The sequence below is a fragment of the Oribacterium sinus genome, from assembly GCF_014202695.1.
GTDB lineage: Bacteria > Bacillota > Clostridia > Lachnospirales > Lachnospiraceae > Oribacterium > Oribacterium sinus.
Map to the genome: position 1 here is coordinate 115,344 of NZ_JACHHH010000004.1, position 53,278 is coordinate 168,621.

Below are 53,278 nucleotides of genomic sequence, written 5' to 3' on the forward strand. Positions count from 1 at the left end.
GATATCGACTACGGAAAGATTACACTCTTTGCCGGAAACTATGATTTCTGGTTTGAGTCCTCTCAGTTGATTGTCCGTCAGCAGAAGGAAGCCAATCGAAAGAAGGAAGAGAAGATCAAGGAATTGCAGGAGTTTATCCAGCGATTCTCCGCAAATGCTTCCAAGTCCAAGCAGGCGACCTCCAGAAAGCGTGCCTTGGAGAAGATTGAGCTGGATGACATTAAGCCATCCTCCAGACAGTATCCGTATATCCAGTTTAAGCCAAACCGTGAAATCGGAAATGATGTTTTGGAAGTGAACAACCTGACAAAGACCATTAACGGCGTAAAGGTTTTGGACAATATCAGCTTTATCTTAAATCGTACCGATAAGGTAGCTTTGGTTGGACCTAACGAGTTGGCAAAGACTGTACTTATGCAGATTCTTTCCGGAGAAATGGAGCCGGATTCCGGAGATTATAAGTGGGGATTAACCACCAGTCAGTCCTATTTCCCGAAGGACAATACCAAGGAATTTGATTCCGAGGACACCATTGTGGAATGGCTTACCCAGTATTCCCCGGACAAGGATACCCAGTTCGTAAGAGGGTATTTGGGAAGAATGCTCTTTAAGGGAGATGACGGTGTAAAGAAGGTCAACGTCCTTTCCGGAGGAGAAAAGGTTCGTTGTATGCTTTCCAAGATGATGATTTCCGGATCCAATGTCCTGATTTTGGATGAGCCTACAGACCACCTGGATATGGAAGCAATTTCCGCCTTAAACGACGGTTTAAAGAACTTCCCCGGGGTAATCATCTTTGCTTCCCGTGACCATCAGGTTGTGGAAACCACCGCAAACCGTATCATGGAAATCATTGACGGAAAGCTTATTGACAAACTCACCACCTATGATGAGTACCTGGCTTCCGATGAGGAAATCAAGAAGAGATTTACCTTTACTCTCTCTGAGGAAGATGCAGGAGATAACTAAAACAGGCTTAAAAAGATGTCATAGAAAAGGAGCTGTAAAAATCAAGGAAATTTTCTAAGCAATATAGGTCTGAACTTGGGCACGCTCTCGCTAGCTTAATCCCACATATTGAAGGACTGTATTTATTATAAAGATTCGCTCTAATGCAGTAGGTGTCTATAATTGGGGCACGCTCCCGCTAACCTCGCCTTCGTAGCAGTACTAACTTCAAGCTTCGCTTTACTCGCTTTCAGTAAGTACTGACGGGCTCAGATTACCCCTATTATAGACACCTACTGCATTATTCGCTTCACTTATTGATTTTTACAGTTCTTTACTTCGCGGGATTTCGTAAGTATCGGGATTAGACTACCCCGCATTCAGACCTATATTGCCGAAAATTTCTTTATTATTTTAATTTTTACAGCTCCTTTTTTGAATGGTCATCTTATTTCAAGGCAGTTTTTCCCTATAATCTTATAGTTAGGGAATGAGCAGAGGTGATTTGATGAAAGAATCGGTAGAAAACAAACTGAATAACATTCATGAATTGGAATTTACCCTATTTTGTATTGAAAGCTTAGCAGAAGCTTTGCATAAGGACGGTGCAAGCGTCTATCACGAGCTTAGCAGTGGAAAGAACTTTTTGCAGAACTATATCATACCGGAATACGAGGTGCTTCATACGCAAGGAAAAGAATATATCCTTCAGGAGCTTTTGTCTGTGATGAAAGAATGGGGGGTGAAGCTATGAATGCCCATCCCGTTCTTTTACAAAAAAAATACGCCCGCATTATAGCAGGCTTTGCAGAGAAAGAAAAAATATCTTTAGAAAATGCCTTGGATTTTTTTTATAAATCTGAGCTGTATCAGCTCATTAGCCAAGGCATTTCCGATATGCATTGCAGAAGTGACTTATATCTGATTGATGAGTTGGAAGAAGAATATAAGGATTCTCAAAGAAAGTAGTAACGCTATTCCTTCCACTGCAAATGATGCAAGGCTCCTTCCTTACTTAAGAAGGGGAAATCCTGCTGCCGAAGCGCCTCATATAAAATGATGGCTACGGAATTAGAAAGATTTAGAGAGCGAGCTTCCTCCAGCATAGGAATGCGGATACACTGTTCCTCGTTATCTACCAGAATCTCCTCCGGAATTCCTGCGGATTCCTTTCCGAAGACAATGTAATCATTGGGAGAAAAGGAGACCTCCGTATGGGTTTTATGAGCCTTGGTGGTGGCGTACCAAACCTTGGGAAGAGCAATTTTTTTGCCGGAAGCATTTTCCGAGGCGGTGTTTTCCGAGGAAGCTTCTCCCATTGCTTTTTCCATTTCTCTCTTTTCTTCCTCCACACCGTTTATAAATTCCTCATAGGAAATATATTCCCGAAGCTTTAACAAAGACCAGTAATCCATGCCGGCTTTTTTGATGTTTTTATCATTCAAAATAAAGCCATAGGGCTTAATCAGGTGCAGGGTACTTTTGGTCGCCACGCAGGTTCTGCCGATGGCTCCGGTATTAAAGGGAATTTCCGGTTCATGTAAAACGATATTCATACAGTCTCTCCGATTCTATCCATTATCTTTATGGCTCAGCGTATAATCTTCTCGGTAATTTGCGGTTCACAGGATTTAGGAACCGATTTTTGCAGCCACTTTTTTTGCAATGGAATCTGCCAGGATTTTCTTTTTCTTTGCAGCATCCTCTTCCTTCTCGGAAGCAGAAGCTACGGACTGCTTTCCCTCAATCGCCAAATGTCCGATAGCCTGATATTTTACGGTCTGGTATTCATTTTCATTGCTTTTCCAGTTGGGGCAGTGAGAACGGCTACCCTCCTGCCACATCTTGGCAATTTCATCTTCATCAAATTCGGCCATGCACTCGTAATCTTCCTCTTCATCGTCAAAAGCCAAATTTCTGCATAATTCACATTCACACATGGACTAATCCTCCAAACTATTCTTTACAGTAGGCTTGTTTGCCTCTTTTTTCATACTTTATTCTGCGACTTTTTTCGCCAATGTCTTTCTGGAGCCAACGGCAACATTTGCCTCTAACTTCTTCAAACCTGCATTCTCTGCAGCAGACTTTTTCTTTTCAACAGTCTTCTTTGCAGCAGGCTTTTTCTTTTCGATAGCCTTTCTTTCCCCCACAGGTCTCCAGGTCTCCGGGTCCTTCTTGCTGGAAGGGCAGAGATCCTGCAAATAACATTCGCCGCACTTGGGACTTTGGGAAGTACAAAGGGTTCTTCCTAAAGCAATGATGTGGGTGTTCCAACGAATCCAAAACTCCTCCGGAAGATGCTCCATGAGCTGAAATTCCACCTTGGTGGGATCTGGAGAATCCGCCAGCCCCAAACGGTTGGAAATGCGCTTTACATGGGTATCCACCACGATAGAGGGAATATGGTAAATGTTTCCTAATATCAGATTTCCGGTTTTCCGTCCCACCCCGGGAAGGGCAGTTAAGGCCTCAATATTCCGGGGAACCTCCCCTCCATACTCCTCTACCAGCGCTTTGGCACAGGCCTTCATATTTTTGGCCTTGTTATGATAAAAACCGGTGGAATGGATATCCTCTTCCAGCTCCTTTAAATCACAATCCGCAAAGGCTTGCAAATCTTTATATTTCACAAAAAGCTTTTCCGTCACCATATTTACCCGGGCATCGGTGCACTGGGCACTTAAAATGGTGGCAAAAAGCAACTGCCAGGCATTTTTCGCCTCTAAAAAAATCATGGGCCGGTCCCCATAATGGGCATCCAGCCTCTTCATGATTTCTCGAACTCTCATTTCTCTTTTTTTCTTTGATTCAGAACGAATAAACATTATTTCCTGTATTTCTTTCTATAGATAGTTTTATTTTTCAAAAGGTATCTGAAGATACCAAACTAAGAAGCTATAGTATGCTCTCTTAAGAAGTTATATAGTTGCCCCTCTTAGGATAACGCAAGCATGACATTTTTTAAAATTCAATAGTAATGCTTCTCCCGGTGGGCTGGTAGGGGTAATAGCGTACACCGGCGGCGTCCAACATTCTCTTGGAAGCCTTTACCGCAGGAGTATCCGCATACTTATCTTCCCAGTACACCAAGGTTTTGATGCCGGATTGGATAATGGCCTTTGCACACTCGTTGCAGGGGAAGAGGGTGACATAAATCGTGGCGCCCTCCAGGGAACCGCCCCGATAATTCAAAATCGCGTTCAATTCCGCATGGGTTACGTAAAAATACTTGGCGTTATAGGGATCCTGCTCCGCCTTCATTTTCGCCCAAGGGAAAATGTCGTCGGAGCAACCCTTTGGGAAGCCGTTGTAGCCCATGGAGAGAATCTTATGATCCGGGGAAACGATGCAGGCTCCTACCTGGGTGGAGGGGTCCTTGGAACGGTGGGCAGATAGAGTACAGATCCCCATAAAATATTCATCCCAGGAAATCGCGTCCTGCCGCTTATCATTTTCACTCATAGAAAACCCTCCTTTTCATCGAAAAAACATGTATTCTTTAGGCTCTAATGATAGCAAAAGCTAGGGGGAATGGAAAGAGAGAGAATGAGGATTATTTGTTTTTTAATAAAACTTATGATAAAACTAAGGAAAAGCTGACTTTTCCATGTCAAACACGGAAAAGAAATATAGGATAGAAGGTAAATGTCGTGGATTCCCTTAACTAAATTCAAAAAACGAATTATCAAAGGAGAATAGGATGTTTTGTAGAAAATGTGGTTTAAAAAATGATGATGATGCCGTATTCTGCAAACTTTGTGGAGCAAGATTGTCCGAAGAGGAAGTAGAACAGCTTTCGGAGGGAACCCTTTCTCTTTCCTCCACGCCCCCGGTGCCAAACGAATCGGTTGTAGGGAATAAGACAGTGGCTACAAAAGAAGCTAAGGCTTTGAAACCAAAGAAAAAATTACATTTACATTTTTTTATTTGCCTTCTTCTGGCGTTTCTTATAGGGAGCAGTGGAACTTGGATATATCTACAATTCTTTAAGAAAATTACAATTCCCTTAGATGAATATGTGAAGGTGAATATCCATGGACCAAGTGGGTATGCAGTAGCAGGTACAGAAATAGACTGGGATGGAATCGAAAGGGATTATGGGGGAAAATTATCCTTCACGCAGTTGGCGAAATCGAAGGGTTTGGAGGAGCTTTATCATTCTCCGATAACTTGCTTGTTTGAATCTATCAGTTCTCCCAGTCTTAAGAAAGAGAAAAACATTAAAAATGGAGATTTAATTGCTTATCAGTGGAACTTTGATGACAGAGAGATTACCCGTTATTTAAATTGTAAACTGAAATTAGAGAATAAAAAGATAAAAGCCCATACCGATGCTTCTGTGAAAGAAGAGGATATTTTCGGGAAAATGGAAATTAAGGCAGTAGGAGATAATGGATATGGCAAGATAGTTCTAAGAGCTTTACCAGAAGGTCTTAAAAAAGATGACTTTATAATATATTCCAATTTTTTTTTATCTAATGGCTCCAAAGTAGATATTGATTTACGATACAGCCCGCTTTACTACTATGAATCTTGCGGTATTTTACCCAGTAAAAAGAACATAACTTATACTGTTTCAGGCTTGGGGGAAAGTTCAGAGGAGAAAGATACTGCTATAGGCACAGAAGATTCTTCGATGCCGTTTTCTACAGCAGAGGATGATGCGAGAACTGAGGAGGCAAAAGCACAGTATGCTGTATCGGACTATATTTGCCCCTACAGTTCCTTCAGGTTGATTACGAAGCAGGATATGACCGAATTGATGGCAGAGTATCCAAAGGATCTCTTCCCCGGGCAAAGGTCGCTTGCTCAGATGATTATAAATGAGATATATGCCAGATACGGTTATGAGTTTAAGGATCCGGAGCTCAATGATTATTTTGAGCAATTTTATTGGTACTCTTCTCTCCGGGATCGGATATCAAATGTGGATAATATTTATCGACAAATGTCAGAGATTGAAAAGAAAAATGTGGAGTTCTTAAAGACCTATCCTTAAGCAGTTTTGCAAGGCACTAAGCCTATTCTGAAGTATTTCATAAGATTTAGATATACCCCTTTACTGAAGAGACAGTAAAGGGGTATTATCATATTTCAGAATAAATAGCGTGGGTGAAGCCTGTGACTCCTCAAATGAGAAGGAGTGACATGGGTGCAACAAGGAAGTCTGGTGAAACTTAAGTAAGAAATGACACGAACAGGGATAGTGAGGAGGTCATAGATGAATCCATACGAAAACAAAAGCTTAAAGACTGAGGGCATAAAGCTACTGCTGCTCTTGCTATTTCCCCTTCTTTTCAGTCTGCAAAGCTACGCTTCTCCCATTAAAGGAGACAGGAGAACTGCCTTAAGCTTTGGAGAAAATGGAGAATATCTGGATGCGGAGCAATATGCCAAGGATAATCCGGATGTGCTGGAGGCCTACGGAATGAATCCCTCAGCTTTTTGGAGTCATTACCTGCATTTCGGAATTAAGGAAGGACGGCGTGCTTATGGTCTGGATGCCTCTTCTCCCGAGGCAGTGGCAAAGCTTAAGGTCTTCACCGTGGCGGAGCAGATTTGCAATGACGCCATGAGCGACAGGGAGAAGGTGAAGGCGGTTCATGACTGGATTATTCAACAGACCAAGTACGATATTGAGAACCAGAGAAGACGAACTATTCCGGAGGATTCTTACCATATCGAAGGTGTGATGCTGAAGGGCGTTGCAGTGTGCAACGGCTATGTGGAGGCCTTTGATTATTTTATGGAGGTTCTGGGCATTCCCCATGAGGTTGTGGTAGGAAAGTCCGTTGGCAGAGGCGGTGCAATAGGCAGCCATGCCTGGAACAGGGTTTGGATTGACGGAAAATGGCTTTCTGTGGATTGTACCTGGGATGATCCGGTGACGGAGGACGGAGAAAATCAGATTATCGACAAATATTTTCTTCGAACAGAGGAGGAAATTGCCGGCAACCATATCACAGAAAAAATTTTCAAAAATTATCAGAATAGAAAAGTTAAGTTCTAAAGTATTTCTGACGAATTTAATAACATTTTGGAGAAATATTGAGAATGTCGGAGGCTTGTGTTAAGATTTCTCTCGGAAAAGAACTTTTTAAGAAATAATACAAACAAGTGAATTTCTAAGGAAGAGTACTGAGAAAGTAAGTACGGAAGTAAAGGAGAGAAAGATGAAAAGAATGGGAAGAAAAGGAAGTCTTTTAGCATTGGGATTGGGAGCAGCTTTACTGGTATCTGCCATTCCCGCAGTGGCGGCTCCATTAAACACGGAAGGAAGCTGGAAGCAGGACGCCGGACAGTGGTCCTTCGTAAAGCCGGACGGAAGCAAGTATCAGGGTTGGATTTACACTGACGGAAGCTGGTTCTTCTTAAAGGAGGACGGAACTTTATTCTCCGGTTGGCAGAAGAATGATGCCGGAAAATGGTTCTTTATGAGCACTTTACACGACGGTACCTTCGGAAAGCTTCTTCAGGGCTGGCAGTGGGTAGGAGGATATTCCTACTATTTGCAGGAGGAAGAAGGACCTAAGTTCGGAGAGCTTTTGGTTTCCTCCGAGAAGGACGGCTACAAGGTAGATGCTGAGGGACATTGGGTAAATGCTGAGGGCACTCCCGTATATGAGGCCGGAAAGGGATATCCTTCCGTAGAGCAGAAGCAGAGCACAGAGGCGGCAGCAAGCACCACTCCCACAAAGACCATTATCAGCTTCTCCGGCGGCGGAAGCGGTTCCGGAACAGGAGGGGCAGGAGGCGCAAGCGGCAAGAAAAATGGCGCTAAGGCCAGCAGCTCCAACCTTCCAAAGCCCGTAGCTTCCGGTTCCAACCTGGTAGCCAGCGGTTCCAATATGGGACATTAAAAAAGGTTTTCAGAAGGAAAATTTCCTAGAATAGTAGTTTTTGGAAAGGACAGGGATGTCTTTTCACGGGGAGATGGCTCTCATGCAGAAGAGCCCTTGCAAAAGGGGTTTATATCATGGACGATGAGATGCAGAGCATAACATCTCCTCGCATTAAAAAAAGAGGCTATATAGCCTCTTTTTTCGTATGGAAATCGTTATGCTTGCTTCCGCATCGTCCTGAAAATCGCCTTTGCAATCTCTACAAAAATGATAATACTGAAGGAAATTCCGAAAACGATAGCCCACTGCATAAGGCTTGGAGGAGTCACATCGAAGAACTGATTGATTCCGGGAGTAACAATTACGCCTAAAAGCAGGAAGGCGGAAAGCAGTGCTGCACCGTTTAAGTAAATATTGTCCAAAGGATTTCCATTGAACAGGGAGCGGAAAACGGACTTTACGTTAAAGGCATGGAAGAGCTGTAAAAGTCCCAGAGTGGCAAAGGCCATGGTCTCGGAAAGATTTTCCTCATGGAAATACTGTCCTGCCAGCCAATAGATGAACAGGGTCAAGCCTCCCTCTAAAATACCCTGATAAAGGATGCTTTCCAGTACACCGTTGGAGAGGAAGCTGGAGCTCTTTTCTCTGGGCTTTCTCTGCATCACATCCGGCTCAGCCTTTTCCATTCCTAAAGCAATAGCCGGGAAAACGTCTGTTACCAAGTTAATCCAAAGGATATGTACCGGCTGTAAGATGGTCCAGCCTAAGAGGGTAGCCACAAAGAGGGTAATCACCTCTCCGAAGTTTGCGGAAAGCAGGTACTGTACCGCCTTTTGAATATTGGAGAAAACCTTTCTTCCTTCTTCAATGGCTACCACAATGGTTTCAAAGTTATCATCCGCCAGCACCATGTCGGAAGCACCCTTGGAAACTTCCGTTCCGGTGATTCCCATACCCACACCGATATCCGCCTGCTTCAAGGCAGGGGCATCATTTACCCCGTCTCCGGTCATGGAAACAATCTTTCCGTTCTTCTGCCAAGCTCTTACAATTCGAACCTTATGCTCCGGAGAAACTCTGGCGTAAACGGAAATCTCGGGAACCTTCTTCTCCAGCTCCTCATCGGACAAAAGCTCCAGCTCGGCACCGGTTAAAACATGTCCACGATTATCCTCTCCCATAGGAAGAATGCCTAAACGCTCGGCAATGGCCTGGGCGGTTTCTGCATGGTCTCCGGTAATCATTACGGTACGAACGCCGGCACCCTTGGCAACGGAAATCGCTGCCGCAGCCTCCTTACGCTCCGGGTCAATCATGCCCACAAGACCGGCAAAAATCAGGTTCTGCTCCACATCCTCGGAACGAGGGGAATCAGGCACAGACTTACAAATCTGATAAGCTCCTGCCAGAACACGAAGAGCCTCTCTTGCCATTTTGGTATTTTCGGAAAGAATGGATTTTCTATCCTCCTCTGTTAAGGGGCGAACTTCTCCATTTTCCACGATGTGACTGCAACGCTGTAAAAGCTGGTCCGGTGCCCCCTTGGTGCAAAGGAGGAATTCCCCGCCCAAGGGATGGAAGGTACTCATCAGCTTTCTGGTGGAGTCAAAAGGCAGCTCCTGTACACGGGGGTACTTGCTCTCATTTTCCTGAAGAGGAAAATGCTGATCCAAGGCAAACTGTACCATAGCGGTTTCCGTAGGATCGCCAATCAGCTTTCCTTCCGCATCCAGCTTGCTGTCATTTGCCAAAACAAGACTGCGAAGCAGGGGATTATCTACAGAAATTACGGCGCTGCGGTCCTGTGATTTTCCGTCAAAATACACTTTCTCAATGGTCATCTGGTTCAGGGTCAGGGTTCCGGTTTTATCGGAGCAGATCACCTGAGTACCTCCTAGAGTCTCCACCGCCGGAAGAGTACGCACCAGAGCCTTTCTCTCCGCCATAGAACGGGTTCCCAGAGAGAGGATAATGGTGGAAATGGCAGGTAAGCCCTCGGGAATAGCAGCTACCGCTAGGGAAATGGATACCAGAAGCATATCGGTAATGGCTCTTCCCCGAAGCAGGCCCACCACAAAGGTTACTGCGGCAATGGCCAAAATCATAATGGTTAAGCTCTTTCCTAAACGGTCCTGATCTCTTTGTAAAGGGGTCTTGGTCTTTTCCGCATGAGCCAGCATATTGGCGATATGTCCCACCTCCGTATCCATACCGATGGCGGTAACCACGGCCACGGCACGACCGTAGGTCACATTGGTACTGGAGAAAACCATGTTTTTCCGGTCGCCGATTCCAGCATCCTCTAAAGTAATGGGGGCAATGTCCTTATCCACGGGAACGGATTCGCCGGTAAGAGCCGCTTCCTCCACCTTCAGGGAGTTGGCTTCTAAGAGACGCATATCTGCAGGAACAATGTCTCCTGCCTCCAAAAGCACGATATCTCCCGGCACCAGCTCATGGGATTTGATGGTTTCCACATTGCCGTTTCTGCGAACTCTGGCATCCGGAGAAGCCATTTCCTTTAAGGCATCGATAGCCTCCTCCGCCTTTGCCTCCTGAATCACACCCATAATAGCGTTTAAAACCACCACCAAAAGGATAATCACCGCATCATGCCATTCATGGCTGGCAAAAAGAGAAACAGCGGCAGCAGCCAAAAGGATGATAATCATAAAATCTTTAAATTGCTCTATAAATTTTTCTAATAGAGAAGAATGCTTCTCTACTTCCAGAGCATTACTGCCGTACTCCGCCTGTCTTTTGGCTACCTCGGCAGAGGAAAGTCCTGTTTCCACCGGACTTTCTACAGCTCTCAGCAGCTGGGCTATCTCCATTTGATAAGCCTTGTCCTGCCATACTTTTCTTGTGCTTTTCTGTTCCATGTTTTGATCCTTCATTTTCCTTTACCCTTTCTCCCTAGGTTTTCATAAGAGGCAAGAGTCCGATTGCTTCTAACAATGAGATATCCTGCTGTGAGCCGGCGCTCTCTATAGAATAAAAAGAGACCTATGCCACTCAGAAAAACTGGGTTGCATAAGTCTCACATTTTCAGTAGATACCAGCAGTCTCCTGCATGCAATGTTGATATCCACGAGCTAGGCTCTTGTTACTCCCTTATGAAATATATAACGGGAGTAAGTATAGCGGGAGATTTCAAAAAAAGCAAGTGAAATTTTAACAATATCATTTCACAAAAAAATCACAAAAGAATTAGCACTCATCACTTGACAGTGCTAACAACGCGTGTATAATGGAGCTATCTTAAGGAAAATAAAGGAGGTACTCCTATGAACATTAATCGTTTTACCCAAAAATCCGTTGAAAGTATCAACAACAGCCAAAAGATTGCTATGGACCACGGCAATCAAGCCATTGAACAGCTTCACATTTTATATAGTTTGTTAGACATTGAAGACAGCCTGATTGAAAAGCTTCTGGAAAAGATGGAAGTTCCGGTAGAAGACTTTAAGAGAGCGCTGGAAGAGAAGATTAACAGCCTGCCTAAGGTTTCCGGGGGACAGCAGTATTTTTCCCAGGACGCCAATAAGGTTATGATGAATGCGGAAGACCATGCCAAAGCCATGGGAGATGAATATGTTTCCGTAGAGCATCTTTTCCTGGCTCTCCTAAAAGATGGAGACAAGAAGATTCAGGAGCTCTTCAAAGAATTTCATATTACCAAGGACGGCTTCTTACAGGCTCTGTCCTCCGTTCGAGGCAATCAGAAGGTAGTTACGGACAATCCGGAAGGCACCTATGATTCCTTGAACAAATATGGTTATGAAATGGTGGAAAGAGCCAGACAGCAGAAGTTTGACCCCATTATCGGAAGAGATGACGAAATCCGTAACATCATCCGTATCCTTTCCAGAAAGCAGAAGAATAATCCCTGCTTAATCGGAGAACCCGGAGTTGGTAAAACCGCTGCGGTGGAGGGACTGGCCCAAAGAATTGCCAAGGAAGACGTGCCGGATTCCTTGAAAAAGAAGAAGATTTTCGCCCTGGATATGGGTGCATTGATTGCCGGCGCTAAATATAGAGGAGAGTTTGAAGAAAGATTAAAGGCAGTTTTGGATGAGGTGAAGAAGTCCGAGGGAGAAATCCTTCTCTTCATCGATGAGATCCACAACATTGTAGGAGCCGGAAAAACCGAAGGCTCCATGGATGCCGGAAATCTCTTAAAACCCATGCTGGCCAGAGGAGAGCTTCATTGTATCGGAGCCACTACTCTGGATGAATATAGAAAATATATTGAAAAAGACCCGGCTTTGGAAAGACGTTTTCAGCCTGTCATGGTGGACGAGCCGGATGTGGAAGATACCATTTCCATCCTTCGAGGCATTAAGGAACGTTACGAGGTTTACCACGGAGTAAAGATTACCGACTCCGCATTGGTTGCAGCTGCTACCCTTTCCGACCGTTACATTTCCGATAGATTCTTACCGGATAAGGCCATTGACCTTGTGGATGAAGCCTGTGCCATGATAAAAACCGAGATGGACTCCATGCCGGAGGAAATGGACGAGATGCAAAGAAGAATTTTGCAGCTCCAGATTGAGGAATTGGCTTTGAAGAAGGAAGAGGATCAGCTTTCTAAGGAAAGACTGGCCACCCTGCAGAAGGAGCTTTCCGAGCTTAGGGATCAGTTTAATGTGCAGAAGGCCCAGTGGGAAAATGAAAAGAACGCCGTATCCAAGCTTCAGACTCTTCGTGAAAAGAAGAATCAGTTGCAGGCAGAGATAAACATTGCGGTTCAAAAAGGAGAGTATGAGCAGGCTTCGAAGTTGCAATATCAGGATCTTCCGCAAGTTGAGAAAGAGCTTGTAGAGGCGGAGGAACTTGCACAGTCTAAGGAAGCCCAGGGCTTGGTACACGACAAGGTGACAGAGGAAGAAATCGCCAAAATCATCAGCCGTTGGACCGGCATTCCGGTAACCAAGTTAAACGAGTCCGAGCGTTCCAAGGTACTTCATCTGGACGATGAAATCCATAAGAGACTGATTGGACAGGAAGAGGCGGTGACCAAGGTTACAGAGGCTATTCTTCGTTCCAAGGCCGGAATCAAAGATCCCACAAAGCCCATTGGTTCCTTCCTTTTCTTAGGACCTACCGGTGTAGGTAAGACGGAGCTTGCCAAGTCCCTTGCCCAGAACCTCTTTGATGATGAAAATGCCATGGTTCGTATCGATATGTCCGAGTACATGGAGAAGTACTCCGTGTCCCGTTTGATTGGTGCGGCTCCCGGCTATGTAGGCTACGAAGAGGGAGGACAGCTGACAGAGGCGGTTCGGAGAAAGCCCTATGCGGTAGTGCTCTTTGATGAAATCGAGAAAGCCCATCCGGATGTATTCAACATTCTCTTACAGGTACTGGACGACGGACGAATCACCGATTCTCAGGGACGGACGGTGGACTTTAAGAACACCATCATTATCCTGACCTCTAATATCGGTGCCCAGACCCTACTGGATGGTATTTCTGAAAATGGAGATATTCCGGATGATGTACGGAAGGAAGTTATGGAAGCCCTTCACGGCCATTTCCGTCCGGAGTTCCTGAACCGTTTGGACGAAATCATTCTCTTCAAACCTTTGGTACAGAAGGATATGGAAAGAATCGCAGACCTTATCCTGAAGGACATCAACAAGCGTTTACAGGAGCGTCGTCTGCATATCCATCTTCATAAGGAAGCCTTAGACTTCATTTTGGAAAATGCCTATGAGCCCGGCTTCGGTGCAAGACCGCTGAAGCGTTATATGCAAAAGCATGTGGAAACTTTGGTGGCTAAGGAAATCCTGGAAGACAGGGTAAAAGAAGGTGACAATATAGAAATCCGTTTGCAGGACGGAAAACTAACTGCGGCGGTGGTTTAATAAAGATGGCTTGCTCTTCATAAGGAAGCGCTTGCATAGAATAAGAAAAAAAGATAGCGGAAGGGGATAGTACAGCCCTTTCTGCTATCTTTTTGATTATGCGCAGGGTTAGAGATGCCCCAATCTTTGATTATGCGCAGGTATAGGAATGCCCTAATCTTTGATTATGCGCAGGTATAGGAATGCCCTAATCTTTGATTATGCGCAGGGTTAGGAATGCCCCAATCCTTGATTATGCGCAGGTATAGAGATGCCCTATTCTTTGATTATACGCAGGTATAGGAATTTTTCTGACAAGCGGTTTAGGTGAATCAAATAATTTTGTATTTTTACTTGTAATTTCCACGGATTAAAAATATAATAAAAGTGTGATTTATAAGCACGAAAATATAATAAAAATGTGAGGATTGTTTTTGTGGAACGATTTATCTTAAAAAAATTGCTGGATTGGAAGAATTCTCCCTATCGCAAGCCATTAATCTTGAAAGGCGTACGTCAGGTGGGTAAGACTTGGATTCTGAAAGAGTTCGGCAGGCGCTATTATGAAAATACAGCTTACTTTAACTTCGACGAAGATGAAGAATATAAGCAATTTTTTGAAACGACTAAGGATGTGGATCGGATTCTACAAAACCTTATGCTGGCAAGTGGTCAAAAAATTGTGCCTGAAAAAACCCTTATTATTTTTGATGAGGTACAGGATTGCCCGAAGGTCATCAACTCCATGAAGTATTTTTGCGAGAACGCACCGCAGTATCACCTTGCCTGCGCCGGTTCTCTGTTGGGTATTGCGCTAGCGAAACCCTCCTCTTTTCCGGTGGGTAAGGTCAACTTTATGCAGATTGACCCGATGACCTTTAAGGAATTCCTACTTGCCAACGGTGATGAAAATCTGGCACAGTATCTGGAACAGGTGGACACTCTTGAACCCATCCCTGATGCCTTCTTTAATCCACTGTATGAGAAGCTGAAAATGTACTATGTCACCGGTGGTATGCCGGAGTCGGTATTGATGTGGACGGAGGCACGGGATATTTCTGCCATGCAGGAAGCGCTGTCCGGAATCATCGGAGCCTATGAGCGAGATTTTGCAAAACATCCTCATCTCAGTGAGTTCCCGAAAATCTCAATGATTTGGAAATCTATTCCTTCTCAACTGGCAAAAGAGAATAAGAAGTTCATCTATAAAGTGGTCAAGGAAGGGGCAAGAGCCCGTGAGTACGAGGATGCCTTGCAATGGCTGGTAGATGCCCGTTTGGTGCATAAAATTTATCGCAGCTCAGCTCCCGGTCTGCCAATTGCAGCTTACGATGACTTGTCTGCCTTCAAGATTTATCTGGTGGATGTGGGACTGCTCCGCCGTCTGGCACAGTTGGCTCCCACCGCCTTTGGCGAAGGTAACCGCCTTTTTACTGAATTCAAAGGCGCATTAAGTGAAAACTTTGTGTTGCAGACTTTAATTACTCAGTTTGAAGTTATGCCCCGTTATTGGAGCCAAAACAACCCGCCTTACGAAGTGGACTTCCTCATTCAGCGGGAGAATGACATCTTTCCCGTGGAGGTCAAATCCGAAACCAACACAAGCAGCAAGAGTATGAAGAAGTTCAAGGAACTCTTCCCTGATAAGGTAAAGCTCCGCATCCGTTTCTCATTGGACAATCTGAAACTGGACGACGATGTGCTGAATATCCCGCTATTCATGGCAGATCAGGCGGATCAATTGATTGGGTTGGCATTGGAAAAGATGGAGCACTGATTTATATAGCTTACCGGAAGGAAGAAGACAACTATGGTGAAAACGGAATCAATCACAATACAAGTGCCGGTAGAAATGCGTAAGTATCTGGAAGAGCTTTCACCGGAGTCGGAACTGAGAAGAAATGCACTTTTGCTATATCCCTATATTTTAAACCAAAGCATTTCTCATGGAAGAGCAGCAGAAATACTTGGAATTGGGAAATCAGAACTCCTTGATATCTATGATAAGCTAGGGTATTCCTATTTGGATTTGATTCAAGATGAATTGGAAGAAGACTTAGAAACATTTCGTCAAATTAAAGAAAAATGCAAAAAAACTATAGAAAATTTATAGAGATAGGAGTGATGATATTGAACAAAAAAGATTTAACTATCATAAGTGATAAAGAGTATATACAAATGCTTGAAAAAATAAAACTATCATATCAAGACGGGCAACTTAAAGCAGCAGTTTCCGTTAATTCTGAAATGCTAAGGTTTTATTATAGTTTAGGAGAAGAAATCATCAGCTTAAAGGCAGAAAGTAGATGGGGAAGCGGGTTTTATAAAAAGCTAAGTTCAGATTTACAAAAGGAAATTCCAAATGTTAAAGGGCTTTCTGTTACTAATTTAAAATATATGAAAAAATTTTATGAAATGTATTCCCCATTAAATCGTCCACAGCTTGTGGACGATTTACGAATATCACAAAGCAGTGAAAATTTTGATAAGATTTTTAGCATCCCTTGGGGGCATCAAAGATATATTATGGATAGATGTGAAGGAGATTTGAATAAAGCATTTTTCTTTATATCGAAAACATTAGAAAATAGCTGGAGCAGAGCTGTGCTCTTAAATTTCTTGGATACAGACCTGTTTGATAGACAAGGAAAAGCGATAACAAATTTTACAAATAATTTGCCTGCTTTACAAAGCGATTTGGCCAATGAAATGACAAGAGATCCCTATAATTTTGACTTTATAGCTATCAGACAAAATTATGATGAAAAAGAATTGAAAGACGCTTTAATGGATAATATTCAAAAATTCTTATTAGAACTGGGGACAGGATTTTCGTTCGTGGGTAGAGAATATAGGCTTGTAGTTGGAAATTCAGAAGAATTTATTGATATGTTATTCTACAACATTAAGTTGCATTGCTATGTAGTTGTGGAGGTTAAGATTTCTGCATTTAAACCTGCGGATATAGGGCAACTTGGAACCTATGTGACATCTGTAAATCATATATTAAAGGGAGATGGAGATAATCAAACAATAGGCCTTTTAATCTGTAAGACAAAGGATAATGTATTGGCAAAATATGCTTCTGAAAGTTCAAGAGAACCTATTGGAATTTCAGAATATCAACTACAAAATTTAATTCCTGAAAGTTTAAAAGGAGCATTACCAAGCATAGAAGAAATCGAAAACGAACTAAAATAAATTTTCACAAGACGGTAGATTAAAAAAATCTGTCGTCTTTTTTATTTGAAGTAAGATGTTCATAAATTTGTATGAGAGAATTGCTAATGATTTCTTGATAGATTTAACAGTGATGTAAATGCGGTTTATAGAGAAAAGATTCTGATTTTATGTTATACTTTTCGTTTAGAGCACTGCCTTTCTAAGGATGGGCAGGAGGATTTTCCCATGTGCTAAGGAAGAGCGAAGCGGAAAGAACGGCGAGGGACAGACCAGGCCGAAAAACAGAGTGAAACAACAGAGTTGGAATAAGCTGAATAATCAGAACAAAAATCAGAACAAAGTAAAATTAGAAACATTAGAGCAAAATCAGAACACAGCAAAACCAGAACACAGCAAAACCAGAAACATCAAGTAATAGATTTTAAGGGGGACTATGGAAGAAGTAGAGAAAATCATTTCGGTGGATCAGGTAAGCAAGGTCTATCGTTTATACGATAAGCCCATAGACCGGCTACTGGAAAGCATTAGCCTTCGGAAAAAATCTTACCATAAGGATTTCTATGCCCTGAGAGACATTTCCTTTTCTGTAGGAAGGGGAGAGGCAGTGGGGATTATCGGTACCAACGGCTCCGGCAAGTCCACTATGCTGAAGATTATAACCGGGGTGCTCAGTGCCACCACAGGAAAGGTGGAAAGCCGGGGAAGCATCTGCGCTCTTTTGGAGCTGGGCGCCGGCTTTAACCAGGACTATACCGGCATTGAAAATATCTATATGAACGGCACCATGATGGGCTTTAGTAAGGCAGAGATGGATGAGAAGCTCCCTGCCATTTTGGAGTTTGCGGATATTGGAGACTTCGTTTACCAGCCCGTAAAGTCCTATTCCAGCGGTATGTTCGTTCGTCTGGCCTTTGCCCTGTATATCTCCATTGACCCGGAGGTTTTGATCGTGGACGAGGCCCTGTCCGTGGGAGATGTGTTCTTTCAGGCCAAATGCTATCACCGCATGGATGAATTAAAGCGGAAGGGTACCACCATTTTGATGGTTACCCATGACTTAGGCTCCGTAATGAAGTACTGCGACAGAGTAGTGCTTTTCCACAAGGGGGAAAAGGTTGGGGAAGGTCTTCCTGGACAAATGGTGGACAAGTACAAAAAGATATTGGCAGGAAAGGACCCCCATGCCGAGCAGTTTATGGAGGAGCAGAACTTCCTTGGCAATGTGGACGGAGAGCGTAGGGGAAATGCCGGAAGCGGCGGAGCTAGTGGAAAAGCGGGTAAAGCTGGAGCCGACGAAACCAACGGAATAGCCGATACAGCCGGAAATGCTACATCTAACGGTATCGGTCAAAAAGGCGCATCCGTAGCCGGAGGCACTGCCGGCACCGCCGGAACCACAGAAAAAAACGTCGGCACAGGCATAGCCTCAGGAACCGCCGAACCCACATCCGCTACATCCCCCGAAGCCGGTCAACATTCCCCAAAACCTACCGGCTTTATGAAAGACCATTTGACCTTAAACCCTTCCAGCCAGCAGTACGGAAACGGCAAGGCGGAGATTCTGGACTTCGGGGTGCTGGACAAGGACGGGCGTCCAAGCAATGTGCTGTTAAAGGGCGAAGAATTTTCCATCAAAGAGCGGATTGTCTTCCATGATGATATCGCTGCCCCCATTTTCACCTTCACCATCAAGGACAAGCGGGGCATGGACTTAAGCGGTACCAATACCCTTTTTGAAGGCAAGGAAATCCCGGCGGTAAAGAAGGGGGACGAGTACTACTGCACCTTCACCCAGCGGATGAACCTGCAAGGAGGAGAGTACCTTCTCTCCATTTCCTGCACCGGCTTCGAAGAAGGGGAGCACACGGTTTACGACAGAAAATACGACATTACCAGTATCACCGTTTTATCCAATAAAAACACCGTTGGAATTTACGATATGGAGTCGGAAGTGACTCTGGAAAGGCATGAGGCATGAGTTTTTCGAAGCTGCAATCCAACTTAATCGAATGGATTTCGTTTTTCCCCGGAGAAGGGGGGCTGGAGAAGGACAGCAAGGTCCTGCTTTTGGCAGAAAAGGACAGCCAAGAGCTTTTTGAAAAGCTACTACGAAAAAGAGTAAAAAGCATCAGTCTTCGTTTGGAGGAAGACCGCTTTGACTATATTATTATTCCCCTTTTGACCAAGCGACATTTGATGCTCTTCCAAGGCTCTTTGGAGGAGATGCTTCGCACCTTTTTGGAGAAGTGGCTACTTCCCGGAGGCGAAGTGATTTTGGGGATGGAAAATGAGAATGCTCTGGAGCGCATTTCCACCGGCTACTACGAGAAGGAGCCGGCTTACCAAAGCTATGATGCTTTGAAAATGCTGGAAGAGAGCCTGAAAAAGGACTACCCGAAGGCTCGGGCAAGTCTTTATTTTCCTATGCCTTCCTTAGAGTACCCCATTCATTTTTATACAGAAAAAAGACTTCCCAAGGAGGGAGAGGAGGGCTACGGCTATGTGGCGCTGGGAAAGAAAGGGGTTTTTCCCCAATTTGCCCCAAGCTTTCTCTACCGTTTCCGGGGGGATGCCACGGCTATCCTTTCCATGAAGGACGTCCATAGCGATGATGTGGAATATATCAAATACAATTCCAGCAGAAAGCCGGAGTATGCCCTGAAAACCGAGATTCTTCGGGATAAAGAGGGTAATCGAAAAGTTTTAAAGGAAGGAATAGGGGCGGAGGCCAATGCCCACATTGATTCCTTACCAAAGAAGCGGAAGCTCCTTAGCGAAAGCTTCGCCCGGCGGAAGATTCAGGTTTTGGAGGAGGAAGGCTTTTGGCGGGCCTATGCCGGTTCCCAGTCCCCTTCCAGCATTTTGTACCCCTTTGTAAAGGGAAAGAGCATCGGAGAAATTCTGGGAGAGCTGATTTCCCAAGGAAAGGCTCCGGTAAAGGAAATTCAGGAAGCCCTGCATCTTCTTTTGGGAGAGGAAAGCTTCATAAAGCCTGCCAACTTGGATTTACTTTTTGAAAATGTCATCATGGATGGAGAGCAGGCGGTACTCATAGATTGTGAGTGGGTGAAGGAAGAGGGAGAGGAACGGCTTTTCCTCCTGTACCGCATCCTCCATTACTGGTACGAAGAATACAAGGACAAATTAAAATACAAGGACGAAGAAAGCTTCTTCCGCCTGTTTTCCATCAATAAGCCGGAGCTTCTTTCCTGCGAGCGTAAGGAAGCCATTTTCCAGGAAGAGGTTCATGGAGAGGGACAGGAGGAAAATGTTTGGGCTTACCAGCAAAGTCGTATGAGTCCGGAGAATTTCCAAAAGCAGAAGGAAGAAATCGCCCTACGCCGGGAGCAGATCCAATATTTGCAGGAAGAGCTGAAGGAAAAGGAGATTTCCGTAAAGAAAGAGCGGGAAGTAAACCGCTTAACCAACGTTCATGTGGGCAATCTGGAAAATGTGATTCGTGCCCATGAGCGGGATATTGCCCAGTTACAGGAGGAGCGGAATTATTTTGAACGGCACCAAAGTCTGCCATCGAAAATCAGAAGACGACTTTCCGCCTCCTTTAACCGTCGTTTTCCAAAGGACAGTAAGAGAAGATTGATTCTGCATTACATGGGACGGACTCTGCTCCATCCCTTTAAAACCCTGCCCCTATATTTTACGGCAGAGGGAAGAAACAGAATTTCCGGACACTTTAAGATTGGACAGGCTTACTTTGACGGGGGAAAGATTCGCCTTCCCAAGGTGGACAAGCCTAAGGTCAGTATCGTGATTCCCTGCTATAACCAGATTCACTATACCTACCGTTGCCTACAGTCCATTCTCCGTTTCACCGACGAAAGGGAGATTCCCTATGAGGTGATTATTGCGGACGATGTGTCCACAGATGCTACCAGAGATTTACGCCTGTTTTCGGAAAATCTGGTGATTGCCCGGAACAAGGAAAATATGGGCTTTTTGAAAAACTGCAATCAGGCCGCCGCTTTAGCCAAGGGAGAATACATTTTCTTCCTAAACAATGATACGGAAGTGACGGAGGGCTGGCTGTCCTCCTTGGTGGAGCTGATGGAAAGACGGCCGGATGCGGGAATCGTAGGATCCAAGCTGGTGTACCCGGACGGAAGATTGCAGGAGGCAGGCGGCATTATCTGGTCCGATGCTTCCGGCTGGAACTACGGCAGACTGCAAGACCCGGAGGATCCGGAGTACAACTATGTGAAGGAAGTGGACTACATTTCCGGTGCCGCCATTTTGGTGCGGACAAGCATTTGGAAGGAACTGGGAGGCTTTGATGAACTCTTTGCTCCCGCCTACTGCGAAGATTCCGACCTGGCATTTTCCGTACGGAAAATGGGCAAGAAGGTGCTGTACCAGCCCAAGTCCAAGGTCATCCACTATGAAGGCATTTCCAACGGCACGGATGTGGAAGGCAGCGGCCTTAAGCGTTACCAGAAGGTCAACCAGGAAAAATTCAAGGAAAAATGGAAGGAAGAGCTGAAAAAGCAATGCGTCAATATTGGAAGTCCCAACCCCTTCCAGGCCAGAGAGCGGGGTATGGGCAAGCGCTATGTGCTCTTCGTGGACCACTATGTGCCCACCTTTGACAAGGACGCAGGCTCTAAAACTACCTACCAGTACCTAAAAATGCTGGCGGAAAAGGGCGTGCAGGTGAAGTTCTTAGGGGACAATTTCCTAAAGGAAGAGCCTTACACGGAAGCCCTGGAGCAAATGGGCATCGAAGTCCTTTACGGCAGTAAGATGCAGGGGGGCATTTGGAAGTGGATGGAAGACAATAAGGAAATGATTCAGATTGCTTATCTAAACCGCCCCCACATTGCCTCTAAGTACATAGACTACATCAAGGAAAATACGGACTGGAAGATTATTTTCTACGGTCATGACCTGCATTTCCTCCGGCTGCAAAGGGAGTATGCCCTGAAGCCAAGGCCGGAGCTTTTGGAGGAAATCGCCTACTTTAAGAGCATGGAGCTTTCCGTCCTGCAAAAGGCGGACATCAGCTATTACCCCTCCAACTTAGAGGTGGAGGAAATCCATAAGATTGACGACAGCATTCCGGTAAAGGCTATCACCGCCTATGTGTTCTCCGACTCCGTGCAGGTGGAGAAAATGACGGAGGGCCGGGAAGGAATGCTCTTTGTGGGAGGCTTTGCTCACCCGCCCAATGAGGACGGTGTGCTTTGGTTTGCCAAGGAAATCTTCCCCTTAATGAGAAGACAGCTTCCGAACATTTCCTTCCGTATTGTGGGCAGTAAGCCCACAGAGAAGGTTCTGGCCCTGGGACAGCAGGAGGGCATAGAGGTGCTGGGCTTTGTTAGCGACGAAAAGCTTCATAGCCTTTATCAGGAAAGTCGAATGGTGATTGTGCCCCTGCGCTACGGCGCAGGTGTGAAGGGAAAAGTTGTGGAAGCCCTCCATGAAGGAGCCGCCATCCTGACCACCCCCTGCGGTGCGGAAGGCATCCCGGGCATTGAAGAAGTGGTTGCCATCGAGGGAGAAGAAAGAGAATTTGCCAAAACCGGCGCCCTTCTCTACCAAAACATTCCAAAGCTTCGAGAAATGGGACAGAAGTCCTTGGAATTCGTGGAAAAGGCATTTTCCACAGAGGCGGTATTTGAAGGAATCCGAGAGGACTTCGGACTGGGAAAAGACGGAGAAGTGCTGGAGTTAAAGTAAATTCATTTTATAGGGAGGGAAAATGCAAGCAATCTTATTATGTGGAGGAATGGGCACCAGACTTCGTTCCGTGGTGGCAGACCGTCCCAAGCCCATGGCGGATATTTGCGGAAAGCCCTTTTTGCAGTACCTTCTGGAAATGCTCCGGGACAAGGGTATTACGGAAGTGATTTTTGCCCTGGGCTATATGGGGGAGATGATTGAAGAGTATTTTCAGGACGGCTCCGCCTTCGGCCTAAAGATTGCCTATTCCTATGAGGAAGAGCCACTAGGCACCGGGGGCGCCATCCGAAACGCTCTGCCGAAGATTTTGGAGGAAGATGTACTGGTGCTGAATGCGGATACCTATTTCCCCATGGATTATCAGGGACTCTATCATTTTCATCAGGAAAATGACGGAGATTTCAGCCTGGCCACCAGAGCGGTACCGGATATTTCCCGCTACGGTGCTGTGCGAAGAGATTCAGCAGGCCGAATTTTGGCATGGAATGAGAAGCTGGGAGATGGTGGGCAGCAGCCTGGTGAAGGCTCGAAACAGCCGATAGAGGGAAACGCTCAGCAAGCAGCGTCGGCTTCCCCAAAGTCCTTATCCGGGGAAATCAATGGAGGCATCTATGTAATGAAGAAGAGCCTGATTGCGGAAATTCCTGAGGGAAAGCAGAGCCTGGAACAGGACTGCATCCCCAAATGGCTTTCTGAAGGAAAACGGATCTTCGGCCTTCCCTTCCATGGCTATTTCATGGATATCGGCATTCCCGAAGATTACCGACAGTTTATTTTGGATGTGGAGCAGGGGAAGCATGGCAGATAAAGTATTGCAAAAAATCGTTTTCCTGGATCGGGACGGCACCATTAATGAGGAAGTGTCTTACCTACATAAGGTAGAGGATTTTCGTTTTCTCCCCCATGTTTTAGAGGGGCTATCTATCCTGTCAAAAGCCGGCTTTCAGCTGGTGGTGGTGACGAATCAGGCTGGAATCGGGCGTGGCTATTACGGAGAAAAGGATGCGGAAGCCCTGCATTTTTTTTTAAGAGAAGAGCTTAAAAAGAGAGACATTTTCCTGAAAGGCATCTATTACTGTCCCCACCACCCGAAGGGGATAGGGGAGTATCAAAGGGAATGTGATTGCCGAAAGCCAAATCCCGGAATGCTCTATCAGGCGGAGTGGGATTTATTGCAGGAAAATGAAGAAGAGTTTCTCATTCAAAGCCCTTACCGCTTAAGTCGGAAAGAACGGGAAGCGTTGGAGCAGGGGAACAAGCAAGCAGAGCGAAAAGCTTGGCTTTCCCATTCCTATATGATTGGCGATAAAATTCTGGACTGTGAAGCCGGAGAAAGCTTCGGCGTACAGCCCATTCTTCTGGCTACCGGATACGGGAAAGAAGAGAAAAGAAAGATAGAAGAGGCGGGAAAGCCCTGTCCTCCCTATTTTGAAAATTTAGAAGAAGCCGCAAGATGGATTGTGGAGAGGGAGTTGTATTCTTTGCACAGTGTGCTTTGATGCAGTATGGGGCTGTATTCGGGACACGCTCCCGCTAACCTCGCCCTGCAGCGGTACTAAGCGAAAAACTGCAGTACCTTTGTTTTTCGCAAGTACCGGCGGGCTCAGATTGTCCCTGTTACAGCCTCATACTACATCAGTCGCTTTGACATGCAAAGTTCTACAGTCTTTCGCTGAGCAGGCTTTCTAAATCTACTGACGGGCTCAGATTACCTCTCTTTCAGCCCTATATTGCATACAACATAGTTTTTATATTTACAGCTTCTTTTAGAACAAGGGAGTATCACAAGCCTGCGATACTCCCTTGTACTTTGTTAAACCGACATTCAAACCGACATTCAAACCGACATTTTAATGTCGCTTACTTTTCTTGATTGATCCATAACTTCTGTAGAAAGCTGGTGGATTTTTTGAAAGGACAGGTTATTTACTATTTAGCTTCATAATTACCCACTGACCTAATTTTGTTGAACCCTCATATCGAATAAGTCCTGCTTTCCTCATTTTATTTAAATGATAACGTACACCATCAACAGTAAGGTTTAATTTTTCTGCCATTTCGTTCGCGCTAATGTGAGGATTTTCAGCAATTATTTTAATAATTTCTTCCTGTTTTATGGTAGTTTTAGTAGTAGTTTTCGTGGTAGTTTTTTCATAACTACTACTATTAAACTCATTCAAAAATTCTTTATTTATTCCTATAACTTCATTTGTATAGTTATCTTCTTCATTATCCGGGTAAAACTTAAGCTCAGGAGAACCATTTTCAAACAGTGCATCCTTTGCACGCCGTATACCTGAACCGTAAGACTCTATTAAGTTAAGGGAGAAGAACATATCTTTAAGTTCTTTGTTGAGATACTGCCTTCTATCAAAACTTCTGTCCTTGTTAAGAGCTTCAATGGTTACAGGAGGGAGTGGTCTATTATGATTTACAAAAGAACTTCTGTCCTTGTAAATATATATTCCTACATATTCAGGCGTATCGTATTCCTTATGTAAAATGGCATTCGTAGCAAGTTCCTCAAATGCTGTAAGAGGATAGTTATAGACAATCTTATGCTCGATTTGATCTGCTTCTCGTATGGTATATGAAGCCATAATATTATCTTCAAAATATTTACTGACTTGTTTTGCCTGTATCCAAACCGGACCGTCAAAATTCATTTTCAATCCCTTCAACTTTAGACTCTTTTATTCCCTCTATCGGTCTTTTAGGAATTGCTTTTTCTCCCGTTTCTTTATTATCGACTTCTTCAATACCAACAAACAATAAGCCTATCTCATTGTTCATATAGTTATTGGCAAAGGCACAAGCAGTTTTTAGAGGATTTTTTTCCACTTCGAAATTGGTAGGTACAGTATATTTATTAATCTTGATTGCTCCAAAACTCCGGCAGAAAGCTTAATATTTTTACATATAGACGTTCCATTTTATAAAATTATGAAATTCAAATTTTTATAAAATAGACAATAATAAGAAGAAAAAGTCTTTTATGGCTTACTCCACCGTAGCATTGACATATACACGCTAAAAAGGTATATTTTGATTTATGATTACAACATGTAAGGACAAAGAAACTATCCGGTGATAGAGCAGGGCAATATAGTATTCGAATCAACAAACAATTTCGGCTGTGCTTTAGCTTTCATCTTGCAGAAGCCAGAAACGTTGAGATTGTGGATTACCACTAAAAAGGAGAAGTTATGGAATTAAATTATATTGAGCCACCAAGCATTGGTGAAATCCTTCGAGAAGAATTTATGGAGCCGATGGAACTAAGCGCATATGGCATTGCACAAGCAATTCATGTTCCTGTTTCCAGAATCCAAGACATTCTGCATAATAGACGAAAAATCACGATTGATACCTCTCTCCGACTCGCGAAGTTATTCGGTGTTTCGGATGAGTATTTCATCAATATGCAGAACGACATCGATATTCGAATGCAAAAAAGAAAGCTTGATCTCGAACTACAGCAAATTAAAACAATACAATATGCATAATGGTACTATAAAAGAGAATTGTAGCAAGAATGTAGCAGGCTCAGATTACCCCTCTTTCAGCTCTATATTGCATACAACATAGTTTTTATATTTACAGTTTCTTTTGTTAGAAGGGAGTATCGCAAGTCTGCGGTACTCCCTTGTTCTTTCCATCCTTTACCTTTATAATGGAAAAAACATTTTATAAAAATGTGCATTTACACAAAAATATAAAATAGGAGAAACCTATGGAAGTGCAAAGACCAAGATATTTAAAGCGTTTAATCAATAAAAAGGATAATGGAAGGGTAAAAATCATCACCGGTATTCGACGATGCGGAAAGTCTTACCTATTATTCACTCTGTATAAAAAATATTTGCTTAGTCTTGGTATCAAAGAGGAACAAATCATTACTATAGCTTTGGATGAGCTTCACAACATGCAGTATAGAAATCCCCTTACGCTGGATGCTTACCTTCGGGAGCGCATGCAGCCGGAACAAAACTACTACATCTTTATTGACGAGATTCAATTTGTGGAAGAAGTAGAGAATCCTTATATCAAAAACAGTGAAAATAAAATTGGCTTTGTAGACCTTGTTTTAGGCCTGATGAAACTTCCCAATGCGGATATTTACATTACCGGCAGCAATTCAAAGATGCTGTCCTCTGATGTTCTGACTCAGTTTCGGGACAGAGGGGATGAAATTCGAGTATATCCCTTTTCCTTTGCAGAGTTTTCCTCCTGCTATGAGGGAGATCCCAGACTGGCTTTCGAAGAATATTGTCTATATGGCGGGATGCCTACCGTCCTTAGCAGGAAAACGCCGGAAGAAAAAAGCGAATATCTGAAAAATCTCTTTCAGAATACCTATATTAAAGATGTGATGGAGAGGAACCGTATTGGCAAAGAAGCCTTTATCCTGGAAGATTTACTGGATATTGTTTCCTCTTCCATTGGCTCCCTTACCAATCCAAGAAAGCTGGAAAATACCTTTCAATCGGAAAAAAATATCAAAATCTCTCAGCTAACTATCAGCACTTATTTGGATTATTTTATTGATGCCTTTTTGATGGAAAAAGCCAGAAGATTTGATGTGAAAGGGAAAAAATACATTTCTTCACCCTACAAATATTATTTTTCCGACATCGGTCTCAGAAATGCCAGACTGAATTTTAGACAAAACGAAATGACGCACATTATGGAAAATGTCATTTACAACGAACTCCGTATGCGTGGCTTAAATGTGGACGTGGGCGTAGTGGAGCAAAACTATAAAAATGAAGAGGGCAAAAGAGCACGGAAAAATCTGGAAATTGATTTTATAGTGAAAAGAGGAAGTAATAAATATTATATTCAGTCAGCCTTACATGTAGACAGTCCGGAGAAAAGAGCACAGGAAACAGCCTCCTTAAAGCAGTCCGGAGATTTCTTTAGAAAAATAGTCGTTGTAAAAGACTATATCCTCCCAAAGCATGATGAAGACGGTATTCTTTACCTTGGCGTAGAGCAGTTTTTGCTGGATGAAGGAGCTATAGATTTATAGAAAGCCTATGAAGTGAAGGACTGTATAAACAATGAGTGGAAGCGACAGATGCAGTATGGGGCTGTAATAGGGACAATCTGAGCCCGCCGGTACTTGCGAAAAACAAAGGTACTGCAGTTTTTCGCTTAGTACCGCTGCAGGGCGAGGTTAGCGGGAGCGTGTCCCGAATACAGCCCCATACTGCATCAGAGCGCACTGTTACAAAAAATACAGTCCCTCACTGCGAAGGCGAAGTTAGCGGGAGCGTGCCCGATTTCATGTCCATACTGCATCGGAGCTTATTTCTTTAATAGTTACAGTCCCCCTTATGCGGCAAAGAAATACCTCTCCAGCATCAAACACAAAGCATGATAAATCGGCAGATGCAACTCCTGAATCTGATACGTCTCATTGGACGGCGCAATCAAAGAAAGGTCCGCAATCGCTCTGCCCTTTCCCCCGTCCTTTCCTGTCAGTAAAATGCTGGGGATGCCCATAGCCTTGGCAAGCTTTAGCGCATAAGAAACATTTTTGGCATTTCCGGAGGTGCTGATACAAAAGAGCAGATCCTCCGGCCTACCGTAGCCAAGGAGACACTGGGCATAAAACAGCGTTTCGTCCTGGTCATTGCTGAAGGCAGTGTGCAGTGCAGTTTGACTGCTGAAGGAAATGGCAGGTAGTCCCTGCTCCAAATGCTTTTCGAAGTAAGAGGCCTCCTCTTCTCCGAAGAGCTTTTTTACGTTGGACAGAAGTTCAGGCGCCAAAGGGCGCTTACTGCAAAAGGCCTTCATCAGCTCGCCTACGATATGATCCGTATCTGCGGAGCTGCCCCCGTTACCGCATAACAGAAGCTTGCCTCCCTTATCGTAGCTATCCCGCATCATGGTAAAAGCCTGCCAGATATTCTCTTCGATTCCGGAAAGTACCGGGTAACGCTGTATCAGGAGAGTCAATTCCTCCCTCGCCTGTTCTTCTTTTTTGTTCTTTATTTCTATAGCCATTGCCCATTCCTCCTTTGAACTTCGGTATTTCTTTTACGGAAAATGTATTTTTCTTCTTTTAACTTCTATCAATCCTCATTGTAGCGTATTTTTCATTTCCAGTCTTTTCTTCTTTCTGATTTTTTGCCTATTTTTTGGAAAAATAAGAAAAAGGAGCAAAAGTGAAAAAGAAGTTCTTGCAATCTTGTATACAAAGTAATAGAATCACTTGTAAGGATAACCTTACAAAAAGAATAAAGCTTCTCAAATAATACAAGTAAAATACTAAACTTGATAAATAATACTGATTATGCATTCGAGGAGTAGTAATGGAGAAGCAACAGTTAGAAAGTAGCAATTAAAAAGTAGTAATCAAAAAGTAGCAATCAAAAAGTAGTAATCAAAAAACAGCAATTAAAAAGTAGCAATCAAGAAATAACAATCAAGAAACAGCAATACGAAAACGAAAAATCAAAGGAAAGGAAAAACAACAATGAACAAGAAAGTCTCCTACGGAAAGCTCATATTCCAACGACTCCTGGGCTTGGTTCTGGTGACTGCCCTCTCCGCAGGTTGTGGAGCAGCCATGGAAAGCCAATCCGGAAGTCTATCCAAAAACCAATCCACCAATAAAGCGGAAGATCATTCTACAGACGCAAACTCCCCGGAAGCAAAGTCTCCTGATGCAAACTCGACAGACGAAAAATCCAAAGACGCAAGCTCCACCGGCGCAAAGGATAAGCTCAAGCTCTGCGTCACCACCAGCTTCTTAGAGGATATGGCGGAGGTGCTGGGAGGAGACAGCGTGGAAATCAGCTGCATTATCCCAAGAGGAGAGGATCCCCACACCTACGAGGCGAAGCCCGAGGACTTAAAGAAGATGCAGAGTGCCCAGCTGCTTTTCTACCACGGCTTACACTTTGAGGGGAAAATGCAGGATGCTCTGAAGGCACAGGGGGGCGTCATGGTTTCCAAGGACTTTCCGGAGGATAAGGTCATTCAGGCCTTCCAAGGAGAAGATGTGCCGGATCCCCATTTTTGGTTTGACCAAGACCTGTATGCACAGGCAGTCTCCACCATGGCGGCAACTTTGGAAGAAAAGCTTCCGGAGGAAAAATCTATTATCGAAGAAAGAAAAGAAGCCTATCAAAAAGAACTGGAAGAGCTGAAAGCATACACCAAGAAAAGACTGGCGGAGATTCCTGAGAAGAGTAGAGTCTTGCTTACCCCCCACGATGCCTTCCAGTATTTTTCCAGAGCCTACGGTATAGAAGTGAAAGCGCCCCAAGGGGTAAGCACGGACGGCGAAGTGTCCGCCTATGATATGGCGGAAACCGCGCAATTTATCGTAGACCATAAGATTAAAGCCATTTTCACGGAATCCACTACCGACCCCCAGCGCATGAAGAAGCTCCAGGAATCCTGCAAGGAAAAGGGCTTTTCCGTAGAGGTGGTGGAAGGAGACAAGGAAGGAGAGGGCGGACTCTTTAGCGACTCCTTGGGACTCCGAGGAGAGGCGGGAGACACGTACCTCACTATGGTACGCTACAACGTAGACCTGATTGTAGACCACCTGAAATAGAAGGAGAAGAGGATGGATGCAGAGAACTTTTCCTTGGCGCAATTCTCCCACGCACAAGCCGGTAGTGAAGCCATGCTTACGAACACGTCTGTGATGCCCTCCGCCATTTCCTGTCAGGGACTTTCCGTCTCCTACGGGGAAAAGGAAGTGCTGTCCCGACTATCCGTAGAGATTCCGGAAGGAAGTATGACCGCCATTATCGGGCCCAACGGCGCCGGAAAAAGCACTTGGATGAAGGCGGTGCTGGGGCTTCTTCCGAAAAATGCCGGAACCGTCCGCATTTTCGGAGAAGAAGGGAAAAAAGCAAAAAATTACCTTTCCTATATTCCGCAAAGCACCAAGGTAAATTGGGACTTTCCCATCACTGTGGAAGAGGTGGTAGAGATGGCGTCCTACAAAAAACGAGGCTGGTTTCTTCCTATTAGAAATGAGGATCGGGAGAAAAGAGACAAGGCACTGGAGGAAATGGGCTTAACAGAACTACGAAAACGGCAGATTAGCCAACTTTCCGGAGGGCAGAAGCAGAAGGTTTTCCTGGCGAGAGCTCTGGCGGAAGAAGCCAAACTCTTCCTATTAGATGAGCCCTTCGCCGCCATTGACCAAAAAAGCGAACGAAGCATCACGGAAAAGCTGAAGGAATTCAAGAAAATGGGAAAGACCATCCTCTGCATCCACCACGATCTGAGCCGTTTGCAGGAGAACTTTGATTATATCCTGTGGATTAAGGCGGGAAGTTACGGCTTCGGAAGAGCTGAAGAGGTATTGAGCCCTGAAAACGTAGAAGCTATTTTTTCATACTAAACCGTGTCTGCATAAGAAAATTGCTATTTCTCCATAAGAGGCTTGCACTATAAATGAGATTTCCCGATACAGCAAGCTTCCCCATAGAAAGCGAAAGCCTATGTTCTTTTTATCCTATGATTTCTTTGTGATTGCCCTCCCCCTGGGGGTGCTGGCTCTCAGTGCTGCCCTCATCGGAGGAATTCTTCTCTATAAAAAGCAAAGCCTGCTGGGAGATGCCCTGGGACACGGCACCTATCCCGGTGTCATACTGGCCTATATGCTCTTTGCCACCAAGTCCCCTAAGATTCTGGCACTGGGCGCTGCGTTTACAGCCTTTTGTACTCTCCGCATTATCCAAAGCCTCACGAAGGGAGGGCAGGGGATGCGGGGAGAAAGCGCCCTGGCGCTAAGCCTAAGCGGAATGTTCGGACTGGGAATGGTTTTAAAAACTGTAATCACGGGAAATCCCCACTTTGCCAAAGCCTCCCAATCCGGCCTGAAAAGCTTTCTCTTCGGCTCCGCAGCCTTCCTGCAGAAGGAAGACTTTGTTCTGATTCTCTTCTGGAGCTTGTTTAGCCTAAGTCTTTTCTTCTTATTTAGAAGGGCATTTTGCCTATATTGCTTTGATCCGGAATATGGAGAATTTCTGGGGGTGGAGGAGAGGAAAATGCATATCCTGCTCCGGTTTCTTCTGATTCCCCTCCTTGCCTTGGGCATCAAGATGCTGGGGGTGCTTCTGATGGCATCCTTTTTGGTTCTGCCAATGCTTTTTGCCAGAGAGCTGTCCGGAAGGCGAAACGTCATTTTCCTGCTGGCGGGACTGCTATCCCTATTCTATTCCCTATTGGGAACAGGCCTAAGCCTAAGCCAAAAAGGCTTTTCCACCGGAGCCGGCATCATCGTACTGATGGGGGGAAGCCTTATGCTACTGCTTATCCTGAAAGAGCTCCGTGCCGGCATCCAAAGCTTAGGTCACAAAACATTGTCATGAAACTACTGAAAAGTTTCTTTCTGAAACCACTGAAAAGTTTCTTTCTGAAACCACTGAAAAGTTTCTTTCTGAAACCACTGAAAAGTTTCTTCCTAAAACCACTGAAAAGTTTCTTCCCATAAGAAAGGAGTGCCATGCCGGAAATCTGTCTGGTCTTTCTTCTCTGCGCTATAGCCACAGGCATGCTCAGTCCATATGTCTATTATAGAAATTGCAGTATGTCCATAGATGCCCTGTCCCACACCTCTCTATTGGGGATCGTCCTAAGCTTTAGCCTCATCAAAGACCTGTCCTCCCCCCTACTGATTTTGGGCACAGGGGTTTTCGCCCTCTTCACCTTCTATTGCATAGAATTGCTACAGGAAAAGCTTCGTTGGAAAAGAGAGGAGAGCCTGGGCTTTCTCTTCCCCCTCTTCTTTGCCCTGGGCATACTCCTATTAAGCCTATACTACCGGAACGTCCATTTGGACACGGATATGGTGCTGATGGGAAATCCCTTCCTGATACCCTTCCAAAGAACGCTGGGGATGCCTGTCGCTTTTTGGAAAATGTTGTTCTGTCTAGTCTTAAACACCGCCTTTCTGCTGATTAGCTACCGTCCCATGAAGAAGCTGCTTTTTGAAGGAGAGGAGGCGGGGCAAATGTCAAAAAGTCAAAGACGTCTTCATTATGCCCTGCTCTTTTGCATCGTCATCACAAGCATATCCTCCTTTGATACGGTGGGAGGAATCCTGACCATTTCCCTCTTTGTAGCTCCCATTGCCGTGGCAAGACTATACAGCAGGAATCTGCGGGAATGTATTCTCTATAGCATAGCCTTTGCTCTGCTACACGCTATAGTGGCGTTAATGCTATCCTTTCGCTTCAACATCTCTCTATCCGGATGCTGCGCCTTTGTCGGTATGCTGGACGGGTTGATACAAAATGAATGGAAGAAGGCACATCGAAAAGGAGCTACCATTCCTATAAAAGCCGGGTGATTTTATAGAGAAGAAGGCAGCCATAGTCTATTTTCACAAAGCAAAAAACTTGCAATTTAAGAATATTGCTTAAATAAATGGCGTGAAAATATTAAAATGGGGAATAATGACGGAAACGCTTGCGTTTTATTTAGAAAGGGTTTATATTCCCTGTAATGGAGAAGAAAAAAATTGAATAATTGCGACTATGCAACACAGAAAAAGAAAGGAAGAGGTCTGTAGTAAGAGTCTATACAGGAGGCCAGATGACACAGAACCGGGAGGACTACATCAAAGCGATTTTTAAGATTGCTGAACGCGAAGGAGAGGCCAGTAATCAGAGAATTGCGGATAGTCTGGGAGTTTCCAGGGCATCAGCATCAGAGATGGTGAAGAAACTGATTCAAGAAGGTTTTGTAGTAGCAGAGGGGAGACAGCTATCCTTGAGCGCAGAGGGAGAGCGGATCGCCAAACGCATTTTAAGCAGACACCGTTTGTGGGAAAGCTTTTTGATGACCAAGCTTCAATATGAAGAAGCGGAAGTCCACGAACAGGCGGAGCAGCTGGAGCACATCAGCGATGAGAAGCTGATAGAACGTTTGAACGCATATTTACATTTTCCAAAGACCTGTCCCCACGGGGCAATCATCTATGAAAATGAAGACAAGGCGTAAGAACTCTTTTTTGTGCGTGTAAATATAGGGAGAAAGGACTTCTTCCGAATATTTTGCGCGAAAATACAGCTGAGAAGAAAAAGAAACAAGAAAAAACTAAAAAAATATTAAGAAATTTTGCACAGAAAATCGAAGGAACGAGAAAATATTTAAAGCATTTTGAATAGGCGAAAAATAGGATAAAACGGGAAAAACCCTTTTCATGACATTTAAAGGGCCTTTCGCGCAAAGTCTATTGAAATAAAAACTGCTTTTGCTAGAATACGGGATACAGAGAAGGAACGCCCGCAACATCGAGCCTGAACTGTACTGAGTAAGAATAAGGAAAGAAGATTCTAAGAAAGTGGAAAAGCAATCTTAAAGGAAACTTCCGGAAAGTCTAAGAATGTCTAAGAACTTTTCGAAAGTCTGAAAGAAAGCTTTCGGATTCTTTCAAAGAATCGTAAACCCAACAGTACGAAAAAGGTGGTCGATGGCATGAAGAATTATCGTAGAAATAATTATATAGGGAAGATGAAGAAGGGATTCAAGCAGAAGTTATCCTTGCTGATGATTGCTTGTCTTTTGTTCACCGGCTATCGTGGACTTACCATTTCCGGACGAGCAGATTCCTCTCACACCGAACAGAATAACGAAATCGAAGTAAGCGGAAGCCAGGTAAAGGTACAGCTCCTTGGTGCGGATCTTCGGAGAGCAGCTACAGAGGCTATCCTGAAGGGCGAGAAAGTAGGGAAGAGCAATCTTCGTTCCTACAGTAAGGATCAGGAACTGGCGACAGAGTTCGAAGAGTACTTTGATGGAGAGAAAGAGATTTACAACATTCCTCTGAACAGTATCGCCGAGAACCTGGAAGAAAGCCTGAACGCTGAAGAAGCCGGCTTACAGATTTATGTAGAAAGAGATGCGAAGGACTTAGACAGATTAGTTCGTAAGGAAAGTAAAGAAAGCTTACTGCTCTACAGTAAAGAGAGTGCAGTAGCAGGACTTCTTCCCAAGAAAGAAGAAGCAACAACAGTTTCCTTAACAGAAGAGAAAGCATCTGACAGTAACCTTGAAAGAAACACAGAGTTAACCGGAAGCGAGCTCATCACCTTCGTGTATGAGAACAAGTCTACAGAAAGAATGACCTTCCAGCTCTCTGTTGATGGTAATAAATATCCGAAAGTAACCGTAGCTTCCAAGACAAGCCTGTTCAAGCAGTTCTTGGGCGATGCCAAGAAGGCACAGGCAGAAGCTAAGAATGCCAAGGCTACAGAAGCTAAGGTGGAAAGCACAGAAGCACAGACTGTAGAAGCTTCCAAGGCAGAAGAGAGTTCTGCCGAAGCTAAGCAGGAAGTGGTAGAAAGTAAAGCAACTAAAGCTACAGAAGAAAGCAAGGCTTCCGAAGAAGCACGTAAGGATGATTCTGAAGTAGCAATCGTAAGTACCGCTGCAGAAGCAGTAGCGGAATCCACTGAAGCTAAGGCTGAGGTGAAGACAGAAGCTTCCGAGGAAGCGACAGAAGCTAGAGTAGAAGCTACTGAAGCGGAAGTTAAAGAAGCAGCAGCTAAAGCCGAGACAGCTCAGGCTGAAAAGGCAACAGAAGCACAGAAAGCGGTTGTAGAAGACAGCAGTCTTCTGAAAGATATTACAGAGCACAGTGAAGAAATCCTTCCTGAATTACAATCTATTCGTTTTACCCAGTACAGCTTGAACGAACTTGGTAGAAAGAGCCAGAACGTAGAAATCGAAGGATTCGGTAACGTACAGGTATTCTACGACGAAGCGGCATTTGACGGCGATGTAGTATTAGAAGCAAAGCGTCTCTTCAAGCCGGAGGAAGAAGCAGAAGGAGAAAAGCTTTCCGAAGAGCAGGTTAAGGTTCTGAAGGAGCATTCTATCTACGACGATGCAGCTAGCTTGGATATCCGCTTTGTGGATAAGAAAGACAGCGCTGTAGAAGTAGAGCCTAAGTCTCCGGTATCGGTAAGAATTAGCATTGATAAAAAGGCTTTGCCGGCAGAAGTGTCTTCTGATGAAATCTCCATTCATCATTTGGTGGAAAATGATGAAACAAAAGCCATTGAAAAAGTTGAAGTAGTGGTTCAGTCCTTAAAGGCTAAAAATGAAGAGGCTACAGAACTTAATGAAACTACAGAACCTTTGGTAAAAGAAGAAAATAAAGAAGAAATAATCACTAAAGAGTTTGTTGTGGATTCTTTCTCGCTATATCAGATTAACTGGAATGACAGCGCTGTACAGTATTGCCCACCAATTATATTCCATTATGTGGATAAGAACTTTAATGAAATTGGGCCAACGGTTAGGACAGTAAAAACGTATAAAACAGGGTTGGAAAAGTATATTAAAAAAGAGAAATCAGATCCAAAAACTTGGCAGTTGGAAGTGCCCGGTGATGCTCAAGGTGATATTAATATCTTTGATAAGAGCAATAAATCAGGAGAGGCGTATAAAACATTCAACGGATATGATTTTCTGGCTGCTTATCCATATAAACCGGGTTTAGATAATCTTGATAAAATAGTTAATGGGCACACTAATGATTATTTCGATATAAATTATAAATATAATCAAGACGCTAATACAAAATATAACGGAAATTTTCGCAGTGGTATAAGTAAGATTGATAATTTGGGTTATATCATTGATGGGCAAAGATATGTTTGGTACACACTGAGAAAAGGAACAGCTCATTACGAAAAGAATTGCGCATATGAATTTTATTTTGTCTATGACTTAGAAAATAAAACGGGACAAACCATCACGGATGAGCATGAAGAAAGTAATGAAAAGTACATTACCAACAATCTTGATGGAACCTATGATTTGACTTTAACGGCTAAGGCAAGCTATAAGAACAAAGAAAAGTTGGATGTTGTATTCCTTGTAGATACTACAAGAAGTATGAATTTACCATTCGGCACGGAAAATGGCTTGGCTCGATATACGAGTAATGACTATGACAAATCAGGAAATAGTCGTAAAGCTAAAGTTAATGAGCAAATCAATAAGTTAGTAGATAGCCTCTCCCAAAATGAAAACTACGATCTGCAATATGCGCTTGTAGGATTCGGAGGAAATAGAACAGTCAATGTAGCGGATAACCGATTTGTATATAAGAATGTTTCGGTTATGGATGCGAACGGAAAAGAAATTAAGAAATACAGCGTTCCTATTATTGGAGAGAATGATCTTACAATTGAAGATACTCCTTATAACGATGCTGAAATTTATGGTTATACAAAAAATGCAGCGGAGTTTAAGCAGAGACTGAAGAGCTTGCCTGAAAATCAAAATGAGGTAGATGGAAGAAACTACTCAGCAGGAATCATTGGACTAAGATATGTTCTGGACGGATTTGGAAAAACAGCAATACCAAACGACAAAATTCGAGATGGCAATGCGCCTAGATCTGATGCCAAGAAGATATACATTATGATATCTGATGGAGATCCTACTTATAGCTATACAACTACAGACGGTCTTTATGATGATACAATCATGAGATTCAAGTTTGGAAATGATAGATTCCAATACGAAAAGAACTTAGCAAAAGGCTATACTTATGGAAATGGTAGAGATTTCAGTAGAGTAGGTCTAAATCAGGCAAGAGGATATTTGGCTCAAGTAGGAGGATATTCCGCCTTCTATACAATTGGAGTTGGTAACCAGCAAAACTGGAAGCATTTGAGAGAGTTAACCGAGGAGCATGGTTATGACTTGGATCCAAAGTGGGCTAGCATAGGGAATAGAAAGTTTATTCGTTCCGGTTCACCACTTGCAATAGGTGCAGACGGTCAGATTTTTGATGGATCCACACCTGAAAATCTTGCAAATAGCTTTAAGCAGTTATCTGATAAGATTGCACCAAAGAAAGCAACGAACATTACAATTAATGATACCTTTAGTGAAAACGTGGATTTAGTAGCAAATACAGAGCTTGTTGCGGAAATCTATAAGCTAAAGGAAAATAATGTAGAGGCTGATGGAAATGCCTTAACACCGGCAGAGTACAACAAACTTGGCTTAAATAAGCTGGTAACAGAAAAGCATTGGAACAGTGTAAAAAATAGACAGGAAATCAGTCTAGAGACAGATCCAAAGAATTTTGAATTACCGGCAGGCTATGAAATTCGTCTTACAGCTAAGATTAAGCCTAGTAAGATAGCTTATGAAAAGCTTAGAAAAGGTTTGGCGGAAACAGATCAGGGAATGAAGAGAACTGATTTGAATGATATCTACAAAACCTATCTAAACGGCAGGGTATATGGAGATGCTAATAAATATGGGGCGTCTACAGATATTCATGGACTCTTCACCAATGATGAAGCAAAATTCAATTATAGTTGGAGAGGAAAACCTCAAGAAAAGCCCTATAACAAACCAATAGTGAAAGTTCAAAGCCGAGATTTCAAAATCGAAAAGCAGATTGTTGGCCTTGATGGAAATGGTTATATAACATCAGACAATAAGAGCAAAAACAATGGAAATAATGCGGCTTCCGGATTTACTAAGCTGGGTATTGAGATATTAAAAGATATCAAGTTTACAGTATATGAAATACAAGATGATGGCACAGAAAAAGAGTATGTCAGCTTCAAGCTTTATCAAGATGGCAACAGCGAAGATCAAAGCAAAGAAGGAATCATCAAGGTAGGCGATATTACTGTAAAGAGACATCAGGTTCAGTACATCAAAGAGTATGATAGATTATCCTTGGGATATACAATAACTGGTCTGGATCCAAGTAAGAAATATAAGGTTAAGGAAACTGTTTCAGGAAAATCTTATCAGTATATAAATGTATCTGAGAACTTCGCTAATCTTAAATATGAATTCAAGGAGTCATCAAATGATTCCAATGAAGAGGCATTTAAGTTAACAGACGGTAAAGTAGTAACAATCAAAAATACCTACGAAAAAGAAAATCCAAAGAAAAAAGTTACTATTGAAAAGAAAGTTAAGAATATTTACACCGGCAATTACTTGACACCGGAAGAAGACAAAACAACCTTTGATTTCTACTTAAGACTTTATCATCCAAGACATAAAGTAAATGGAGAAACTGTAAATGGTGATCCACTTAGCAAAACAGAAATGGAAGATGTATTGAAAAGCTTCCCAAGCAACATAAGAAGCAAAATAATCGATATAGTCGAAATTCCACCTAACCAAACAACAACGCCTAAGAAGTATGCATTCCACTTCCAACTAAAGGCTAACCAGAAGCTGGAATTTGAATTAGATGAGAATTTAGACTATGACTATGCCGAGAAAGTGCTTCCGGGGTACTTGGAACCGGGTATTTCTGTAGATGAAGTGGGAAAAACGATTGGTAGAGTATGTTCAGTTATTATAGAAAATCATGATGATACTCACTGGTATACATGTTTTAGATTCAGCGCAAAGACTGATTATTATGTTACCTTTGTAAACAAAGCCAATAAGATTGCTCCGGCAACCGGTATTGTAAGAGACATCACTCCATACCTCTTCGGAATCTTCGGATTTGTAGCGATGGCAGGAGCATACCTCACCATTAGCAAAAAAAGAAGAGAAGCATAAAACTCCTCTTCAGTACATTCTCAATTAAACATTCACCCGCTTCTGCTACAGATACATCTGTTGCAGGACAGAAGTTGGAAAAGAACTTCGTAACAGAAGACCGACGAAAGGAGTTGAAATGGCGACTCCTGCGTCACTACAACAGCTGCATCTGTAGCAGAAGCGGACTGAATAATTGCCTTTAGATACACTATCGGCAAAGACAAAACAAATATAAGTCTTTTTTCTTAGGAAAAAGAAAGGAGGTTCAGGCATGGTACGGCATGGTAAATTGGCGAGGGAACGCCCACGGAGCCGAAGGATGTATCTCGATACAACGTGAGCTGAAACTCAACAAGTCACTTTAATAATTCGAAGGGTCGCGCCTTCTAATTATAAATCACACAACGTTTCTACTATTTTTAAAAAAGGAGAACAAGATGAGAAAGAATTTAAACAAGCTTGCTACTCTGGCATTATCCGGAATGATGGTAATGTCTATGGCAGTACCTGCTTTTGCGCAGGACGTTCCATTCCAGAAGAGAGTTCACACCGATGGTAAGACTCTTGCACCAAACACAACCTTTAATTTTAAGGTTACCCCTGCAGCTCAAGCTGGAACTTATAAGTTTGAAAAAGATGGAAAAAATGTAACTGAGGCTACTAAGCCGGGACCTGCTAACGGTGTTACCATTACAGGTGCTACATTCGCTCCGGAAGCTAAGAAGTTTGGAGAAGAGACCGGTGCAGATTTCGGTATCTTTAAGTCCAATGCTACTATCCATGTAGATGAGTCTAAGTTTGGTGACTTAGGATACTATGAGTATGATATGGAAGAGGTAGATGACAAGTACGAGGGTATCTACTACACAAAGTCTAAGTTTAAGATTTATGTATTAAAGTATGTAGATGAGAACAATGCTACTCAGTTCATCACCAAGGTAGTTCGTGTTAAGAAGGCTAACGGACAAGCTGATAACACCAAGGTTGAAGGCGTAGACAACAACTATGGTAGAGAAACTCCACCACCTGAGAATCCGGATATTCCTCCTGTAACACCTCCAGAGACTCCCGGAACACCTCCCGAGACTCCCGGAACACCTCCCGAGAATCCGTATGATACAACTCACGAGGTAACTGTTAGAAAGAGAATTCTTGGAAAAGTTGCTAACCACAGCGATAAGTTCGAGTTCTATGTAACAGTGGTTCCTGGTGATCGTAATGGACAGAAGGGTGCTGAGTTATACAATGTTGAGCCTGAAGGAGATGTTAACTTAAACGGCATTAAGGCATTCACAGCAAGTAGTGAGTCTGCAAAGATTGTTGTTGGAGATAACGGCGGATTCACCATCACCGGATTAACCAAGGGCGATAAGGTATTCGTACGAGAGGGTGCTACTACTTACGTAATGACTGCAGGAGCTGTTGCAGGAAAAGAGTCCTACATTAAGGAACTTGATGTTCAGGGACTTACAGCTAGCTTCAACGCTGTAAAGGACGATGCAGAAGTAGACATCAAGAACACTAAGGATGTAACTACTCCTACCGGTATCGTAATGAATGTTGCTCCTTACGCTATGATGCTTGCAGTAGCTGGCGGATTAGGTGTAGTATTCATGAACCGCAAGAAGGAAGAGGAATAATTCTTTCTGACTTATAATGTTTTCAGAATATGGCGTTAACTTACCGTAGAGCATAAATTCTTCTTCTCCAAAAATAGCGCGAAAGTAAGAGAACAAGATATTTTGAATCAGTATCAAAATCTCCGGGTGGCTTTGCCACCCGGAAGAGATACTGAAAATCGTATGTAGATTGGTTTTTTGAAAGCTTCAAGGAACCCATGTACACACGGTGTACAGCAGGAAAAGGAGTGGAAAGGACAAGGAATGAACACAGCAGCAAAAGCCGCTAGAGCCGGAGATAAAGTATTATCAATCCTGGCTATTGTCCTCATGGTTACCATGCTGGCCTTTGGTGGATACTCCCTTTGGGACACTTACATTACGATGTCGGGTGCATTCCTAGGAAGAGATTTATTAAAGTACAAGCCCTCAGTGGAGAATCCGGAAGATACCAGATTAAGTCTGGAAGAGTTACTAAAAATTAATCCGGATACAAGAGGCTGGATAACCATTGACGGAACCCACATTGACTACCCCATGGTTCAGGGAAAAGACGATTTGGAGTATGTAAACAGGGATGTAACAGGAGAATTTTCCCTTTCAGGGTCAATTTTCTTAAGTGCCTATAATAAGGCGGATTTTTCGGACCCCTATATGCTGACTTATGGACACCACATGGATAACGGGGGAATGTACGGAGATGTAATGGAGTATATCGACAAAGATTACTTCGATAAGCATCTCACGGGAAATCTTTTTATGCCGGATGGCAGAGCGCGGAAGATGGAAGTTTTTGCCGCTATCGAGTGTGATGCCTATGACCGTATGATTTATCAGGTAGAAGGCAAAAAGGGACACATCATGGAACTGGTGGAATATTTGAAAAAAAATTCCACAAACTTTAGAGATATCGGGCTAAAGGAAAGCGATCAGATTATGTCACTCTCCACCTGTGTATCACTGGAAACAAATGGTAGGGTTGTTTTGTTCGCAAGAGTAAACCCATAAGGGAGGAAAACGGAAATGAAAGCAAAAGACATTTTAATAAAGGCTGGTACAGTATTATCAGCGGTGCTATTCCTTTCCGCAGGATTGGGATTTTCATCCCAGGCAGCTGCGCAAAGTGCAAGCTTAAAGATTCCGGTAAAGATTAGCACATCAGGCGCTGCACCGGAGGAAACCTATACAGTGACGATTGAAAGAGATCCTTCCAATCCAAACGCTCCACTACCATCACCAAATCAGGTTAGCGTTACAGGAAACGGAGCTAAGGACTATATCCTGGAATTTCCGGAGATTATATATACCACAGAAGGTGACTACAAGTATACAATCAAGCAGACTGTAGGAACACAAAGTAATTTCACCTACGACAGTAGAACCTATACACTTTTGGTAAAGACTACGGAAATTACTAGAGATGCCAATGGGAATGCAGTATCTCCTTATATTTTACCGGTGTTCTGGGTAGGAACCGGAGAGAATTCTGCAAAGCACGGAGATATTTCTTTCTATAACCGTTATAACAGAAATCCTAATCCCGGACCTAACCCCGGTCCAAATCCAAGACCTAATCCGGGGCCAAATCCTAATCCAAACCCGAACCCGAATCCCAGTAACCCTTCCGTACTTGGTGCAACAAGACCTAGTAGCGTAGAACCCGGAGTTCTCGGCGTAGACAGAGAGCCAAAGGTTCCTGAAGTATTGGGAGCATTGAGACAGGTAGCAACTGGAGATGCAAGCTTCATGGCATTATACGGACTCTTTGCAGCATTATCCCTCATGTCTCTTCTTTTCTGGGGACTTGGTTATAAAAAGCAGGGACAGAAGAAAGAGAATAGAGGCTAAATCTAAAGATTCAGCCATATACAATCAACTAAGGATTTGATTCGATGCGATTTTTTCAGAATCGCAAAAACCCAAGGATGGACAAGCCGAAAGGCACTTCAGGCTAAGCAACTTCATTGACGAATCATAGCTTAAGTTGAGCGAAAGAGGAAGAAGTGAAAAGCACCTAATGCTTATCCTAAAAAATATAAGTGCAAAAGTTGTAGAAGCAACTGGTGTGACACCGTGGGACATGGTGCTATATGTCCTAGATGAAAATCTATTTGTTCTAAAAAACTTCCAAGTTCTGCTTGGAAGTTTTTTGTACTATAATAAATCATAAGCTATAAATATTTACAGGCTATAAATATTCACAGGTTGTATGCTTAAAAAGCTGAGTTATGCAAAGATAAGAACTTTTAAGGCTACATCTTACATATAGGACAAAAATATAAGCATGTAAAAGAAAGAATATAAGGTAAAAATAGAAATATAGAGCAAAGGATAGCAATGGATAAAAAAACAACAGTATTTTTGGCAAAAAAATTATTTACAGAATTGGTCTTTAATACCGCTTACATTGAAGGTGTGAACGTTACCTTCCCTCAGACGCAGACTATATTGGATGGCGGAATCGTGAATCAGGTACCGGTTTCCGATATACAGACAGTGCTGAACCTAAGAGATGCCTGGCGCTATTGTATCAACAACTTTGAAAGCACGACAAACTATGACTTCCTTTGTAAATTAAACGAAATGGTATCTCGCAATGAAAGCTTGGCTTGGGGAAGTTTGAGAACAGGCAAAGTCGGCATCAGCGGAACGGAGTATATGCCTGAAATACCCAGGGAAGATGAAGTAAAGGAACAGCTACATAAGATTCTTTCCATATCCGATACGGTTGAGAAAGCATTGGAAAGCTTTTGCTATATCGTCTATCATCAGCTCTTTTGGGATGGGAACAAAAGAACAGCAACAATATTTGCCAGCAAAATACTTATGGAAGCAGGGATGGGCATTCTGAGTATCGGAAAGTCTGAAGGAGAGAAGTTTAACGAGACTCTATTACAGTATTATGATACGGGAGACAGTAAGGAGCTAAAGGAATGCTTAAAGACTTGCATACTTTCGATGTGATTATAGACTATCTCTGTAAATCGGAAGAACTTTAAAACATTTTCCTCATTCTATGGTATAGTGGTTAAGAAATTATCAATCTATCCTTGGGGGCAGATGAAAAAAGTAGCTTGAGAAACTTGAAAAGTGTTGAAAAGAAAACCCGAACAATGAAAGAAAATGGAGGAAAAGTCCGATGGCATTACAAGTAGAAAAAGGAAGACCGGCACAGAATGAAGGCAGAAGCAAGAAGGAGCTTGCGGTTTACGATTATCTGGACAAGCAGGGCATTGCCTATGAGAGAGTAGACCATCCTGAGGCGCATACCATGGAAGATTGTATTCCCATCGAAGAAGCTTTGGGAGCAAAGGTTTTCAAGAACCTGTTTTTAACCAACGGTAAGCATAGCTATTACTATTTGCTCCTGATGCCGGGAGATAAGCCCTTTAAAACCAAGGAGCTTTCCGCACAGCTTGGCGTATCCCGTCTTTCCTTTGCTGAACCGGAGGAGATGGAAGAGGTGCTGGGATGTACACCGGGCTCTTCCTCCATTTTCGGACTGATTCATGATAAAGAGGATCTGGTAGAGCTTTTGGTGGATAAGGATCTGATGAAGGAAGAATATCTCTGTGCCCATCCCTGCCATAACATTGCCACCTTGAAGGTGAAGACATCCGATCTTTTTGGCAAGTTCTTAAAGTCCACAAAGCACTATAAGACAGAGGTGCAATTAAAGGGCGAGGAATAGGACAATAGAAAAAGACGAAGTGTAAATAAAACGGTAAGAACATCGAAAAATAAAGCGTTAAGAACATCGAAACTCCTTGACATAGGGCAAGTCTCCATGCTATCCTATAGCAGAACTTGGGGCAACGCCCTATTTTTTATGCACTAATTTCGTAGTCATGCGAAGTTAAAAATCATTGGAGGTGAAAGCCGTGCGTACAAAGATTATATTAGCATGTACAGAATGTAAGCAGAGAAACTACTTTATTACCAAAGAGAAGAAGCTTCATCCGGAGCGTATGGAAGTAACAAAGTTTTGCAAGTTCTGTAAGAAGCACACGCTGCATAAGGAGACAAAGTAATGCAAGATGAAAAGAAATCCGGAGGAGCCGGATTCATTGCAGGGTTAAAATCTGAATTTAAGAAGATTGTTTTCCCCACACGTCAGGAAGTGATTAAGCACTCTGTTGCAACCATCGTTCTTAGTGTGTTGGTAGGCCTTTTGATTACAGGTTTAGACATTGCTATGAAGTGGGGTCTTGGATTGATTCTTGTAAAGTAAAGGTGGGAATATGGCAGAGAAGAACACAGAAGCCCGTTGGTATGTAGCCCATACCTACTCCGGCTATGAGAACAAGGTGAAGATGGACTTAGAGAAGACCATTGACAACCGTGGTCTTCAAGATGTGATTTTAGAGGTCAGCGTTCCCATGCAGCCGGTTATTGAAGTAAAGAATGGCGTAGAGAAGAAAACCGACAAGAAGATGTTCCCGGGATATGTTCTGGTGAACATGGTGATGAACGATGAAACCTGGTATGTGGTTAGAAATACCAGAGGCGTTACCGGATTCGTCGGTCCCGGATCGAAGCCGGTCCCCCTTTCTGAGGAAGAGATACTGACCTTAGGCTATAGAAAGTCTGAAGTTTTGGTTGACTTCGCAGAGGGAGACACCGTAAGCGTAGTCTCCGGTGCTTGGAAGGATACCGTTGGTGTCATTACAGAAATCAATGACCAGAAGAAGACCGTCACCATTAACGTGGAAATGTTCGGTAGGGATACTCCTGTTGAGCTTTCCTATGGTGAAGTACAGAAGTTAAGATAAGATTTGGTAATACCCGAGGGATTTTATCCCATGGAGTACATTTAGCCACCGCTTGCAAAGCAAGCTCGTGGGAGGGTTTACCCGCAATTACCACAAGGAGGTGCCTATATGGCAAAGAAAGTAGAAGGATACATTAAATTACAGATTCCCGCTGGAAAAGCAACTCCAGCACCCCCCGTTGGACCTGCATTAGGACAGCACGGGGTTAACATCGTTGCCTTCACTAAGGAGTTCAATGCTAGAACTGCTAATGAAGGGGACATGATCATTCCTGTTGTTATTACCGTTTACGCAGATAGAAGTTTCAGCTTTATTACAAAGACTCCTCCTGCTCCTGTTCTCATTAAGAAAGCTTGTAAGCTGCAGAAGGGTTCAGGCGAGCCAAATAAGAATAAAGTTGCTACTATCTCCAAGGCTGACCTTCAGAAGATTGCCGAGACTAAGATGAAAGACTTAAACGCTGCATCATTAGAATCTGCAATGTCCATGATCGCAGGTACCTGCAGATCTATGGGTGTTAAGGTAGAAGAGTAAAAGAAGGAGGCTTTGATACATGAAACAGGGAAAGAGATATGCCGAAGTGGCAAAGGCTGTAGATAGACAGGTTAAGTACGCTGAGTTGGACGCAATTCAGTTGGTAAAGAAGAATGCAACTGCTAAGTTCGATGAGACTGTAGAGTTACACATCAGAACCGGTTGTGACGGACGTCACGCTGACCAGCAGGTTCGTGGTTCTGTAGTTCTTCCTGCAGGAACCGGTAAGAACGTTCGTATCTTAGTATTCGCTAAGGACGCTAAGGCTGATGAGGCTTTGGCTGCAGGCGCAGACTTCGTTGGTGCAGATGACCTTGTACCAAGAATTCAGGACGGTTGGTTCGACTACGATGTAGTAATCGCAACTCCTGATATGATGGGTGTAGTTGGACGTATCGGACGTTTGCTTGGACCTAAGGGCTTAATGCCAAACCCAAAGCTTGGAACCGTTACTATGGATGTAGCCAAGGCTATCGCTGATACTAAGGCCGGTAAGGTTGAGTACAGACTGGACAAGGCAAACATCATCCACGTTCCTGTCGGAAAGGCTTCCTTCTCCGAGGAGCAGTTAAAGTCCAACCTGGATGCATTAATGGCAGCCATCGTAAAGGCTCGTCCATCTTCCTTAAAGGGAACCTACCTGAAGTCCATCACCTTGACTTCTACCATGGGCCCCGGCGTGAAGTTAGACGGATTACAGTTCGGCGCATAATAAAAATTTTAAGTAGGCTATAAAAAATCAAAAAAATTTTCTAAGCAATATAGGTCTGAAACGGGGCACGCTCTCGCTAGCTTCGCCACGTAGCGGATACTAAGCGAAAAACTGCGTTTCTCTTGTTTTTCGCAAGTACCGACGGGCTCAGACTACCCCGGATTCAGACCTATATTGCCGAAAATTCTCTATTATTTTGATTTTTTATAGCCTCTTTTTTTTTCTGTCTGCCAAGGGACATACGATCAAATAACATCATCCTAATCTACTCCTTTATTAATAAGCTGTTTAAGATCCTTGGGGGCATATAGTAGCCACTTTGGGTGAAAAATATTCTCTCTTATTTCCTGAGTTAGATAAGTTTTGCTGGAAGAGGAGCATGAAATACATTTTAAGAAAAAATCTTTGGAAAGAGATAAATCCTTTTTATAAAACTCCAAAATATATCCAACTTTTTGGTAAAGCTGCTTTTTACTATAGCCTTCTAAAACATCCAGTAACTTTTCTTCATTTAGAGAGGGAATCAGTTCCAGGCATCGTAAAATTTCCTCAAGCCCTGCGATTTTGTCCATGTCAAAAATACTATCAATGACAGTACGTTCAAGGGATGTTACTCTCACTCTGTTATTCATATCCGATATCTCTATAGCATTTGCCTTTGGAAGTGGTATATACTCTATTCCGTCATAAGTAAAAGGACGAACATTTTTGCACGTGGAAAAATAAACTTCGTAGAATACTTGATTGGCATAGCCGTAGTATTCAAATGCGCTATGATGAGAGATACAAGCATCTTGTGTAACTTGTGATGCTATTTGAAACCTATTGGCTATGGGCTGTTCGGTTTCCATACTGATTACGATGTATAGATTACGCCTTACACGTTCGATATATCCCCTATTTAGATAAGTTTTGATTTGCCAATCAGCAGCTTTTTCGGATCCGCAGAGCTGAACCATGTCTACATAACTGAAACATCGTAAACGTGCTAATTCTTTATATAAATCCATTTGTCACCTCCGACCTTCGTTTCTATTTTACATCAAAATCCTAGGAAATACAGGGTTTTTGATGGAAAATAGAAATTAATTATAGAAGATGTTTACGACATAGGTTTTGCAACAGAAATTTGGAGTATTATAGAATTTAAGTTGCGCTAAGTTGCAAAAACGTGAAAAATTCTTTATTTGAAAAATCAAAAACCGCATAAAATAAGGGTTTTTGAAGAGTACAGAGCGGAAATTTAAGTTGCAGTAAGTTGCAGTAAGTTGCAAATAGGCATTTTGCTTATAGTGAGAAACAATAAATTACAACAAATTTTGCATTTATTTAATATTTATGCGCAAAAAAATCATAATATTTTCTGAATTTCCTTTTAAACTAAAAAAGTAAGTCGAAAAAAATACATGTAACTTTTTTTGGAGAAGAAAGGAAGAAGAATGAAATTCAGAAATCAACTTACGTTACTCTTGACCATGACAGGCCTGGGGCTTCTTTCCCATGGAACCGCATTTGCGGAAACGAGGACAGAGCTTTGGGCGAAGGAAAGCCAGGGCTACGGCGCCAAGCTTCCCTACCTTCGCTACGAGGCGGAAGAGGGAGTTGGAAGAGATGCGGTGCTGAAGCACTCTACTGCTTACGATGAAGTGGAGATGGAGGCTTCCAACCAAAGCTATGTGCAGTTGACCAGGTCGGATTCTTCAGTACGCTTTACGGTAAAGAAGGCGGCCAATGCCATGACCCTTCGTTTTACCATGCCGGAGGATGCATCCGGAGAGCTGGAGATTTCGGTAGAGAGAAATGGAGAGCTTCTTGGAAAGAAAACGGTGGAGCTGGACAACAGCTCTGCCTGGCAGTATGTGAAGGAAAATGATGTTTTTGATGAAAATATAGCCGATTCTCATTCCCGTTTTCGTTTTGATGAGAGACATTTTCTCTTGGAAAATGACAACAAGGAACTAATGGAACTGGAGGCGGATGACGTTCTCACCATCCGCAGAACCGATAAAAAAGCGGATGAACTGGGAATCGACTTTATCGAGCTGGAGCAGGCTCCGGAAGCAAAGGGCGCCCCAAGCAACAGCATTTCCATCACGGACGCTCCTTACAGCGCGGTGCCAAACGATGGACAGGACGATTCCAAAGCATTTCTGGATGCCCTGAAAGACGCGGATGCGGAGAACAAGACCTTATATATTCCGGAGGGTACCTTCGATTTTGACCAAAAGCTGGTGCTAAGTGCTACAGATATGCGGATTACCGGTGCAGGAATCTGGCACACCCGGCTTCATTTTACCTCTGAGGAGCAGGCCGGAGGCGGTATCGAGTTTCTGGACAGCAGTTCAAATGTTGAGATGGATAACCTATACATGGATTCCGAATTAAAGTCCCGTTTTCATCAGGAGGCAAATTACAAGGGAATCGCCGGCGTTTTGGGAGAGAATTCCAAGCTGCATGACCTCTGGCTTGAGCATTTTGAGTGCGGAATCTGGGTAGGAGACTATGTGGAAGCGGATAAAATGAAATACACCGACAAGCTGACCGTTTCCAACAGCCGCATTCGAAACAACTTTGCGGATGGAGTAAACTTTGCCCAGGGAACCAAGAATTCCAAGGTGCAGAACTCCAATATCCGTGGAAATGGCGATGACGGTCTGGCAACCTTTGCCAGCAAGGCAGTTCTGGAAATCAAGGAAAATGTCAATGGAGAAGAGCGGGTTCGTTATATCCACACAGAATCCAAGCCGGCAAAGAACAATGCCTTTTTAAACAACACCGTGGAGCTGACCTGGCGAGCTTCAGGCATTGCCCTCCACGGCGGTGAAAACCATCGCATTGAAGGAAATCTGGTGAAGGACATCACTTCCGGTCCGGGCCTACGTGTCAGCACCGTTTTCCCCGGCTACAACTTTGATGACAACCAAAACATTTCCATTAAGAGAAATCTTCTGATTCAGACCGGAACCGACAATGACTTCTACGGTAATGCTTTAGCTTCCATTCATTTTGAGAAGCTTTTTGGGGAAATGAAGAAGATGAATGTTCAGGATAACCGCCTGATTAACTCTCCCCATGGAAAATATTCCGGAAACTTCTATATTCCGGAAGAGGGTACAACAGAAATTACTTTAAGAAATAACGAAGAGAAAAGTATTGATGTAGAGCCAATGCTGGCAGAGGAAGAGAAGAACTTCGCGCCATTATCCGAGGAAGAAAAGCTGGCAGAGGAGCAGAAGAAGGCGGAAGAACTAAAGAAGCAGGAGGAGCTAAAAAAAGCGGAAGAACTGAAGAAGGCGGCTGAGCAGGCGGAGCAGGCAAAGCATGAGGGTGAACAGCCCGGCTATGACGGCGCCCTGAATATCGAGCTCCACGATCAGGAAGAAATTCCAGAAACCGCAAACTTCAAACTCTATTGGTTCTCCGGCGAGACCGAGGAAAACGGCAGAACCGTCCGTTACTGGGTGAAGAAGCTGGAAGGCATTCATCTGGACGAGTCCATGGAATATTCCCTTGAGGACGGCACCAAGGTCTTCAACTTTACCCCGGATGACATCCCGGAGTATATTCCCATTTCCGGCACAGCCTTTGTAGAGGACTACTACTATGAGGGAGAGGACTGGATTCGTTGGGAAAGTCCGGAAGGGGTAGAGTATGTGAAAATTCGGTATTGGAGCTTGAAATAAGCTTTAAAATAGGATAATGCTCGACAGAATTCACCATTGTGATATACTTTTATGTAAAGTGAAAGGTGAATTTATGGGCGATTATATATTATATTTAGATGAAGCAAATAAAAATTCTACGAATCCATTTTTTTGTTTGGCTGGTATAGTAATTAGGCGTGATGAATATGAGAATTCATTAATTCCAAAAGTAAATGACCTTAAAGATAAATATTTTTCTACAACTAGCATAGTGTTCCACTATACAGAAATGAAGAAAAATATCAATGAATTTAAAATGTTTATCGACCAAAATCAAAGAGCGAATTTTTGGCAAGACTTTAATAAAATGCTCTCGTTAATTGATTTTACGACGTTAGGAGTTTATTTTGATGCAGAAAATTTTAAATCTGCTTATAGAGTAAAACATAATAAACATTATAATTACGCCTTTATCAATCTACTAAATAATTATATGACTTTTCTGAGGTATAAGAATCAGTCGATGGGATCTATTGTGTTTGAATCTAGGCAGTGGAATGAAAATGCTGAAATACAGAGATGCTTTATGCATATGCTGGAATGTGGTACAGACATCTATTCTGCCAAGGAATGTAATGAGCTTTTGTCTACTTTGAGTTTTTTTACAAAGAAGGATAATTGCGCCGGACTACAAATTGCAGATTTTGTTCCGGATTCTTTCATCCGAGAGCTTAATGGATCAAAGAATTTTTATAATGTTAAAGCTATCTTTCTCGAACGGTTGTTTGGGATAGAACAAAATCAACAGACAACCTTGGGTTTAAAAGCATTATGATAAATTTGACAGATTTATATTAAAAGCATATAATGAAAGTGCTGTGAGGGATGGTGTGACCTTGAACTTACAGTTGTGACGATGTATGAAGTGTGACTTCTTGTTGTTACATTTGTCTAAGGAAGGTTCGGGTAAGTAGTGTGACTACAAATCCGGCAAAGAATGATTCCCCAGCTGTCTGCATAGGCAGTTGGGAATTTTGTTTTTTAAATATAAGACATAGGATTTGTCCCTTAATATAATTATGTCTACAATTTGTGATTAAGCAATCTGCGATTTTTCTTGACATTATCTCGGAAAGATGCTAGTATCTGCAAGGTATTAACCGAAGACAGCAGGTATCTAAGCTTTCGAACTGGTTTTGCAGTTTTTCTGCGACAGTAAGAAGGACAGGATGTAAAGAGAAATCGCCCGCCGAGGAAAGAGCTAGGATTTATCCTATTATGTGCGTTCATCCCTTGTCTTTGGCAAGGGATTTTTTATTCTTCTAAAATGAAGTAACGGCTTTATGCGAGTTTATGTCTTGCATTTTCCGGATACTTTGAAGAAGAAAGCCTCTCGTTTCCGTTAATACTTTCTAGAAAAATTACAGAAGGAGGAAAGCAAGGAATGGCAAAGGTTGAATTAAAGCAGCCGATCATCGACGAGATTAAGGCCCTTTTGGACGGTGCTGTTGCCGCTACTGTTGTAGACTATCGCGGTCTTACCGTAGCACAGGACACAGAGCTTCGTAAAGCATTAAGAGAAGCCGGTGTACAGTACAAGGTTTTCAAGAACACCTTAATTAAGAGAGCCGCAGAGGGTACAGATTTTGCTCAGTTAGACGTAGTATTAGATGGACCTACTGCTTTGGCAGTATCTAAGGACGATGCTACAGCGGCAGCAAGAATTTTTGCAAAGTTTGCAAAAACAGCACCAAAGTTAGAGTTTAAGGGTGCAGTAGTGGAAGGAAAGTTCTACGATGCAAAGGCAGTTCAGGCATTGGCAGAGATTCCATCCAGAGAAGAGCTTCTTGGAAGACTTCTCGGATCCATCAAGTCCCCTGTCAGCAATTTCGCACGTGTGCTTAATCAGATTGCACAGAAGGACGGCGGAGAAGCAGCGTAAAGCAGCTTAATACGGAACTTATTCCGTGACATTTTCAAAAAATAAAAATAATGGAGGATAATACAATGGCAAAGTTAACTGTTGAAGAGTTTATTGCAGCAATTAAGGAACTTTCCGTAATGGAGTTAAATGATTTGGTAAAGGCTTGCGAAGAGGAATTCGGAGTTTCCGCAGCAGCAGGTGTAGTAGTTGCAGCAGCAGGCGCTGGTGCAGGTGCAGGCGCAGCTGAGGAAGAGAAGACTGAGTTCGACGTTGAGCTTACTGATGTAGGACCAAACAAGATCAAGGTTATCAAGGTTGTTCGTGAGGCTACCGGTCTTGGACTTAAGGAAGCTAAGGATCTCGTTGAGGCAGCTCCAAAGGTTCTTAAGGAAGGTGCTTCCAAGGCTGAGGCTGATGATATCAAGGCTAAGCTTGAGGCTGAAGGCGCTAAGATCACTCTTAAGTAATTTTTCTAGAGAAGATAAGAAGGTCGGGGAGAAATCCCTGACCTTTTTTAATTCTTAACGAGTATCGCTCGCGAAGTGTGCGATATTTTATCTTTTCATGGAGAGAAAGAGATGGAACGAGAGAAACAACAAGATATAAACCATGATATGCAAGAAACCGTTAAACCATCACAATATAAAAACCCAAAAGCAACGAAGATTCAGGAACTATTTGCCGGATGGGAAGATGACGGCCTTCGTCATCAAGAATTGGATTGGGGAAAAGCAGAAGGTAATGAGCTGAAAAAATAATATCCTTAAGCGACTGATGCAGTATGGGTCTGTAAGAGGGACAACCTGAGCCGTGGGTACTTGCAAACCAGCGAAGGGAAGGACTGTAGAAATCAATAAACTGAAGCGACAGATGGAGTATAGGTCTGTAAGAGGGGCAATCTGAGCTCACTGATATTTGCAGAAAGCCAGCGAAGGGAAGGACTGTAGAAATCAATAAACTGAAGCGACAGATGGAGTATAGGTCTGTAAGAGGGGCAATCTGAGCTCACTGATATTTGCAG

45 protein-coding genes, 3 pseudogenes and 1 other annotated feature (1 of these 49 running past the window's edge) are annotated in these 53,278 nt (G+C 43.2%); of the genes and pseudogenes, 39 read left to right on the forward strand and 9 right to left on the reverse strand.

Annotated features, from left to right (window positions below):
• The 3 genes from HNQ46_RS05060 to HNQ46_RS05070 all read left to right on the forward strand — a co-directional run.
• Positions 1-969 carry the 3' portion of an ABC-F family ATP-binding cassette domain-containing protein gene (locus HNQ46_RS05060; protein ID WP_183683575.1) on the forward strand. It extends 669 nt beyond the left edge of the window, so 969 of the gene's 1,638 nt are visible here — the last part of the coding sequence; its start codon lies off the left edge, out of view; it ends in the stop codon at positions 967-969.
• A 487-nt stretch (positions 970-1,456) separates the two neighbouring features.
• Entirely contained in the window at positions 1,457-1,702 is a 246-nt protein-coding gene (locus HNQ46_RS05065) for a DUF3791 domain-containing protein (RefSeq protein ID WP_183683577.1), read from the forward strand.
• Positions 1,699-1,917 carry a DUF3791 domain-containing protein gene (locus HNQ46_RS05070; RefSeq protein ID WP_183683579.1) on the forward strand — a complete coding sequence of 73 codons (219 nt, stop codon included), beginning with the start codon at positions 1,699-1,701 and terminating at the stop codon, positions 1,915-1,917. Before HNQ46_RS05065 ends, HNQ46_RS05070 begins: the two co-directional genes overlap by 4 nt.
• A gap of 5 nt (positions 1,918-1,922) precedes the next feature.
• On the opposite strand, the gene HNQ46_RS05075 is transcribed toward HNQ46_RS05070, so the two are convergent.
• The 4 genes and pseudogenes from HNQ46_RS05075 to HNQ46_RS05090 form a co-directional block, all read right to left on the reverse strand.
• Complete coding sequence (locus tag HNQ46_RS05075) at positions 1,923-2,504, reverse strand: tRNA (cytidine(34)-2'-O)-methyltransferase (protein WP_183683581.1); 582 nt, start codon at positions 2,502-2,504, stop codon at positions 1,923-1,925.
• A gap of 75 nt (positions 2,505-2,579) precedes the next feature.
• On the reverse strand, positions 2,580-2,888 hold the full coding sequence (locus tag HNQ46_RS05080; RefSeq protein WP_183683583.1) for a DUF6472 family protein: 309 nt from the start codon (positions 2,886-2,888) through the stop codon (positions 2,580-2,582).
• A 198-nt stretch (positions 2,889-3,086) separates the two neighbouring features.
• Positions 3,087-3,776: pseudogene (gene nth / locus HNQ46_RS05085) on the reverse strand (endonuclease III); the annotation flags it as partial.
• Between the two features lie 136 nt (positions 3,777-3,912).
• Entirely contained in the window at positions 3,913-4,413 is a 501-nt protein-coding gene (locus HNQ46_RS05090) for a deoxycytidylate deaminase (RefSeq protein ID WP_183683585.1), read from the reverse strand.
• A gap of 238 nt (positions 4,414-4,651) precedes the next feature.
• On the opposite strand from HNQ46_RS05090, the pseudogene HNQ46_RS12335 reads away from it, so the two are divergent.
• The 4 genes and pseudogenes from HNQ46_RS12335 to HNQ46_RS05105 form a co-directional block, all read left to right on the forward strand.
• Positions 4,652-4,717: pseudogene (locus tag HNQ46_RS12335) on the forward strand (zinc-ribbon domain-containing protein); the annotation flags it as partial.
• Between the two features lie 99 nt (positions 4,718-4,816).
• A complete protein-coding gene (locus HNQ46_RS12220) occupies positions 4,817-5,950 on the forward strand; it encodes a YARHG domain-containing protein (protein ID WP_330604538.1) in 1,134 nt (377 codons plus the stop codon).
• 222 nt (positions 5,951-6,172) lie between these two features.
• Complete coding sequence (locus HNQ46_RS05100; RefSeq protein ID WP_183683589.1) at positions 6,173-6,961, forward strand: transglutaminase domain-containing protein; 789 nt, start codon at positions 6,173-6,175, stop codon at positions 6,959-6,961.
• A 163-nt stretch (positions 6,962-7,124) separates the two neighbouring features.
• A complete protein-coding gene (locus tag HNQ46_RS05105) occupies positions 7,125-7,811 on the forward strand; it encodes a hypothetical protein (protein ID WP_183683591.1) in 687 nt (228 codons plus the stop codon).
• Positions 7,812-8,008: 197 nt separating this feature from the next.
• Here the strand turns inward: HNQ46_RS05105 and HNQ46_RS05110 are convergent, their stop codons facing one another.
• Positions 8,009-10,690 carry a cation-translocating P-type ATPase gene (locus tag HNQ46_RS05110; protein WP_183683593.1) on the reverse strand — a complete coding sequence of 894 codons (2,682 nt, stop codon included), beginning with the start codon at positions 10,688-10,690 and terminating at the stop codon, positions 8,009-8,011.
• 390 nt (positions 10,691-11,080) lie between these two features.
• Between HNQ46_RS05110 and clpB the strand changes: the two genes are divergently transcribed.
• From clpB to HNQ46_RS05150, 8 genes are all read left to right on the forward strand, one after another.
• Positions 11,081-13,666 (forward strand): ATP-dependent chaperone ClpB, encoded by a 2,586-nt coding sequence (clpB, locus tag HNQ46_RS05115; protein WP_183683594.1) that lies wholly within the window; start codon positions 11,081-11,083, stop codon positions 13,664-13,666.
• 415 nt (positions 13,667-14,081) lie between these two features.
• Entirely contained in the window at positions 14,082-15,422 is a 1,341-nt protein-coding gene (locus HNQ46_RS05120) for an ATP-binding protein (protein WP_183683596.1), read from the forward strand.
• Between the two features lie 33 nt (positions 15,423-15,455).
• Positions 15,456-15,758: a hypothetical protein gene (locus HNQ46_RS05125; protein ID WP_183683598.1), complete on the forward strand. Its 303-nt coding sequence runs from the start codon at positions 15,456-15,458 to the stop codon at positions 15,756-15,758.
• A gap of 17 nt (positions 15,759-15,775) precedes the next feature.
• Entirely contained in the window at positions 15,776-16,846 is a 1,071-nt protein-coding gene (locus HNQ46_RS05130) for a PDDEXK nuclease domain-containing protein (protein WP_183683600.1), read from the forward strand.
• Between the two features lie 415 nt (positions 16,847-17,261).
• Entirely contained in the window at positions 17,262-18,806 is a 1,545-nt protein-coding gene (locus HNQ46_RS05135; RefSeq protein WP_183683602.1) for an ABC transporter ATP-binding protein, read from the forward strand.
• A complete protein-coding gene (locus HNQ46_RS05140) occupies positions 18,803-22,522 on the forward strand; it encodes a glycosyltransferase (RefSeq protein ID WP_183683604.1) in 3,720 nt (1,239 codons plus the stop codon). The genes HNQ46_RS05135 and HNQ46_RS05140 overlap by 4 nt, the downstream gene beginning before the upstream one ends.
• Before the next feature lie 22 nt (positions 22,523-22,544).
• A complete protein-coding gene (locus tag HNQ46_RS05145) occupies positions 22,545-23,333 on the forward strand; it encodes a nucleotidyltransferase family protein (protein ID WP_183683606.1) in 789 nt (262 codons plus the stop codon).
• Positions 23,323-24,024 carry a D-glycero-alpha-D-manno-heptose-1,7-bisphosphate 7-phosphatase gene (locus tag HNQ46_RS05150; protein WP_183683608.1) on the forward strand — a complete coding sequence of 234 codons (702 nt, stop codon included), beginning with the start codon at positions 23,323-23,325 and terminating at the stop codon, positions 24,022-24,024. The genes HNQ46_RS05145 and HNQ46_RS05150 overlap by 11 nt, the downstream gene beginning before the upstream one ends.
• Before the next feature lie 423 nt (positions 24,025-24,447).
• Here the strand turns inward: HNQ46_RS05150 and HNQ46_RS05155 are convergent, their stop codons facing one another.
• Together HNQ46_RS05155 and HNQ46_RS12040 are read right to left on the reverse strand one after the other, a co-directional pair.
• Positions 24,448-25,191: a winged helix-turn-helix transcriptional regulator gene (locus HNQ46_RS05155; protein ID WP_243155852.1), complete on the reverse strand. Its 744-nt coding sequence runs from the start codon at positions 25,189-25,191 to the stop codon at positions 24,448-24,450.
• Positions 25,181-25,366 (reverse strand): hypothetical protein, encoded by a 186-nt coding sequence (locus HNQ46_RS12040; protein WP_243155853.1) that lies wholly within the window; start codon positions 25,364-25,366, stop codon positions 25,181-25,183. The genes HNQ46_RS05155 and HNQ46_RS12040 overlap by 11 nt, the downstream gene beginning before the upstream one ends.
• A 242-nt stretch (positions 25,367-25,608) precedes the next feature.
• On the opposite strand from HNQ46_RS12040, the pseudogene HNQ46_RS12285 reads away from it, so the two are divergent.
• From HNQ46_RS12285 to HNQ46_RS05170, 3 genes and pseudogenes are all read left to right on the forward strand, one after another.
• Positions 25,609-25,719: pseudogene (locus HNQ46_RS12285) on the forward strand (type II toxin-antitoxin system RelE/ParE family toxin); the annotation flags it as partial.
• A 12-nt stretch (positions 25,720-25,731) separates the two neighbouring features.
• Positions 25,732-26,031: a HigA family addiction module antitoxin gene (locus tag HNQ46_RS05165; protein WP_040649615.1), complete on the forward strand. Its 300-nt coding sequence runs from the start codon at positions 25,732-25,734 to the stop codon at positions 26,029-26,031.
• Between the two features lie 227 nt (positions 26,032-26,258).
• A complete protein-coding gene (locus HNQ46_RS05170; protein ID WP_183683610.1) occupies positions 26,259-27,557 on the forward strand; it encodes an ATP-binding protein in 1,299 nt (432 codons plus the stop codon).
• 305 nt (positions 27,558-27,862) lie between these two features.
• On the opposite strand, the gene HNQ46_RS05175 is transcribed toward HNQ46_RS05170, so the two are convergent.
• Positions 27,863-28,537, reverse strand: a complete 675-nt coding sequence (locus HNQ46_RS05175; RefSeq protein WP_183683612.1) for a D-sedoheptulose-7-phosphate isomerase — start codon at positions 28,535-28,537, stop codon at positions 27,863-27,865.
• A 472-nt stretch (positions 28,538-29,009) separates the two neighbouring features.
• Here HNQ46_RS05175 and HNQ46_RS05180 point away from each other — a divergent pair, with 472 nt between their 5' ends.
• The 16 genes from HNQ46_RS05180 (at position 29,010) to rplA (ending at position 46,689) form a co-directional block, all read left to right on the forward strand.
• A complete protein-coding gene (locus tag HNQ46_RS05180; protein ID WP_183683614.1) occupies positions 29,010-30,098 on the forward strand; it encodes a metal ABC transporter solute-binding protein, Zn/Mn family in 1,089 nt (362 codons plus the stop codon).
• Positions 30,099-30,110: 12 nt separating this feature from the next.
• Positions 30,111-30,899 carry a metal ABC transporter ATP-binding protein gene (locus HNQ46_RS05185; protein ID WP_183683616.1) on the forward strand — a complete coding sequence of 263 codons (789 nt, stop codon included), beginning with the start codon at positions 30,111-30,113 and terminating at the stop codon, positions 30,897-30,899.
• A 100-nt stretch (positions 30,900-30,999) separates the two neighbouring features.
• Positions 31,000-31,872: a metal ABC transporter permease gene (locus HNQ46_RS05190; RefSeq protein ID WP_183683618.1), complete on the forward strand. Its 873-nt coding sequence runs from the start codon at positions 31,000-31,002 to the stop codon at positions 31,870-31,872.
• A gap of 134 nt (positions 31,873-32,006) precedes the next feature.
• Entirely contained in the window at positions 32,007-32,852 is an 846-nt protein-coding gene (locus HNQ46_RS05195) for a metal ABC transporter permease (RefSeq protein ID WP_183683620.1), read from the forward strand.
• 245 nt (positions 32,853-33,097) lie between these two features.
• Complete coding sequence (locus HNQ46_RS05200; RefSeq protein ID WP_183683622.1) at positions 33,098-33,505, forward strand: metal-dependent transcriptional regulator; 408 nt, start codon at positions 33,098-33,100, stop codon at positions 33,503-33,505.
• A gap of 477 nt (positions 33,506-33,982) precedes the next feature.
• Entirely contained in the window at positions 33,983-39,070 is a 5,088-nt protein-coding gene (locus tag HNQ46_RS05205) for a hypothetical protein (protein WP_183683624.1), read from the forward strand.
• Positions 39,071-39,489: 419 nt separating this feature from the next.
• Complete coding sequence (locus HNQ46_RS05210) at positions 39,490-40,692, forward strand: QVPTGV class sortase B protein-sorting domain-containing protein (RefSeq protein WP_183683627.1); 1,203 nt, start codon at positions 39,490-39,492, stop codon at positions 40,690-40,692.
• Between the two features lie 243 nt (positions 40,693-40,935).
• Positions 40,936-41,679 (forward strand): class B sortase, encoded by a 744-nt coding sequence (srtB, locus tag HNQ46_RS05215; RefSeq protein WP_040649613.1) that lies wholly within the window; start codon positions 40,936-40,938, stop codon positions 41,677-41,679.
• A 15-nt stretch (positions 41,680-41,694) separates the two neighbouring features.
• Positions 41,695-42,519 (forward strand): Spy0128 family protein, encoded by an 825-nt coding sequence (locus HNQ46_RS05220; RefSeq protein ID WP_183683629.1) that lies wholly within the window; start codon positions 41,695-41,697, stop codon positions 42,517-42,519.
• A 489-nt stretch (positions 42,520-43,008) separates the two neighbouring features.
• Complete coding sequence (locus HNQ46_RS05225; protein WP_183683631.1) at positions 43,009-43,635, forward strand: Fic family protein; 627 nt, start codon at positions 43,009-43,011, stop codon at positions 43,633-43,635.
• A gap of 175 nt (positions 43,636-43,810) precedes the next feature.
• Positions 43,811-44,362, forward strand: a complete 552-nt coding sequence (locus HNQ46_RS05230; RefSeq protein WP_183683633.1) for a prolyl-tRNA synthetase associated domain-containing protein — start codon at positions 43,811-43,813, stop codon at positions 44,360-44,362.
• Positions 44,363-44,552: 190 nt separating this feature from the next.
• The gene (gene rpmG, locus HNQ46_RS05235) at positions 44,553-44,702 is read left to right on the forward strand and encodes a 50S ribosomal protein L33 (RefSeq protein WP_007158184.1); all 150 of its coding nucleotides are present in this window, start codon (positions 44,553-44,555) and stop codon (positions 44,700-44,702) included.
• On the forward strand, positions 44,702-44,902 hold the full coding sequence (gene secE, locus HNQ46_RS05240; protein WP_007158183.1) for a preprotein translocase subunit SecE: 201 nt from the start codon (positions 44,702-44,704) through the stop codon (positions 44,900-44,902). Before rpmG ends, secE begins: the two co-directional genes overlap by 1 nt.
• A 10-nt stretch (positions 44,903-44,912) precedes the next feature.
• The gene (gene nusG, locus HNQ46_RS05245; RefSeq protein ID WP_007158182.1) at positions 44,913-45,443 is read left to right on the forward strand and encodes a transcription termination/antitermination protein NusG; all 531 of its coding nucleotides are present in this window, start codon (positions 44,913-44,915) and stop codon (positions 45,441-45,443) included.
• A gap of 108 nt (positions 45,444-45,551) precedes the next feature.
• Positions 45,552-45,977, forward strand: a complete 426-nt coding sequence (gene rplK, locus HNQ46_RS05250) for a 50S ribosomal protein L11 (RefSeq protein ID WP_007158181.1) — start codon at positions 45,552-45,554, stop codon at positions 45,975-45,977.
• A gap of 19 nt (positions 45,978-45,996) precedes the next feature.
• Positions 45,997-46,689 carry a 50S ribosomal protein L1 gene (rplA, locus tag HNQ46_RS05255; RefSeq protein ID WP_007158180.1) on the forward strand — a complete coding sequence of 231 codons (693 nt, stop codon included), beginning with the start codon at positions 45,997-45,999 and terminating at the stop codon, positions 46,687-46,689.
• Positions 46,690-46,949: 260 nt separating this feature from the next.
• Here the strand turns inward: rplA and HNQ46_RS05260 are convergent, their stop codons facing one another.
• Positions 46,950-47,699 carry a type IV toxin-antitoxin system AbiEi family antitoxin domain-containing protein gene (locus tag HNQ46_RS05260; protein ID WP_183683635.1) on the reverse strand — a complete coding sequence of 250 codons (750 nt, stop codon included), beginning with the start codon at positions 47,697-47,699 and terminating at the stop codon, positions 46,950-46,952.
• A gap of 429 nt (positions 47,700-48,128) precedes the next feature.
• Here HNQ46_RS05260 and HNQ46_RS05265 point away from each other — a divergent pair, with 429 nt between their 5' ends.
• The 5 genes from HNQ46_RS05265 to HNQ46_RS12050 all read left to right on the forward strand — a co-directional run bounded on the left by HNQ46_RS05265 (position 48,129) and on the right by HNQ46_RS12050 (position 53,015).
• Positions 48,129-50,372, forward strand: a complete 2,244-nt coding sequence (locus HNQ46_RS05265; protein ID WP_183683637.1) for a right-handed parallel beta-helix repeat-containing protein — start codon at positions 48,129-48,131, stop codon at positions 50,370-50,372.
• A gap of 73 nt (positions 50,373-50,445) precedes the next feature.
• Entirely contained in the window at positions 50,446-51,168 is a 723-nt protein-coding gene (locus tag HNQ46_RS05270) for a DUF3800 domain-containing protein (RefSeq protein ID WP_040649610.1), read from the forward strand.
• Between the two features lie 307 nt (positions 51,169-51,475).
• Positions 51,476-51,659, forward strand: a sequence feature (ribosomal protein L10 leader region).
• A 118-nt stretch (positions 51,660-51,777) separates the two neighbouring features.
• A complete protein-coding gene (gene rplJ / locus HNQ46_RS05275) occupies positions 51,778-52,275 on the forward strand; it encodes a 50S ribosomal protein L10 (protein ID WP_040649608.1) in 498 nt (165 codons plus the stop codon).
• A 65-nt stretch (positions 52,276-52,340) separates the two neighbouring features.
• Positions 52,341-52,724 (forward strand): 50S ribosomal protein L7/L12, encoded by a 384-nt coding sequence (gene rplL, locus HNQ46_RS05280; RefSeq protein ID WP_009428111.1) that lies wholly within the window; start codon positions 52,341-52,343, stop codon positions 52,722-52,724.
• A gap of 111 nt (positions 52,725-52,835) precedes the next feature.
• Positions 52,836-53,015 (forward strand): hypothetical protein, encoded by a 180-nt coding sequence (locus tag HNQ46_RS12050; RefSeq protein WP_007158172.1) that lies wholly within the window; start codon positions 52,836-52,838, stop codon positions 53,013-53,015.
• Positions 53,016-53,278 lie beyond the last annotated feature (263 nt).

What these genes read in the sequence shown, in the direction of transcription:
- HNQ46_RS05190 (WP_183683618.1), top strand. Translation starts at nt 31,000, where the DNA reads ATGTTCTTTTTATCCTATGATTTCTTTGTGATTGCCCTCCCCCTGGGG.
- HNQ46_RS05135 (WP_183683602.1), top strand. Translation starts at nt 17,262, where the DNA reads ATGGAAGAAGTAGAGAAAATCATTTCGGTGGATCAGGTAAGCAAGGTC.
- HNQ46_RS05110 (WP_183683593.1), bottom strand. Translation starts at nt 10,690, where the DNA reads ATGAAGGATCAAAACATGGAACAGAAAAGCACAAGAAAAGTATGGCAG.
- HNQ46_RS05260 (WP_183683635.1), bottom strand. Translation starts at nt 47,699, where the DNA reads ATGGATTTATATAAAGAATTAGCACGTTTACGATGTTTCAGTTATGTA.
- HNQ46_RS05075 (WP_183683581.1), bottom strand. Translation starts at nt 2,504, where the DNA reads ATGAATATCGTTTTACATGAACCGGAAATTCCCTTTAATACCGGAGCC.
- HNQ46_RS05195 (WP_183683620.1), top strand. Translation starts at nt 32,007, where the DNA reads ATGCCGGAAATCTGTCTGGTCTTTCTTCTCTGCGCTATAGCCACAGGC.
- HNQ46_RS05175 (WP_183683612.1), bottom strand. Translation starts at nt 28,537, where the DNA reads ATGGCTATAGAAATAAAGAACAAAAAAGAAGAACAGGCGAGGGAGGAA.
- HNQ46_RS05155 (WP_243155852.1), bottom strand. Translation starts at nt 25,191, where the DNA reads ATGAATTTTGACGGTCCGGTTTGGATACAGGCAAAACAAGTCAGTAAA.
- HNQ46_RS05140 (WP_183683604.1), top strand. Translation starts at nt 18,803, where the DNA reads ATGAGTTTTTCGAAGCTGCAATCCAACTTAATCGAATGGATTTCGTTT.
- HNQ46_RS05100 (WP_183683589.1), top strand. Translation starts at nt 6,173, where the DNA reads ATGAATCCATACGAAAACAAAAGCTTAAAGACTGAGGGCATAAAGCTA.
- HNQ46_RS05170 (WP_183683610.1), top strand. Translation starts at nt 26,259, where the DNA reads ATGGAAGTGCAAAGACCAAGATATTTAAAGCGTTTAATCAATAAAAAG.
- nusG (WP_007158182.1), top strand. Translation starts at nt 44,913, where the DNA reads ATGGCAGAGAAGAACACAGAAGCCCGTTGGTATGTAGCCCATACCTAC.
- HNQ46_RS05180 (WP_183683614.1), top strand. Translation starts at nt 29,010, where the DNA reads ATGAACAAGAAAGTCTCCTACGGAAAGCTCATATTCCAACGACTCCTG.
- HNQ46_RS05225 (WP_183683631.1), top strand. Translation starts at nt 43,009, where the DNA reads ATGGATAAAAAAACAACAGTATTTTTGGCAAAAAAATTATTTACAGAA.
- HNQ46_RS05205 (WP_183683624.1), top strand. Translation starts at nt 33,983, where the DNA reads ATGAAGAATTATCGTAGAAATAATTATATAGGGAAGATGAAGAAGGGA.
- HNQ46_RS05230 (WP_183683633.1), top strand. Translation starts at nt 43,811, where the DNA reads ATGGCATTACAAGTAGAAAAAGGAAGACCGGCACAGAATGAAGGCAGA.
- rplK (WP_007158181.1), top strand. Translation starts at nt 45,552, where the DNA reads ATGGCAAAGAAAGTAGAAGGATACATTAAATTACAGATTCCCGCTGGA.
- rplA (WP_007158180.1), top strand. Translation starts at nt 45,997, where the DNA reads ATGAAACAGGGAAAGAGATATGCCGAAGTGGCAAAGGCTGTAGATAGA.
- HNQ46_RS05270 (WP_040649610.1), top strand. Translation starts at nt 50,446, where the DNA reads ATGGGCGATTATATATTATATTTAGATGAAGCAAATAAAAATTCTACG.
- HNQ46_RS05200 (WP_183683622.1), top strand. Translation starts at nt 33,098, where the DNA reads ATGACACAGAACCGGGAGGACTACATCAAAGCGATTTTTAAGATTGCT.
- HNQ46_RS05090 (WP_183683585.1), bottom strand. Translation starts at nt 4,413, where the DNA reads ATGAGTGAAAATGATAAGCGGCAGGACGCGATTTCCTGGGATGAATAT.
- clpB (WP_183683594.1), top strand. Translation starts at nt 11,081, where the DNA reads ATGAACATTAATCGTTTTACCCAAAAATCCGTTGAAAGTATCAACAAC.
- HNQ46_RS05210 (WP_183683627.1), top strand. Translation starts at nt 39,490, where the DNA reads ATGAGAAAGAATTTAAACAAGCTTGCTACTCTGGCATTATCCGGAATG.
- HNQ46_RS12050 (WP_007158172.1), top strand. Translation starts at nt 52,836, where the DNA reads ATGGAACGAGAGAAACAACAAGATATAAACCATGATATGCAAGAAACC.
- HNQ46_RS05185 (WP_183683616.1), top strand. Translation starts at nt 30,111, where the DNA reads ATGGATGCAGAGAACTTTTCCTTGGCGCAATTCTCCCACGCACAAGCC.
- HNQ46_RS05150 (WP_183683608.1), top strand. Translation starts at nt 23,323, where the DNA reads ATGGCAGATAAAGTATTGCAAAAAATCGTTTTCCTGGATCGGGACGGC.
- HNQ46_RS05125 (WP_183683598.1), top strand. Translation starts at nt 15,456, where the DNA reads ATGGTGAAAACGGAATCAATCACAATACAAGTGCCGGTAGAAATGCGT.
- HNQ46_RS05105 (WP_183683591.1), top strand. Translation starts at nt 7,125, where the DNA reads ATGAAAAGAATGGGAAGAAAAGGAAGTCTTTTAGCATTGGGATTGGGA.
- srtB (WP_040649613.1), top strand. Translation starts at nt 40,936, where the DNA reads ATGAACACAGCAGCAAAAGCCGCTAGAGCCGGAGATAAAGTATTATCA.
- HNQ46_RS05070 (WP_183683579.1), top strand. Translation starts at nt 1,699, where the DNA reads ATGAATGCCCATCCCGTTCTTTTACAAAAAAAATACGCCCGCATTATA.
- HNQ46_RS05265 (WP_183683637.1), top strand. Translation starts at nt 48,129, where the DNA reads ATGAAATTCAGAAATCAACTTACGTTACTCTTGACCATGACAGGCCTG.
- HNQ46_RS05145 (WP_183683606.1), top strand. Translation starts at nt 22,545, where the DNA reads ATGCAAGCAATCTTATTATGTGGAGGAATGGGCACCAGACTTCGTTCC.
- HNQ46_RS05220 (WP_183683629.1), top strand. Translation starts at nt 41,695, where the DNA reads ATGAAAGCAAAAGACATTTTAATAAAGGCTGGTACAGTATTATCAGCG.
- rplJ (WP_040649608.1), top strand. Translation starts at nt 51,778, where the DNA reads ATGGCAAAGGTTGAATTAAAGCAGCCGATCATCGACGAGATTAAGGCC.
- HNQ46_RS05165 (WP_040649615.1), top strand. Translation starts at nt 25,732, where the DNA reads ATGGAATTAAATTATATTGAGCCACCAAGCATTGGTGAAATCCTTCGA.
- secE (WP_007158183.1), top strand. Translation starts at nt 44,702, where the DNA reads ATGCAAGATGAAAAGAAATCCGGAGGAGCCGGATTCATTGCAGGGTTA.
- rplL (WP_009428111.1), top strand. Translation starts at nt 52,341, where the DNA reads ATGGCAAAGTTAACTGTTGAAGAGTTTATTGCAGCAATTAAGGAACTT.
- HNQ46_RS05080 (WP_183683583.1), bottom strand. Translation starts at nt 2,888, where the DNA reads ATGTGTGAATGTGAATTATGCAGAAATTTGGCTTTTGACGATGAAGAG.
- HNQ46_RS05065 (WP_183683577.1), top strand. Translation starts at nt 1,457, where the DNA reads ATGAAAGAATCGGTAGAAAACAAACTGAATAACATTCATGAATTGGAA.